This is a genomic window from Paracoccus alcaliphilus, from assembly GCF_028553725.1.
Lineage (GTDB): Bacteria > Pseudomonadota > Alphaproteobacteria > Rhodobacterales > Rhodobacteraceae > Paracoccus > Paracoccus alcaliphilus.
On the sequence record NZ_CP067124.1, the window covers coordinates 3,460,001 to 3,516,311 of the forward strand.

Genomic DNA, 56,311 nt, shown 5'->3' on the forward strand with positions numbered 1-56,311 from the left:
CGCCCTGCCCCAGCCGGTCATCGCCGAGGTTCAGGGCATCGCCACCGCGGCAGGCTGCCAGCTCGTCGCATCCTGCGACATGGCTATTGCCGCCGAGGGCACCCGCTTCGGCGTCAATGGCGTCAATATCGGCCTGTTCTGCTCGACGCCCATGGTCGCACTGACCCGCGCCATCCCCGCCAAGGCGGCGTTCGAGATGCTGACCACCGGCGAATTCATCCAAGCCGACCGCGCCCGGGAACTGGGCCTGATCAACCGCATTGTCCCTGCTGACCAGCTTGTCGAAACCACGATGGAACTGGCACGCACCGTCGCCGCCAAACTTCCCGCAGCGGTGCGGCTGGGCAAACGCGCCTTCTATGACCAGCTGCGCAAGGGCCTCGCCGACGCCTATACCCAGACCGGCCAGACCATGTGCGAAAACATCATGTTGCCCGATACGGATGAGGGCATCTCCGCCTTCCTGGAAAAACGTCCGCCCAGCTGGACCTGACACCCGGCATCTTTGGTGTACAAATATCCTCGGGGGGTCCGGGGGGCGAAGCGCCCCCGGCACGGCCTCCGACGGTCACCCCGCAAGCGCCTCGACCAGTTCCATGAAGTGCTCGCCGCGTTTCTCGAAATTCGGATATTGGTCGAAACTGGCCGCGGCGGGTGCCAGCAGAACGGTGTCGCCCGACGCGGCATCGGCACTGGCATGTGCCACCGCCTGATCCAGCGTCTCGGCGATCTCATAGGGCGTATCGCCCAGTTGCAGCGCAAAATCGCGCGCCGAATGACCGATCAGATAGGCTTTCGCGACCCGTCCCAATGCCGGGGCAAGCAATGAAATACCGCCATCCTTACCCATTCCTCCGGCGATCCAGCGGATGCGCTCAAAGGCGTTCAGCGCCTTCAGCGCCGCATCGACATTGGTCGCCTTGGAATCGTTGACATAGCGGACACCACCGATCTCGGCCACGGTCTGGCTGCGATGGGGAAGGCCCGGGAAGCTGTGAAACGCAGCCTCGATCTGACGCGGGGCCAGCCCCACCGCGCGGCAGGCCGCATAGGCGGCGCAGGCATTCTGGTGGTTATGCTCGCCCGGCAATCCGGTGATCGCGCGCAGATCGATCGAACCCGCCTGCCGCCCCTTGCGATATTCGGCCAGATATCCCTTGCGGGCGAAAACCGACCAGGCCGCCTGATCCAGCTTTTGCCCCGACGACACCCGGATGACCCGGTCGTCGGCAGGCCCCATCTGCATCTGACCGGCCAGAAACATCCCCTCGACCTCATCGACGCCGATCACCGCGCGATCCGGCCCGCCTTCCGCAAACAGCCGCCGCTTGGCCGCGAAATAGCCGCCCTGCCCGCCATGCCGGTCCAGATGATCCGGCGACAGATTGGTGAAGACGGCGACATCCGGGGTCAGCGACCGGGCCAGATCGGTCTGATAGCTGGACAGCTCCAGCACCACGACCTCTCCGTCGCAGGCCGGCTCCAGCGACAGCACGCCCGTGCCGATATTCCCGCCCATCTGGGTGGGACGGCCGGCCTCTTGCAGGATATGATGGATCAGCGCCGTCACCGTCGATTTCCCGTTCGAGCCAGTGACCGCGATCACCTTCGGCGTGCGGTCGAATCCCTGCCAATCCTCGGTGGCATAGCTGCGAAAGAACAGCCCGATATCATTATCGACCGGAATCCCCAGTTGACATGCCTTGAGGATCGCCGGATGCGGCGCCGGATAAAGATGCGGAATGCCGGGGCTGGTGATCAGCGCGGTCACCCCGTGCCAGTTCGCGTCCCGGGTCAGGTCGGCGATGCGCAGGCCTTCGGCCTCGGCCGCCTGCCGCGTATCGGCGCCGTCATCCCATGCGACGACCTGCGCGCCACCCGCCGCCAGAGCGGCTGCCGTCGCCCGGCCTGAACGGCCAAGGCCGAGAACGGCGATGGTCTGACCTTCGACAGCCTGAACCGGGATCATGTCCTGAGCCTTTCACTTGCACCGGGGCCGTGCCGGGGGCGCTTCGCCCCCCGGACCCCCCGAGGATATTTATGCACCAAAGATGAGGATCACCGAACCTTCAGCGTGGCAAGGCCTATGAGTGCCAGAATCAGCGCGATGATCCAGAAGCGGATGACGATCTGCGCCTCTCCCCAGCCCTGTTTTTCGAAATGGTGGTGGATCGGGGCCATCAGGAAGACGCGCTTGCCGGTGCGCTTGAAGTAAAGCACCTGAATGATGACGCTGAGCGCCTCGACCACAAAGAGCCCGCCGACGATGGCCAGGACGATCTCGTGTTTGGTGACGACGGCGATGGCGCCAAGTGCGCCGCCGAGGGCGAGCGAGCCGGTATCGCCCATGAAGACGGCGGCGGGCGGGGCGTTATACCACAGGAAGCCGAGGCCGCCACCGATCAGGGCGGCGGCAAAGACCAAGATCTCGCCCGTGCCGGGAACGTGGTGGACGCCCAAATAGTTGGTGAAATCGACACGCCCGACCGTATAGGCGATGGCGCCAAGTGTCGCCGCCGCGATCATCACCGGCATGATCGCCAGCCCGTCCAGCCCGTCCGTCAGGTTGACCGCATTCGCCGCGCCGACGATGACGATCATGCCGAAGGGGACGAAGAAGATGCCCAGATTGATCAATGCGTCCTTGAAGACCGGCAGGGCCAGCTGTCCGGTCAGCCCGGCGGGATGCAGCCACATCGCCCATGCGCTGGCCACCAGTGCCAGCACCAGTCCCAGCCCCATGCGCACCTTGCCCGACACACCTTTGGTGTTGTGCTTGCTGACCTTGGCGTAATCGTCGGCAAAGCCGATGGCGCCGAAGCCTGCCGTCACCAGCAGCACGATCCAGATATAGCCGTTGTCCAGTCGCGCCCAGAGCAGGGTCGAGACGAACAGCGCCGACAGGATCAGCAGCCCGCCCATCGTGGGCGTGCCTGCCTTGACGAAATGCCCCTCGGGTCCGTCATCGCGAATCGGCTGGCCGCGTTTCTGCTTGCGCCTGAGATGCTCGATCAGGGGGCGTCCGAAGATGAAGCCGAAGATCAGCGCGGTGAAGAACGCCGCCCCCGCCCGGAACGTGATATAGCGAAACAGGTTGAAGAGGTCGCCCCCTTCGGAAAGGCCGCTCAGCCAATAGAGCATTCGTCATGTCCTCGCATCAAGGCGTGCCGTCATTTCAAAGGTGTCGGGATGTGAAAGGATTTTCGCAGGGCCTCGACCACCACCGAGATCAGCGAGGATTTCGAGCCCTTGACCAGAACGATATCGCCCGGACCGGCCAGTTCGGACGCGCGCGCGGCAAGTTCGCTTGCGGTCTCGGTCCAGAGCCCGCGTTTTTCGGGCGGCAGCGCGTCGTAGAGGTGCTGCATCCTTGGCCCCGCCGCATGGACCAGATCGACCTGCGCCATGGCGGGATCGTCGGCCAGTGCGCGGTGCATCGCCAGTTCTTCGGGGCCGAGTTCCAGCATGTCGCCCAGAATAGCGATGCGGCGCCCGCCCGTCAGCCCCGTCAGCGTGGACAGCCCCGCCGAAAGCGAGGTTGGATTGGCGTTGAAGGCGTCGTCGATCAGGCGCAGGCCCGCGATATCCTCGACTCCGCCACGCCCTTTGGGGGGGTGCCAGTCGATCAGGCGGCGGGCGGCCTCGGCCACATCCGCCCCGGCAGAGGACAGCGCGGCCAGCACGCCGACCGCGTTCATCGCGAAATGGGTGCCGGTGGTGCGCAGGGTGAAATCGAACACCTTTCCCGCGATCCGGGCGCGGCAGGACAGCACCCCATCGGCGGGCCGGGCATGGATCAGTCGCGCCATGCCGTCGCGGCCAAAGCCCACGACGATGGCCCCGGCCTTGTCGGCGCAGTCGCGCAGCAGGCCGGTGACAGGCAGGTCCTCGGGGATGATGGCGCTGCCGACCGGTTGCAGGCCGTCAAAGATCGCGCCCTTTTCGCGGGCAATGCCGTCGAGGGCGCCGAAAGCTTCCAGATGGGCGGCGGCGACGGTGGTGATCAGGGCGACATGCGGGCGGGCCATGCGCGACAGGGGCGCGATCTCTCCCGGATGGCTCATGCCGATCTCGACGATGGCGAAATCGGTGTGGCGGGGCATCCGTGCCAGCGTCAGCGGCACACCCCAATGGTTGTTATAGCTGGCCTCGGCGGCGTGGATGCGGCCCTGCCCGGTCAGTGCCACCCGCGCCATGTCCTTGGTCGAGGTCTTGCCGACCGAGCCGGTGATGGCGACCACCTTCGCCTGCGTCCGGGCGCGGCCTGCGCGGCCCAGATCTTCCAGCCCGCGCAGCACATCCGGCACGATCAGCAGCGGCGCGTCATGGGCCACGCCTTCGGGGATGCGGTTGACCAGCGCGGCGGCCGCGCCCTTTTCCAGCGCCTGCGCCACGAAATCATGACCATCCCGCGCGGCCTGAAGCGCCACGAACAGATCGCCCGGCTGAATCGTGCGGGTGTCGATGGACACGCCATCCGCGACCCAGTCGCCCTGCGCCCGCCCACCCGTGGCGGCGGCGGCATCACCTGCGGTCCACAGGCTCATATCCGGCCATCCAGCGCGGCGACGGCCACTGACGCCTGTTCGGCGTCGTCGAAGGGATAGACATCCTGCCCGACGATCTGGCCGGTCTCGTGCCCCTTGCCCGCGATCAGCAGCGCATCGCCCGGTTGCAGCGCATCGACGCCGCGCAGGATCGCCTCGGCCCGGTCGCCGATCTCGGTCGCGTCGGGACCGGCTGCGGCCATGATCTGCGCGCGGATGGCGGCGGGGTCTTCGCTGCGGGGATTGTCGTCGGTGACCATCACCACATCGGCAAAGTCGCGCGCGGCCTGCCCCATCAGCGGCCGCTTGCCCCGGTCGCGGTCGCCGCCCGCACCGAAAACGACGATGATCCGGCCCATCACATGCGGGCGCAGCGATTGCAGGGCGGCGATCAGCGCGCCGGGTTTGTGGGCGTAATCGACGAAAACCGCCGCGCCGTTTTCGCGCTGCGCGACCAGCTGCATCCGGCCGCGAACGGTCTGCAACTGCGGCAGCACCGACAGGACCCGATCGCGCGGATCGCCCGCCGCCATAGCCAGCCCCGCTGACGCCAGCACGTTTTCGGCCTGAAAGCCGCCAATCAGCGGCAGCCGCACCAGATGCGCCTGCCCGTCGCAGGAAAACCGCAGATCCTGCCCGGTCGCGTCGTAACGCTGGCCCAGAATCCGCAGGTCGGCCTCGGGTCCGTTGCCGATGGTGGTCAGCGCCGCACCACGTTCGCCCGCGATCCCGGCCATCTGGCGGCCACGCTCGCTGTCGATATTGATGACGGCCCCGGCGCCCTCTTCCAGAATACGGGTGAACAGCAGCGCCTTGGCGGCGAAATATTCGTCAAAGCCCGCGTGGTAATCCAGATGATCCTGGCTGAAATTGGTGAAGGCGGCGGCATCGACGCGCACCCCGTCCAGACGGCGCTGATCCAGACCGTGGCTGGAGGCCTCCATCGCGGCATGGGTCACGCCCGCCTCGACGGCATCGGACAGGATGCGGTGCAGGGTCAGCGGATCGGGCGTGGTATGGGCCAGCGGGGCGTGGAAATCGCCCTCGACCCCCATCGTGCCCAGACTGATCGCCTTGTGCCCCAGCGCCTGCCAGATCTGGCGGGTAAAGCTGGCGACCGAGGTCTTGCCCGACGTGCCGGTGATGGCGACCACATGTTCGGGCTGGGCCTCGAACCACAGGGCGGCGGCGCCCGCCAGCGCGGCGCGCGGGTCCTCGGCCACGATCAGCGCGCCGTCCCAGCCCGACAGCGCATCTGCCGCCATCTCGACACCGGCGCGGTCGGTCAGGATGGCCCCGGCCTCCATCCGCAGGGCATAGGGGATGAACTCGGCCCCGTGCATGGCCGATCCCGGCAACGCGGCGAACAGATGGCCGGGCCGGACGCTGCGGCTGTCCAGCGCCAGGCCGGTGATATCGGGGTCGCGCCCGTCCCTTGCCCGCAATCCCAGCTGCGACAGCTTTTTTGCGCCTTGCCTCACCATGCCACCCGTCATTGATTTGCGACGAGCTTTATCTCATCCGATGCCGGCGGTTCAACACGAGGCTGAAAGCGCGGCGTGATCGTCGGCAGAATTTCGTCAACCTTGGGTTCCAGCCCGATCAGCGGCGCAAGACGGCGCAGCAATTCGGCGGCGACGGGCACGGCGGTGGCGCCCGCCGTCCGGCTTTCGCCCGACAGACCCTGCACCGAAGGCTCGTCCATGGTGACGATCATGACATATTGCGGATTGCTGGCCGGAAAGACCGAGGCAAAGGTCGCCACGTTGCGATCACGGTAATAGCCGCCGCTGGGTCGCGGCTTGTCGGCGGTGCCGGTCTTGCCCGCGATCTCGAAGCCCTCGATCTCGGCGGTGCGGCCGGTGCCGCGCGTGACCACCTGACGCAACATGCTGACGGCCATGTTGGCGGCGCTGGTGGACAGGACCTGTTCGCCCTCGGGGCGCTGGCGGCCATGCACCAGCGTCGGCGTCACCTTCCTGCCGCCATTGGCGATGGTGGCATAGGCGGCGGCCAGATGCAGCGGGCTGGCGGCAAGACCGTGACCAAAGGACACCGTCGCCGATGTCACCGCGGGCCAGCGCCGCGGAACCAGCGGCTTGCCGGTGGGGGCCTCGACCATCTCGATCTCGGTCGGATCGAAGAAGCCCAGATCCTCGAGAAAGGCCTTCTGCCGCTCGACCCCGATCATCTGCGCGATCCGCACCGTCCCCACGTTCGAGGATTTCACGATCACGTCGGTGGCCGACAGCTGCGGCCCGTAATTCGAGAAATCGTTGATGCGGTATTTGCCGATCCGCATCGGGCTGGAGGTGTTGATGCCGCTGTTGGGGTTGATCAGCCCCAGATCCAGCGCCTGCGCCACCGGGAAGATCTTGAAGGTCGAGCCCAGCTCGTATTGCCCCTGCACGATCCGGTTGAACAGCGGGCTGTCCGAGGCATCGCCGGTCAGCAATGGCCGGGGCCGGTCGTTGGGGTCGAAATCGGGCAGGCTGGTCATCGCCACGATCTCGCCCGTCCTGATTTCCATCAGCACGGCGCCGGCGCCCTTGGCGTTCATCAGCTTCATGCCCGAGGCCAGAACCTCTTCCATCGCCGATTGCGCGGCAAGGTCGATCGACAGGGCCAGCGGCGCGCCTTCATTCGCGGGATCGCGCAGCCAGCCGTCGAACGCCTTTTCGACGCCCGCGACGCCGACCACCTCGGCGCTGTTGACGCCTTCGTTGCCAAAGCCCGAGCCGCCAAGGATATGGCTGGCGACATGGCCGTTGGGATAGATGCGCATCTCTCGCGGGCCGAACAGCAGGCCCGGCTCGCCCAGATCATGGACGGCCTGCATCTGTTCGGGGCTGATCTTGCGCTTGATCCACAGGAATTTGCGGTCGCCGGTGAATTCGCGGATCAACCGTTCCTGATCCAGATCGTCAAAGATGCGCGCCAGCCCCTGCGCGGCGCCGATGGGATCGACCATCTGATGCGGATGGGCATAGACCGAATGGGTCAGCAGATTGGTCGCCAGCACCCGCCCCTCACGGTCGGTGATGTCGGCACGTTGCGACATGATCTGCGCGCTGGACACCTGAGAGCGCGGCTCGCTGGGATCGGACGAGGCCATGACCCCCATGCGCACGCCTACCGTCGCAAAGGCCAGAATGAAGCAGCTTGCCATCAGCACCACGCGCATTTCCGACCGGCGCTGCGCGCGGGCCTGAATGCGTTCGTGACGCAGCCGGCGGTTCTCGGCCTCGATATCGTCGGGGTTCTCGCCGCGCTCGCGGGCACGAAGGATGCGGGCCAGCGGGCGCAAAGGGGTGCGGATCATGGCTGTTGCTCCTCGGAATCGGATTGGTCGTCTGCCTCGGGCGGGGGCGGCGGGGCAGGATAATCAATATTGTCCAGTTCAACGGACTGGCCGGCCCGCATCGGGATCAGTTGCAGGCGGTCGAAATTCAGGTCCACCAGCTCGCGCAGCCGCGTCGGGCGGTTCAGATAGGCCCATTCGGCCCTCAGCACGCCCAGATCGTCGCGCATCAACGCGATTTCCCGGCGGATCTGCGACATTTCGCTGATCGCGGCCTGCGTGCGGTAATTCTCGCGATAGGCCCAGAAGGCCAGACCCATCACCGTCAGGATGCAACCCAGCCAGATCAATGTGCGCATCAGCTGGACTCCTTTCCCGGCAGGCGTGGCATGGCCAGCATCGCCTCATCGGCCGAGGCGGCGGGCGCGTCGGTGCGGATCGCCACCCGCAGCAAGGCCGAGCGCGCGCGCGGATTGCCCGCCAGTTCCGCATCATCGGCACCCACGGCGCGGCGGAAGGGCAGCGTGAAGGCGGCGGGCGTCTGCACCGTTTCGGGCGCATAGCGACTGCCGCCACCGGCGCTGTTGGACCGCGCCTGCATGAAACGCTTGACGATCCGGTCCTCCAGCGAATGAAAGCTGACCACCGCCAGCCTGCCGCCGGGTTTCAGCGCCCGTTCGGCGGCGGCCAGCCCCTCGACCAGTTGCCGGAATTCGTCATTCACCCAGATGCGGATGGCCTGAAAGCTGCGGGTCGCCGGATGGCTCTGCCCCGGCTTGGGGCGCGGCAGGCAAGAGGCCACCAGTTCCGCCAGTTCCGCCGTCCGCTGCAAGGGCCGCGCCGCCACGATGGCCCGCGCAATCCGGCGCGAGGCGCGTTCCTCGCCATAGTGATACAGCACATCGGCGATCAGCGCCTCATCCGCCGTGTTCAGCAGATCGGCGGCGGATGGTCCCACCTGCCCCATCCGCATGTCCAGCGGCCCGTCGCGCAGAAAGGAAAACCCGCGCTCGGCCTGATCCAGCTGCATCGAGCTGACGCCCAGATCCAGCACCACGCCATCGACGGGCTGACCGGCCAACTCGTCCAGTTCGGAAAACGTGCCCGCGACCAGCCGCAGCCGGTCGCCATATTCCCCGGCCCAACCGGCGGCCATGCCGAACACGGCGGGGTCGCGGTCAATGCCGATCACCTGCGCCGCGCCCGCCTGCAACAGCCCGCGCGCATAACCGCCTGCGCCGAAAGTGCCATCCACCCACAGGCCCGAGACGGGTTCGACCGCCCTGAGAAGCGGCTTCAGCAGGACGGGGATATGCGGATCGGCCATGTGCTAACCCTCGTCCGTCTGCTGCAAGAAGGCGCGGGGGTCGAAATCGGGGCCATGCTGGGCCGCGAAATCCTCCAGCGCCTGAACGTCCTTCGGGCGCGTGTCGGGGTGATAGACCTGAATATAGTCGCCACGCGATTCGAAGATCGTCTCGGCGCCCTCGGAAAAGCCCAGCTTTTCGCGCAGCTTCTGCGGCAGGACCAGACGGCCTTCGCGGTCGATCTCCAGATCGGTGGACTGGCCGTTCATCAGCAGTTCCAGCCAGCGCCGTTCCTGGCTGCCGCGGGTCAGGCGGTCAATCTGTTCGTCGATCTCTTCGATGGCTTCGATGGTGTAAAGTTCGATCCAGTTCCACCAGTCGGGGCCATAGACGGCAACAAGCTGGGTGCGCCCGGTATTGGCCGAGGTGAGGCCGGGATCGCCGGCGTCGAAAACACGACGCAGCCGTGCAGGGATCGACATGCGACCCTTGCCATCGACCTTGACGGTTTCGGTGCCTCTGAATTTCCGCGCCACCTTGCGCCCGCCCTCACTGTCCTGTCTTTTCCGCCCGCCCGAAAAAGAAAAGGCGGATCGGGCCGCTGCCACTGCCCGATCCGCCGCCCTCGTTCCCATGACTGGGCCCCGACTTTGCGGGGTTGCCCGTTGCCTTCGCGCGCCACCTGGGGGAGGTGCTGCTCGCACGCGCGGCCGGGTCGATATTGGAAAACGGGTGCCTGTATGAAGCCTGCTTCGCCTTCGCCGGGGTCTTGTCGCCCCTTGCACTGCCCGCTTTCGTGATTCCGTTGTGACATGGGAATTTCAGGGAAGCAACGGTATTGTTCGCGACGGACAGTCTTTGCCGCTGATCCGTTCGGTTCAATATTCGGGAAAACAATGCCCGGAAAACCAGATAAGCGCAATTTTTGGTAATTTTATATCAATTACACACAATATATAGACATACGGGACTGTGGCATAAAATCCCATGCGAAAGCGACTTTCCGCCATTTGTCGCGCCTAGCCTGCGGGCGCTAACCACATGTTCACGGATTGGACCCAGCGAATCACGGCGAATCACGAAGCCGAGATGAAAAAACGCGCCGTGGTGGCGCGCTTTCCCAGCTTTCCCATTCATTCCCGGATGACGGCCCGCGGGCCCCGTCAGACGATTCCCATCCCGACCAGCTTGCGGGCCAGATCGGCATAGGCATCGGCGACGATACCGTCGTCCAGCGCGATCGGACGCCCCGAATCGGCGGCCAGCCGGACCTCCAGTTGCAGCGGGATCTCGGCCAGCAGCGGCACACCCAGCGCCTCGGCCTCGGCCCGCACGCCGCCATGCCCGAACAGATGCGCCTCGTGCCCGCAATTGGGACAGACATAGACGGACATGTTCTCGACCATGCCCAGAACCGGCGTCTTCAGCTTGACGAACATGTCGATGGCCCGGCGCGCATCCAGCAGCGCCACATCCTGCGGGGTCGAAACGATGATCGCCCCTGTGACCGCCGCCTTCTGGCACAGGCTCAGCTGCACATCTCCGGTGCCGGGCGGCAGGTCGATCAGCAGGATGTCCAGCTCTCCCCACATCACCTGTTGCAGCAATTGCTGCATCGCGCCCATCAGCATCGGCCCGCGCCAGACGACGGCCTCGCCCGGTTTCAGCATCAGCCCGATCGACATCATGGTCACGCCGTGGGCATGCAATGGCTCGATCCGCTGCCCGTCCGGGCTGGCCGGGCGCTCTGACACGCCCATCATCTGCGGCTGCGAGGGGCCATATATATCGGCGTCCAGCAAACCGACCTTCAGCCCGGCCCGCGCCAGCGACACCGCCAGATTAGAGGTGACGGTGGATTTGCCCACCCCGCCCTTGCCCGAACCGACGGCGATGATGTGCCTGACGCCGGGAATCGGCTGCGGCCCGGCCTGCGCGGTCGGATGGCCGCCCAGTTTCAGCGAAGGCGCCTGCCCCTGCCCGCCCGAGCTTCGCGCCGGCGCGGCCCCGGCTGCGGCGGTGGTCACGATCTGCACCTTTTCTATACCGGGCAGTTCCAGCAGGCGGCGACGGACCTCTTCCTCGACCGGGGCGATGGCGCGGGCGGCGGCGGCATCGGCGACCTCCAGCACGAATCGCACCGTGCCACCATCGACGGTCAGGGCCCGCACCAGATCCGCCTCTCCAAGGCTTCGGCCGTCCGGCAGGGTGAATCCGGATATTTCCCCTAGGACAACTTCGCGTGTCACAGTCATGTCATTGGCCTTGCTGCTTATGTCGCCCACAGCATGAAGCATAGCGCAAGGGGCCACAACCACCCCCTGCGGCGGCCTGCCGCAGTGCTTTCGAAACACCTTCAAAAACAAGCGATTCCGCATCGTTTCGTTACCGCTATCGGAAAATATAGCATAATTTTCTGTTAAGATTTCAGTAACAAACAGGTGTATAGGTCAGCACCAGTCATGCGATTGCTGCATGGCAGCATTACTGAAACAATCGTTGTGCATTCGCAGCAAAAGGGCCATCTTGTTCTCACAGCACCGGGCCATCCGGGAACGGTGCGAAGATGAGATGTGAAAGGATACGGAAATGGCTGTCATCGCCCAAGCAAATGCTGCCGCCGCCGAAACCGGCCTTGCTGGCCGTCTGCTGAGCGCGATTCAGCGCATGCAGGAAAACCGGGCTCGCCGCGCTGTCTATCGTCAGACGGTCCGCGAACTGAATGCCCTGACCGCGCGTGATCTTCAAGACCTCGGCATCAGCCGGTCGATGATCCCCGGTCTGGCACGCGAAGCCGCCTGGGGTTCCAACTAAGGAATTCGAATTCCCGCCCCCCTCCTCCTCCCAGGGGCTGGAACCGGCGACACCCTCTCTCCTCCTCCCCGAGGGTGTCGCCCAAAGAACACGAACAGCACCCACTCCTCCTCCCTCGGGTCCGGTTCGCCAGCGGCGGCCTCGCTCCTCCTCCCAGAGGTCGCCGCAAAAAATAGCCGCCCTATCTGCGGCAAACGGATGTAACGCCCCTCTCCTCCTCCCCGGGGCAGTTACAAGCGGTAAGGACCCTCCTCCTCCCTGGTCGTTACCGCGCCCCATACGCGGCCCCTCCTCCTCCCTGGGCCAGCGTTGTGCGGCGGCACCCCTCCTCCTCCCTGGGTGCCGCCGCTTCTTCATTTCAGCCCCCTGAATTTCGTGCTTCCGCTTTGCCCGACGTGGGGCTATGGCATGGGTCATGCTCAGCTATCAGCACGCCTATCACGCCGGAAACCTTGCCGATCTGCACAAGCACGCGCTGCTGGCGGCGGCGCTGGATTACCTGACCCGCAAGGACAAGCCCCTCAGCTATCTGGAAACCCATGCCGGTCGCGGGCTCTATCGCCTGAACAGCGCCGAATCGCGCAAGACCGGAGAGGCGGCGGCAGGCATTGCCCGGGCCGAGGATGAGGGCTGGCTGCCTGCCGACCATCCGCTGATGCGGGCGCTTGATGCGGTGCGGGCGACGCATGGGACCGACGCCTATCCCGGCTCGCCGCTGATCGCCGCGCATTTCCAACGCCCCGGCGACGCGATACATCTGGCCGAACTGCACCCCGCCGAACATGCGGCGCTGGCGGCGAATCTGCCCTTTGCCACGCTGCATCATCAGGATGGGTTCCAGATGGCGCAGGCGGTCTGCCCGCCCACGCCGCGCCGGGGGATGCTGCTGATCGATCCCAGTTTCGAGATCAAGGCCGATTACGCCAACCTGCCGCGCTTCATCGAAAAGATCGCGCGCAAATGGAATGTCGGCGTGATCGCGCTGTGGTATCCGATCCTGACCGATGGCCGCCACCAGCCGATGATCGCCGCCTTGCAGGACGCCCATCCCGACGCGCTGCTGTCCGAGGTGACCTTTCCCGCCGCCCGGCCCGGCCATTCGATGATCGGTTCGGGCATGTTCATCCACAATGCGCCCTGGGGCTTGCAGGACGAGGCCGCGCGGCTTCAGGCATTGTTCCGCGACCGCGCCTGATCGCGGGCTTTCCGGGATTCCCCTGCCCCGCGCCCTGTGGCATGATCGCGAAAAAACGGGCAGACCCATGACGCAGCGCTTCTCCATCGGCTCCCTGATCCTGTTCGGGGTGACCTTCTTTCTGGGCCTTTATTTCGCCTTTGCCGCCGTGCAGGGCCCTTCAGGGATCCTGCGGCGGGTGCAGATCGAATCCGAGATCACCGAACTGGAGGCCGAGCGCGACCGGCTGAAAACCGAGGTCGATCAGATGCGCAACCTGACCCGCCGCCTGTCCGACGACTTTCTGGACCTTGATTTGCTGGACGAACGCGTGCGCGAGGTGCTGGGCATGATCCGCTCGGACGAGGTGATCCTGCGCTGAAAGGCATCTTTACAGGTCTGGAAACAGGCGGATTGCACCCCGCATTTTGATGCGCTAGGGATAGTTTAACGCTGAACTATCCCGAGCCACACCGAGGAGGAATGCCCGCATGGCCAGGAAACCCGCCGCCGGCAAGGAGGCGCCGTCCAACACATCCAAGGACGAGTTGCTCCAATACTATCGCGACATGCTGCTGATCCGCCGATTCGAGGAAAAGGCCGGCCAATTGTATGGCATGGGTCTGATCGGTGGCTTCTGTCACCTCTATATCGGACAAGAGGCCGTCGTCGTCGGGCTGGAAGCCTGCGCCAAGGAAGGCGACAAGCGCATCACCTCGTATCGCGACCACGGCCATATGCTGGCCTGCGGCATGGAGGCGCGCGGCGTCATGGCCGAGTTGACCGGGCGCGAGGGTGGCTATTCCAAGGGCAAGGGCGGCAGCATGCACATGTTCAGCCGCGAAAAGCATTTTTATGGCGGGCACGGTATCGTTGCCGCTCAGGTGCCGCTGGGTGCCGGGCTGGCACTGGCCGACAAGTATCTGGGCAATGACAATGTGACCTTCACCTATTTCGGTGACGGCGCGGCGAACCAGGGTCAGGTCTATGAGACCTATAACATGGCCGTCATCTGGGATCTGCCGGTGATTTTCGTCATTGAAAACAACCAATATGCCATGGGCACCTCGATGAAGCGTTCGACCCGATCGAACACGCTCTATGGTCGGGGCGAGGCCTTCGGCATCCCCGGCGAACAGGTCGATGGCATGGATGTGCTGGCGGTCAAGGCTGCCGGTGAAAAGGCCGTCGCCCACTGCCGCGCGGGCAAGGGGCCCTATATCCTCGAAGTGATGACCTATCGCTATCGCGGCCATTCCATGTCGGATCCGGCGAAATACCGCACCCGCGAAGAGGTCCAGAAGATGCGCGACGAACGCGACGCCATCGAGCATGTGCGCGAACTGCTGCTGCAAGGCAAGCACGCGACCGAGGACGACCTGAAGGCCATCGACAAGGACATCAAGGATATCGTCAACGATTCGGCCGAATTCGCCAAGGAAAGCCCGGAACCGGCACTGGATGAGCTGTGGACCGATATCTATGCCGCTGACCTGCCGCAGGGCAGCGCCGAAGAACACGCCTGAGGGAGGGTGACATTATGGCAACCGAAATCCTGATGCCCGCCCTGTCGCCGACCATGGAGGAAGGCACGCTGGCGAAATGGCTGAAGAAGGAAGGCGATGCGGTCAAATCCGGCGACATCATCGCCGAGATCGAGACCGACAAAGCCACGATGGAATTCGAGGCGGTGGATGAGGGCATCCTCGGCAAGATCCTGATCGAGGAAGGCACGCAGGGCGTCAAGGTCAACACCCCCATCGCCGTGCTGGTCGAGGAAGGCGAAAGCGCCGACGACATCAAGGCCCCCGCACCCGCCGCCGCAACCCCGGCCGAGGCGAAAGCCGAAGCCCCCGCCGCCTCTGCCGTGGAAGAGGTGAAGACGCCCGAACCCGACCGCAGCCCCGACTGGCCCGAAGGCACCAGCATGAAGACCATGACCGTGCGCGAGGCATTGCGCGAAGCCATGGACGAAGAAATGGGCCGCGACGACACCGTTTTCCTGATGGGCGAGGAAGTCGGCGAATATCAGGGCGCCTACAAGATTTCGCAGGGTTTGCTGGACAAATATGGCCCCCGTCGCGTGGTGGACACGCCGATCAGCGAAATCGGCTTTGCCGGTATCGGCACCGGCGCGGCTCTGGCCGGGCTGCGCCCCATCGTCGAATTCATGACCTTCAACTTCGCCATGCAGGCGATTGACCACATCATCAACTCGGCTGCCAAGACACTCTATATGTCCGGCGGCCAGATGGGCTGCCCGATCGTCTTCCGTGGCCCGAACGGCGCCGCCGCCCGCGTGGGCGCACAGCACAGCCAGGATTATGCGGCATGGTATGCCCAGATCCCCGGCCTGAAGGTGGTGATGCCCTATACCGCAGCCGACGCGAAGGGCCTGCTGAAACAGGCGATCCGCGATCCGAACCCGGTGATCTTCCTTGAAAACGAGATCCTCTATGGCCGCTCTTTCGAGGTGCCAGAGCTTGAGGACTTCACCATCCCCTTCGGCAAGGCCCGCATCGCGCGTTCCGGCAAGGATGTGACCATCATCAGCTTCGGCATCGGCATGGCCCATTCGCTGGAAGCCGCCGACAAGCTGGCCGAGGACGGGATCGAGGCCGAGGTGATCGACCTGCGCACCCTGCGCCCCATCGATTACGCCACCATCATCGAATCGGTGAAAAAGACCAACCGCGCGGTGACGGTCGAGGAAGGTTTCCCGGTCGCCTCGATCGGCAACCACCTGTCGGCCCATATCATGGAAAACGCGTTCGATTACCTCGACGCACCGGTGATCAACTGCACCGGCAAGGACGTTCCCATGCCCTATGCCGCCAATCTTGAAAAGCACGCGCTGATCACCGCCGCCGAGGTGGTCGAGGCGGTGAAGAAAGTCACCTATCGTTAAGGAGCAAGCGTTATGCCGACAGAAATCCTGATGCCCGCGCTCTCCCCCACGATGGAGGAAGGCACGCTGGCCAAATGGCTGGTCAAGGAAGGCGACGAGGTCAAATCCGGCGACATCCTCGCCGAGATCGAGACCGACAAGGCCACGATGGAATTCGAGGCCGTGGACGAAGGCAAGATCGGCAAGATCCTTGTCGATGAGGGCACGGCGGGTGTGAAGGTGAACACGCCCATCGCCGTGCTGCTGGAGGAAGGCGAAAGCGCCGACGATATCGGCAGCGCGCCCGCGCCCAAAGCCGAAGCCAAGGCAGAAGCCCCGAAGGCCGAAGCCCCCGCCGCAGCCGCCACCCCGGCCCCTTCGGCTGCGAAATCGGCCGATGGCGGACGCATCTTCGCCTCACCCCTCGCCCGTCGCATCGCAGCGGAAAAGGGCATCGACCTTGCCGCCATCACCGGCACCGGCCCGCGCGGCCGGATCGTCAAGGCCGATGTCGAAGGCGCGACGCCCGGCGCGGCCAGACCCGCCGCGGCGGCTGACACCCCAAAGGCCGCCCCCGCAGCCGCAGCCCCCACCGGCCCATCGGCGGAAGCCATCCTCAAGATGTATGCCGACCGCGACACCGAAGAGGTCGCGCTGGACGGCATGCGCCGCACCATTGCCGCGCGGCTGTCCGAGGCCAAGCAGACCATTCCGCATTTCTACCTGCGCCGGTCCGCAAAGTTGGACGAGCTGATGAAGTTCCGCGCCATGCTGAACAAGCAGCTTGAAGCGCGCGGTGTGAAACTGTCGGTCAACGACTTCATCATCAAGGCCTGCGCATTGGCCCTGCAAGAGGTGCCGGACGCCAATGCCGTCTGGGCCGGCGACCGGATCCTCAAGCTGAAACCGTCGGACGTGGCGGTGGCCGTCGCAATCGAAGGCGGCCTGTTCACCCCGGTGCTGAAGGACGCGCAGCAAAAGACCCTGTCGGCGCTGTCCGCCGAGATGAAGGACCTGGCCAGCCGCGCCAAGACCAAGAAACTGGCCCCCCACGAATATCAGGGCGGCAGCTTCGCGATTTCCAACCTGGGCATGTTCGGGATCGAGAACTTCGATGCCGTCATCAACCCGCCCCACGGCGCGATCCTTGCCGTCGGTGCGGGCGTCAAGACCCCGGTGGTCGAGGGCGACGAGGTGGTCATCCGCAACGTCATGTCGATGACCCTCTCGGTCGATCACCGCGTCATCGACGGCGCCCTCGGCGCACAACTGCTGCAGGCCATCGTCAACCATCTGGAAAACCCGATGGGCATGCTGGCCTGACTCGACAACCAGTGACGCGACACAAAGGGGGCCGTTTGGCCCCCTTGCCGGCGAAGGGCTGGAACCCGATCTGCGCCGGCACTCTTTCGACAACGCGATTGCGCTGGCGGCAAGACAGAACGAGTGACCCTGCGATTGGCTTCAGTGCCCGGTTTCTTTCTTCTGAGCCCTCGCAGGACAACCTCTCTCACATCAGAACTGCTCGCACCATCACCCGGCATGTCGTGATCCATGAACCTGCCCACGGCCATCATCCGGACCATTCTGCCAAATTCCGGATAACGGTTGAGCAGCATCCCCCTGACTGGAAACAACGTGACGATCAGGCAGGCCGACAACAGGATTCAGGTTAGGCTCCATCCCTATAAGTTTCTGTTGCAGGCCAGCTGGTTGAGTGATTCACGGTGGTCATGATCAACCGAGACGAGCGATATTTCTGGCTGAGCGCACAACAGATGCGGCGGCTTCAACCGTTCTTTCCCAAGGTGCGAGGTCGCGCGCGATCGGACGACTGCAAGGTGCTGAGCGGGATCATCTACGTCAAGCGGTATGGGCTGCGATGGCAAGATGCACCCTCGGTCTACGGTCCCTACAAGACCCTGTACAACCGGTTTGCCCGCTGGTCTCGAATGGGCATCTACGCACGCATATTTCAGGAACTGGCGCAACCCGGCAGCCATGGCGACACGCTGATGATCGACAGCACCTTCCTGAAAGTGCACCGCACCGCAGCAAGCCTGCGAAAAAAAGGGATCGTCCGAGGGCGATCGGGCGCACGAAGGGCGGCCTTAACTCTAAGCTGCACATGCTCAGCGATGGCAAGGGGCGCCCTTTGGACTTCTTCCTTTCTCCTGGCCAGATGGCCGACAGTCGGGGTGCCCTCGTGTTGCTGCGCCATCTGCCGCCAGCCAAGCGTAACCGACTGATTGTTACCGCGGCGACAGTGCCTTGATGCGGGTGTTGATTTTCTGATCATCGTCCCTGAGCATGTCTTTCAGTTCGTCGATACCGTCATCGGTCAGGGCGGTGACGGTGTCATCGGGGCCGGTATAGACGCTGATGATCGCGCCGTAGGTCAGGTTGTCATCGTTGTAGACGATGGCTTCGAGAAGCTCGGGGTCTTCGCCCAGCATCTTTGCGACGTAGTCGAGGGTGCAGACGTGGGTGACGGTTGCCATCAGGCGGCCTCGTGCTGGGCGGAGGGCAGCGGCGACCAGTTCCAGGGCAGCAGATCGTCGAGCCGGTTGATCTTGTGATCATGGATACGGGCCAGAATGTCGGCCAGATAGGCCTGCGGGTCCAGGCCATTCATTTTGGCGGTCTCAACGATGGTCATGGCCCGGGCCAACGTTTCGGCTCCGGTATCGGCCCCCGCGAAGAGCCAGTTACGGCGGCCAACGCCGATCGGGCGCAGGGCGCGCTCGGCCGGATTGTTATCGATGCCCACGCGCCCATCGGACAAGAACAGGCTGAAGGCGTCCTGACGGCTCAGCCCATAACGGAAGGCTTTGGCCAGATCCCCCTTGCCGGGGATCCGCGAGAGTTGGCTCTCTGACCAGGCGAAGAAGGCCTCGACCTTCGGGGCGCTGTGCTTCTGGCGCGCGGCAAGACGGATCGCGGCGGGATGACCGGTGATCTCCCGCTCGATGTCGTAGAGCGCGCCGATACGGTCGAGCGCTTCGCGGGCGATCGCGGATCTGGTCTTGTCCCATTCGTCATGGAAGTCGCGCCGCAGGTGGGCCCAACACGCTGCCTCTTGCAGGCGGTGCGCCCCATCCGGCTGTGGAGCATAGAGCTTTGCATATCCCTTGTAGCCATCGGCCTGCAGGATGCCGCGGGTGTTGGCCAGATGGCGATGGACGTGTTCTTCCTTCCAATCCGGCGCAAACGCATAGACAGCACCGGGGGGCGAGGCACCCGACCAAGGCCGCTGGTCACGGATATAGGCCCAGATCCGGCCCTTCTTCACGCCCTTGCCCAGCCCCTTGTCCCGGCCCACACGATCCAGCACCCGGATCGGTGTATCGTCGGCATGCAGCAGGTCGCTGGTCATCACGTCCGCCTCGATCCGTTCGATCAACGGGGCCAGCACCTTCATGGCGCGACCGCACCAGTCGACCAGTGTGCTGTCGGGGATATCCGCTCCCATCCGGGCGAAGATCTCGTGCTGGCGATACAAGGGAAGATGGTCGTCGAACTTGGAGACGAGGATATGCGCCAGCAGGCCCGCGCCTGCCACGCTGCCGGGGATCGGGCGGCTGGGGGCCGGAACTTGCACCATGCGTTCGCAGCGGCGGCAGGATTTCTTGAGCCGGGCGATCTGCACGACCTTCAACTGTGCCGCGATCAGATCCAGCATCTCGCTGACATCCTCGCCCACCAGACGCAGATCGCCACCGCAATCGGGGCAGCACCTGCCGGGGTCCAGTTCCTGCCGCTCGCGCGGCGTGCTGTCCGAGACCCGAGGGCGGCGGCGGGAGGGGCGGTCAGAGACGCCATCGGTCGCTGACGTTTCCAGCGTATCATCGCCCTGACCGTCAGCCGGGACCGAAGTCTCGCTTTCGGCCGTCGCGATCAGCAGATCCTCCAGCGCCAGCTCAAGCTGCTCGATCTCGCGCTCGATCTTTTCCGAGGACCGGCCGAACACCTGCTTCTTCAGCCTGGCGATGCGTAACCGCAGGGCCTGGATCAACTGGTCCGATCATACGGCCTCCAGCACACGGATCAGCCGCGCAAGAGATCGGTCATCGATCGTCTCGGCGCAACGAACATGCCGACCGTTGCGCAGCAATATCTCGATCATCGGCACCGACCCGGGTGCCAGGGGCTGGCTGCGGCCAGCGGCATCTTCGTCAACCGCCACAAACAGCGCCGAACCCGAGACAGGCCAAAGCCCCTTGCGCCGCATCTCCTGGCGCCACTGATAGATGTGTTGCCGCGTCAGGTCGGCCTCGCGCGCGACATCCGTCACCGTCCTGCCGTTGACACCCACGCGCTCCAGGACCGAAATCTTCTCGGCATCCGACCATCTACGGCGACGCTCCCGTCCCAGAACCCCAACATGACCCACAGATCTCAGCTCCCCGATACGACGTCGGTAAGGACGTCAATAACGACGTAGCTTAAGGTCCGAGACCCAGATCAAAAGGCGGTGGCAACCGGGCCGTTACAGCCAAGCACTTCCTGGGCGACAAGGCCTATGACGCCGACTGGTTGCGCGACGACCTCAAGGGCCGCAGTATCCGCCCCTGTATCCCGCCCAGGAAGAAACGCAGGAAACCGGCCAGATACAACAAGCGCCTTTATCGCAGGCGCTACCGCATCGAGAATGCCTTCGGTCGTCTGAAGGACTGGCGCGGCATTGCTACCCGCTACGAGAGATGCGGCGACATCTTCCTCAACGCAATCATCCTCGCCGCGATCATCATCTTCTGGATCTAAAATTTATAGGGATCGACCCTAGGGGGATCTGAGCGACGTACATTGCGCACCTGCCAAATTCACGTCAGAAGTTCAAAAATTCCGAAAAGGAAAATTATGAACCCGATGGCGTTGTTGCGCAACTATCGGTTGAGGCGTGACTGCCCCTTCCCCCACTCAACTCAGGCTAGGCGGACGATGTCGGCTGTGCCGAGGGCGTTGAAGCGGTTCATGAGTGCGACGCGGATGTGGACTTCGGCGGTCTGGCGATCCGGGTCTCTCGCCATGATGCGTTCGCCGAAGGATTTCAGGCAGCGCATCCTCGCCTCGATCCGGCTGCGGGCGTGGTATCCAGTCCAACGTTTCCAGAAAGCCCGACCGTAATGTCGGGTGGCGCGCAGGGTGTCGTTTCGGGCGCGTGCCGCCGGGCAATCTTCCTTCCACAGCCGCCCGTTCTTGCGGATCGGAATGATCGGGGTGGCCTCACGCGCGAGGATAGCGGTGTGGCAGCGGCGCGTGTCATAGGCGCCGTCGGCGGTGACCGTGCCGATCTTCTCGTCCGCCGGGATCTGGCCGAGCAGGTCGGGCAGAACGGGGCTGTCGCCGTCGCGGCCAGGGGTGAATTCCACCGCGCGGATGTCGGACGTGGCCGGGTCCATCGCCAGATGCACCTTGCGCCATTGGCGCCGCCCCTGCACCCCGTGCTTGCGCGCCTGCCATTCGCCGTCGCCGAGGAACTTGATGCCCGTGCTGTCGACCAGCAGGTTGAGCGGCCCGTCGGCGCGGCGATAGGGGATCTGCACGGCCAGGGTCTTCTGTCGGCGGCACAGCGTGGAAAAGTCAGGCACCGGCCAGTCCAGCCCCGCCAGCTTCAGCAGGCTCGCCACCATCCCGCCTCGCCAAGGTTCCTCGAACCAGTGGCGGAACCTGGCTCGATCTGGCGAAGCGGCAGCTTGAACAGGACCTTGATCGACAGGCAGAACTGTATCGCCGCATCGGAAAACACCGCTGGCCTCCCAGGCCTCCCATCACGCGGCGCAAGCCAGGTTATGTCCGTGTCCACCCAGATCAGCAGCGACCCCCGCTTGCGCAGCGATGCGTTGTAGCTGGACCAGTTCGTCGTGCGATAGCGGGCGGGTGATGGCTTGCTCATGCAGCGCGTCTAACGGCATGGATCCGCAAAGTGAATCACTTGCCGTCAGGCTTGTGCAACAACGCCGAACCCGATGCATCACTCAACGTAATTGCAATGTAATTTTTACAAATACTCAGCGCAAGCGCCATTAAGCCTCGAGCTCTTCACCCCAATATAAAAAGTCCAACCAAGTTTGATGTATCTCGCCGTGAATTATCTTCATCTTCTTTGCGGCACGGTCGAGCTGTTGTATCGTCGGTTCAAATGGCTTTCTCCTGAGCCTGAGTCCGACTTGCTCTGGCGTCTTGCTGCCTTTCCTCAAGTTGTCCGGCTTGCAGCAGGCAACAATGTTACGCCACGACGATATACCACCTTTGCTGCGTGGAATAATATGATCGAATGTCAATTCCTTCGCATTAAATCGATTTCCGCAGTATTGACAGGTGAACTCATCCCGCAGAAACAGATGGTATCGCGTAAATGCAGCCTTCTTACGCTTTCGATACCTTTTCAACGCGACAACGGACGGCACCTCGAACGAACTTCGAGCGGAACGAATGCGAATGTTATCATAGGCTTTGACTTGTATGACCCGGTCCTGATGCACGGCCACGATGGCATCCTCCCATCGCCAGACCGATAAGGGCGCCCAGCTAAGTGGCTGCATATCGGCGTTCAGAACCAGGGTGCGAACGTTGGCCAGATTTTGCATCATCTAGGTCACCGCCCTGCGTGTGCATATTGCAGCTATGCGACACGCCCGGACCCCATAAGAACAATATGCCGTCAGGCGTGAAATCTTGTTCTCAAGGTATCGGTTTAAAACCAGGAATATATTCTGACATGGGCGCAAATTCAACCTGCTGGCAATGTCACCGCGCGACCGGGGCACCACATGGTCGAAGGTCAGATCACCCTTGGCGCCGCAATACTGGCAGCTGATTTCATCCTGCCCAAAAAGAGTGAAGCGCGTGAATGCCACGCGCTTCTGAGGTTTCACATAATCCTTGAGAACGACGATCGAGGGGATACGGAACATCTCCTTCTGACTTCGTACGACCTCTTCATATTCGGCGATGATGGTCAAACGATCCAGAAACACCGCCTTGATCGCCTCTTGCCAGGGCCACAGAGACCGCGGGTAATAGCTGAGTGGCCGGTCATCCGAGTTCAGCGCCAGGGCCGGGCAATGGCGCAGCCCGGCAGGCTCTCGCACGAAATGCGTTCTGAAATCGGATTTGTGCGCGTGCATACTGCCTTCCCATCTGCGCCCCGGAGGCCAGACCCGGGGCAGCCCGTCAGATCCGTCGCCCTGACTATATATCGGCGTCGCTATCTGACAAGCCCTACATATATCCGAGCATGTGCAGATTATGCGTGACCCGCAACAAATCCGTGACAGTTGCCCAAGGCGTCAGGGAATGTCACTGTGGCGTCATGTCGGATGCAGCGCCACCCCTGATCGGCACGCTGGAAAGCGCGCTTTACGCCCAGGACCTTGAGGCCGCGACCCGATTCTGGCGCGATGTCATGGGGTTGCAGCCATTCCAGACGGTGCCCGGACGTCATGTGTTTTTCCGCGTCAGCCACAGCCCGGCGCAGGTGCTGCTGATCTTCAACCCGCAGGCCACCGAAAAACCGCCCGCCCCGGATGCGAAACTGCCGGTGCCGCCGCATGGCGCGCGCGGTCCCGGCCACTTCTGCCTTGCCGTCAGCGCGCAGGACATGGACCGCTGGCGCGCTCATCTGGAATCCCGCGGCATCGCCATCGAGGCCGATTTCCACTGGCCGAACGGCGCGCGCTCGATCTATTTCCGCGATCCGGCGGACAATTCCATCGAACTGGCGGACCCGGCAATCTGGGGCTGAGTTACTTGCCCAGATGCCGCTTCAGGAATTGCAGCGCGACCGACAGCCCGTCGGGCGAAATCCCGTGCGGCGTGTTCTTCATCACGTGGGTCTGCACGTCGAAACCCGCCTGTTCCAGCGCCCCGGCGGCCAGCCCCATATCGGCAAAGGGCACCATCGGATCCTGATCGCCATGCGCCAGCAGGACAGGCGGCCTGACTTTCACCTCGTCGATCAGTTCTGGCGCCAGCAGGCGGCCGGAAAAGCCGACGATCCCGGCGACCGCCTGATCGCGACGCGGCGCGACATGCAGCGCCATCATCGTGCCCTGCGAAAAGCCGATCAGCACCATGCGGGCGGGCGTCAGCCCCTCGTCGGTCAGCACCTTGTCCAGAAACGCATTCACTGCACCGATCGAGCGGCCCATCGCCTCTTTCGCCTGCGCCTCGGTCGAGCCGTCCAGCCACGGGATCGGAAACCACTGGAAACCCATCGGGTTGTTGACGCTGCGTTCCGGTGCGTCGGGGGCGTAAAAGGCCGTACCCGGCAGATGCGGTGCCAGCGGATCGGCCAGACCCAGCAGATCCGCGCCATCCGCGCCATAGCCGTGCAGGAACACAACGACCGCATCCGCCTGTGCCGGCCCCTTGCGGGCTGATTTCAACTCGTCCGTCATCGCACTCCCTCGCGTCCCTTGGCCAGCCGGTAATAGGCCCACAGCCCCCGCGCCGCAACCGCCCGCCAGGGCCGCCACGGCAGGGCCATTTCGCGCAACGCGGCGGGGCCGGGGCGGTCCGGCAGGTCATACATCAGGCGCGCGGCCTCTTGCAGGGCCAGATCGCCCGCCGCAAAAACATCGGCGCGACCCAGCGCGAATTTCAGATAGATTTCGGCGGTCCAGACCCCGATCCCCGGCAGCGCCACCAGCGTCGCGATGGCCTGATCGTCGGACATCGCACGCAAGGACCGCCAATCCAGCCCCGACGCCGCGATCCCGCGCAGATAACGCGCCTTGGGCCGCGACAGCCCCGCCGTGCGAAAATCCTTGTCGCTGGCCGCCGCGATCCCCTGCGGATCGGTCAGGCCCGCCGCCGCCATCCGGTCCCAGATCGCGGCGGCGGCGGATACCGAGATCTGCTGGGCGACGATGGCACTGGCGATGGCCTCGAACCCGTCGCCGCGACGGCGCAGCGGCAGAGGCCCCAGTTCCGGCAGAACCCGCGCCCAGACCGGACAGACCCGCGCCAGATATTCCGCGCCTTCGGCCAGATCGGCCTCGGTCTCGATCAGGCGCGGCGGATCACTCAACGGCCTGCGCGTCCAGCCGCAGCCGGGTTTCCCATGCCATCGAGATGTGCTGCCGCAACGCCTGATCCGCCGCCTGCCCGTCACCCGCCGCGATGGCATCGACGATGCGCTTGTGTTCGGCCAGCGCGGTCTCGCTGCGGCCCTCGGCTGCCAGAGAGGTCCGTGCCATCAGCGCCATCGTCCGATGCACCAGATCCAGCTGCTGCACCAGATAACGGTTATGCGAGGCCAGATGGATCTGCCGGTGAAACCGCTTGTTGGTCCGCGCCAAAGCCTCGGGGTCGCCCGCATTGGCCTGATCCTCGGCCAGCATATGGGCCAGAACCCGCACCTCTTCGGGGGTGGCGTGACGCGCGGCCAGCCTGCCCGCCAGCGCCTCCAGCTCGGCCCGGACGGTGTAAAGCTCGGCCAGCTGGTTGTGATCCAGCGAGGCGACGATCAGGCTGCGCCCGTCGCGCACCAGCATGGCCTGCGTCTCCAGCCGCTGCAACGCCTCGCGCACCGGCGTCCGCGACACGCCGAACCGCTCGGCCAGTTCCGATTCGACCAGCCGGTCGCCGGGGCGATAGGTGCCGCCTTCGATGGCGGCAAGGATCAGGGAATAGGCATCGTCTTTCATGGGCGACACGATTGGCCGACAGCCGGGCGATTGCAAGCGCGGCTTTGAAGGGTTAGCCACGGGGTATGAAGTTTCACGACACGGATATCTGGATCTTCGATCTGGACAACACGCTGTATCCACCCGAAACGGCGCTGTTTTCGCAGATCGAGGCGCGCATGACCGATTATGTCATGCGGTTGCTGGCGGTCGATCACGCCCGGGCCGACCTGCTGCGGCGCGATTACTGGCGCCAGCACGGCACGACGCTGGCGGGGCTGATGGCGGAACATGGCATCGACGCCGCCGCCTATCTGGCCGAGGTGCATGACATCGACTTCTCGGGTCTGGCGCCAGACCCCGATCTGGCCGCAGCCATCGCCGCGCTGCCGGGCCGCAAGATCATCCACACCAATGCCGATTCGACCTATGCCCGCCGGGTGCTGGCAGCGCGCGGGCTGATCGCCCCGGCCATGCCCGACAGTAAGGCGGTGGCCCTGTTCGAGGCGATCTATGGCATCGAGGAAACCGGCTTTCGCCCCAAACCCTTGGCCGAGGCCTTTGACGCGGTGCTGACCGCCTGCGGCGCCGATCCCCGCCGCGCGGCGTTTTTCGAGGACGATCCGCGCAATCTGGAAATCCCCCATGCGCTGGGAATGCAGACGGTTCTGGTCGGCCCCGGACGCATCGGCCCGGACGCGCTGGCTGACGACTGCGACCACGGGCCGCACGTCCATCACCGCACGAATGACCTTGCGGGCTTCCTGCGCGCGATTGCGAATGGCGGCGCAACAGGGCAGAATGGCGGCGGAACGCGCTGACCCCGATACCGGCAAGAGGCATCCCATGACCGAACAGACCGCCCCCGACGACAACCGCCTGACGATCCGCGTCATCCTTGGCCTGCTGGTCACGATCCTGATCGTCGCCGCGCTGGTGATGCAGTTCGGCCTTGCGGCGCTTGGCTTCGTCGGCATCGCCGCCACCGTGGTGGTCTTTGCCATCATGCTGGCCTTCACCACCGGCAACTGATTCAACTGGCGCAGCCAGAGGCCCGCGATGCCTGACCCCGACAGCCATGACATCCTGATCTCGGGCGGCGGCATCGCCGGCCTGATCGCCGCCGCTGCCTTCGGGGCCGAGGGTTTCACGACCCTCTGCGTCGATCCCGCCGCCCCGGTCATCAGCGAGGATGCCGCAGGTGCCGATCTGCGCTCGACCGCGTTTCTCGCGCCGTCGGTGGCGCTGCTGGAGCGGATCGGATTGTGGGATCGGCTGGCCCCCTTCGCGACGCCTCTGCAGGTCATGCGCATCGTCGATGCCGGAGGCGCCCTGCCCCAGCCGCGCCTGACCCGCGAATTCGATGCGGCGGAAATCGGCGACACTCCCTTTGGCTGGAACCTGCCCAACTGGCTGCTGCGGCGAGAAATTTCGGCCCGGCTGGCGCAGATGCAGAATGTCCGCTTTCAACCCGGCACCGCGACCCGACAGATCATCACCCGCGACGAATCAGCCCATGTCACACTGTCTGACGGCCAGCAGATCCGCGCCCGGCTGCTGGTGGGCGCGGATGGCCGCAATTCCGCCGTGCGTGACGCGCTGGGGATCGGGGTGCGGTCCTTCCGCTATGGCCAGAAGGCGCTGGCCTTCGCCGTGACGCATGAGATCGCGCATCACAACAGCTCGACCGAGGTCCATCGTTCTGGCGGCCCCTTCACGCTGGTGCCGCTGCCCGACCGCGACGGCAAGCCGTCCTCGGCGGTGATCTGGATGGAAAGCGGACGCGAGATCGCCCGCCTCGCCGCGCTGCCGCCCGAGGCGTTCGAGACGGAACTGAACGCCCGCTCGGCCGGGGTGCTGGGGCGGCTGACGCTGGCCACGCGGCTGACGCAATGGCCGATCATCAGCCAGATCGCCGACAGTTTCACAGGCCAGCGCAGCGCACTGATCGCCGAGGCCGCCCATGTCGTCCCCCCGATCGGGGCGCAGGGGCTGAACATGAGCCTGGCCGACCTTGCCGCGCTGATCGACCTCAGCCGGGGTGACCCCGGCAGCGCCGAAAGCCTTGCCCGCTATAACCGCACGCGCCGCCCCGAAACCTATGCACGGCTGCTGGGCATCGACGCGCTGAACCGCGCCAGCCAGACCTCGGCCCGCCCCCTGCGCGACCTGCGCGCGGCGGCCCTTGGCGGACTTTACGGCATCAAGCCGATACGCCAGATGATGATGCGCGCGGGGCTGGGACTGCGCCAGACCTGACCGCCACCACCGGCAAGCAGGGCGCCGCGGGAAGCCCGCGTCGCTTTCTGCGTCCCGCGATGGCGGGGGGGCTGCCTGCCCCCCGGCCGCCTGACGGCGGCGCCCCCCGGAGGTATTTGCAAGGAGTGCGAGAGACTGGCGTCTTGATGACGCGGCCATGATGCCCTAGATGGTCGGGCGAGGACGACCTCCCCACCACGGGTATTGATGCCGGGACGGCCCGGTTCCTGCAAGAAGGCCCCTCATGCCCTGGCTTACCCTTTTTGTCGCCGGACTTCTCGAAATCGTCTGGGCGAGCGCAATGAAACAATCGCATGGATTCACCCGCCTGCTGCCGACGGCAATCATGGTGGTCACCATGGCCGGCTCTTTCTGGTTGCTGGCCATCGCCATGCGGCAATTGCCGCTTGGCACCGCCTATATGATCTGGACCGGCATCGGCGCCGTCGGCAGCTTTACCGTCGGGGTCATGTTGCTGGGCGAGCCGGTGACAATGGGGCGCATCATCGCCGCCAGCCTGATCGTCAGCGGTATCATCGCCATGAAACTGGCCTCCTGATCGCCACCAAAAGGAACTTGCCGCATCTTTGGTGTATAAATATCCATGACACCATCCGCGTCTGCATCGTGACGTGGCAGGTCACGGATCCATCCCTTGAGGCAATTTCCTTCCCGTACGGACGGTGCTAAAGACATCCCAGCCAAAGGAGACTCAAGCCATGCCCGCCTATCGTTCCCGCACCACCACCCATGGCCGCAACATGGCAGGCGCGCGTGGCCTGTGGCGTGCGACCGGGGTGAAGGACAGCGATTTCGGCAAGCCGATCATTGCCATCGTCAACAGCTTCACCCAGTTCGTGCCGGGCCATGTGCATCTGAAGGATCTGGGCCAGCTGGTCGCACGCGAGGTCGAGGCGGCGGGCGGCATCGCCAAAGAGTTCAACACCATCGCCGTCGATGACGGGATCGCGATGGGCCATGACGGCATGCTCTATTCGCTGCCCTCGCGCGAGATCATCGCCGACAGCGTCGAATACATGGTCAATGCGCATTGCGCCGACGCGATGGTCTGCATCAGCAATTGCGACAAGATCACCCCGGGGATGCTGATGGCCTCGCTGCGGCTGAACATCCCGACCGTCTTCGTCTCGGGCGGCCCGATGGAGGCCGGCAAGGTCGTGCTCGAGGATGGCAAGGTCAAGGCGCTGGATCTGGTCGATGCCATGGTCGCCGCCGCCGATGACCGGGTTTCGGATGCCGATGTAGAGGCGATCGAGCGTTCGGCCTGCCCGACCTGCGGGTCGTGCTCGGGCATGTTCACCGCCAACTCGATGAACTGCCTGACCGAGGCTCTGGGCCTGTCGCTGCCGGGCAATGGCTCGACGCTGGCCACCCATGCCGACCGCCAGCGCCTGTTCGTCGAGGCCGGGCATCTGATCGTCGATCTGGCACGGCGTTACTATGAGGGCAACGAGGCCGCCGTCCTGCCGCGCTCGATCGCCACCTTCGAGGCCTTTGCCAATGCGATGACGCTGGACATCGCCATGGGCGGCTCGACCAATACCGTGCTGCATCTGCTGGCCGCCGCGCATGAGGGCGGGGTCGATTTCACCATGACCGATATCGACAAGCTGTCGCGCAAGGTGCCGGTGCTGTGCAAGGTCGCCCCCGCCAAGGCCGACGTGCATATGGAGGATGTCCACCGCGCCGGCGGGATCATGGCGATTCTGGGCGAGTTGGACCGCGCCGGGCTTCTGGATACCAGCGTCGGCAGCGTCCATGCCGGTTCGCTGGCCGAGGCGCTGAACCGCTGGGATGTCGCGCGCACCAATGCGCCTTCGGTCCATGACTTCTTTCGCGCTGCCCCCGGCGGCGTGCCGACGCAGACCGCCTTCTCGCAGGATCGCCGCTATGACGAGGTCGATCTGGACCGGCAGACGGGCGTTATCCGCGATGCGGAACATGCGTTCTCGAAGGATGGCGGGCTGGCGGTTCTCTATGGCAACCTGGCCGAGGACGGCTGCATCGTGAAGACGGCGGGCGTCGCGGAATCGATCCTGAAATTCGAAGGCCCCGCGCATATCTTCGAAAGCCAGGATGACGCCGTATCCGCCATCCTGACCGGCAAGGTCAAGCCGGGCGAGGTCGTGCTGATCCGCTATGAAGGGCCGCGCGGTGGTCCGGGCATGCAGGAGATGCTCTATCCGACCAGCTATCTGAAATCCAAGGGGCTGGGCGAGGCCTGCGCGCTGGTCACCGACGGGCGTTTCTCGGGCGGCTCTTCGGGGCTGTCCATCGGCCATGTCTCGCCCGAGGCGGCAGAGGGCGGCACCATCGGTCTGGTCGAACAGGGCGACCTGATCCAGATCGACATCCCCAACCGGGTGATCCATCTGGCGGTGGACGACGCGACGCTGGCCGCACGGCGCGAAAAGCGCGAGGCCGAAGGCTGGAAACCCGCCAAACCCCGCAAACGCAAGATCACAACGGCGCTGCGCGCCTATGCGGCGCTGACCACCAGCGCGGCGAAGGGTGCGGTGCGGGTGGTGCCGGAGTAAATCCGGCGCTACTACCCTGACAGGCTAACCCAGCGGCCCCGGTCTGCGCTCCTCGGACAGCATCACATTGGCCTCGACCTGTCCGACCCCGGGCAGGGTCATGATCCGGCGGCGCAGGATGCGCTCGAAATCGGAAATGTCGCGGGCGGTGATGCGCAGGCGATAATCGAACTGGCCAAGGACGTGCTGCACCGTCTGCACCTCGGGGATGGCGGTCACGGCGCGTTCGAATTCCTCCAGACTGGTGCGGCCCTTGGCGGCCAGACGGATGCCCAGAAAGACGGTGACGCCAAAACCAAGCGCGGCATTGTCCAGCACCACGCGACGCCCCGCCAGCACGCCGGCCTCGGTCAGCTTGCGAATGCGCCGCCACGCCGCGGGCTGTCCGATACCCACCGCGCGCCCGACCTCGGCCGCGCTTCTGGTCGCATCCGCCGCCAAGATCCGCAGGATCGCCCGATCGGTTGCATCCAGCGCAAGGGTCATATCGCCAGTTCTCCGCTGTCCTTGATGGTCGAGACCAGCATCAGCGCATCACTGTCGGACACATGCGGCAGCGTCAGGATGCGATCGCGATAGATCTGCTGCCAATGCGCCATGTCCCGCGCGATCACCGACAGGCGCAGATCGACGCTGCCCAGAAAGGTCTGGATCTCGGTGACTTCGGGAACGTCACGCGCGGCGGCGATGAATTCATCGAAAGCGCGCGGATTGGTCTTGTCCAGCGTGAAGCGCAGGCTGACCTGAACCTCCCAGCCAAGCGCAGACCAGTCGATCCGGCCCTGAATGGCGACGATCACCCCGGATTCACGCATCTTCTCCAACCGCCGCCAGAGGCTGGCCGGGGCGATTCCCACCCGTTCGGCCAGAACGGCGTTCGGCGCGTCGGGATCGGCCAGAAGGTGACGCAGAATGCGGCGATCGACAGTATCAGGCATGAATATTTCATACTTAATCAATTACGACATTACTTTTACTATATAACCCTAATTAACGCAAACAATGCACAGAACTGTCCGGTCATTGCCGCTAGAACCGTATGATCGGACAGAGGAGAGATTCTGATGCGCGTTTACTATGACCGCGATTGCGACGTGAACCTGATCAAGGACAAGAAGGTCGCGATTCTGGGCTATGGCAGCCAGGGCCACGCCCATGCGCTGAACCTGCGTGATTCGGGCGCGAAGAATGTGGTCGTCGCCCTGCGCGAAGGCTCGGCCTCGGCGCAGAAGGCCGAAGCCGAGGGGCTGAAGGTGATGGGTATCGCCGAAGCCGCCGCCTGGTGCGACCTGATCATGTTCACCATGCCGGACGAATTGCAGGCCGAAACCTACAAGAAATACGTCCATGACAACCTGCGCGAAGGCGCGGCGATTGCCTTCGCCCACGGCCTGAACGTGCATTTCGGCCTGATCGAGCCGAAGCCCGGCGTCGATGTCATCATGATGGCACCCAAAGGCCCCGGTCACACGGTGCGCGGCGAATATGTCAAGGGCGGCGGCGTGCCCTGCCTGGTGGCCGTGGATAACGACGCATCCGGCAAGGCATTGGATCTGGGCCTCAGCTATTGCTCGGCCATCGGTGGCGGCCGCTCGGGCATCATCGAGACCAATTTCCGCGAGGAATGCGAAACCGACCTCTTCGGCGAACAGGCGGTTCTCTGCGGTGGCCTGGTCGAACTGATCCGGATGGGCTTCGAGACGCTTGTCGAGGCGGGTTATGCCCCCGAAATGGCCTATTTCGAATGCCTGCACGAGGTGAAACTGATCGTGGACCTGATCTATGAAGGCGGCATCGCCAACATGAACTATTCGATCAGCAACACCGCCGAATATGGCGAATATGTCAGCGGCCCGCGCATCCTGCCTTATGACGAAACCAAGGCCCGGATGAAGGAAGTGCTGCGCGATATCCAGACCGGCAAGTTCGTCCGCAATTTCATGCAGGAAAACTCCGTCGGACAGCCCTCGTTCAAGGCGACCCGCCGCATCAACGACCAGCATCAGATCGAGCAGGTCGGCGCCAAACTGCGCGAAATGATGCCGTGGATCTCGAAAGGCAAGATGGTCGATCGCGCCCGCAACTGATCGCGAAACCGACACCACCGGGGGCTGTCTGCCCCCGGACCCCCGAGGATATTTACCCACCAAAGATAAAGCGCGGCTTTGCCCATCTTTGGTGTCCAAATATCCTGGGGGAAATCACCGGCAGGTGATTGGGGGCAGCGCCCCCTCTTTTTCGGTCAGATCAACCCTGCATGCGCCAGCGCCGCGTCGATCTGCTGGCGCGTTGGATCGGTCAGTGGGACCAGGGGCAGACGCACCCGTTCATTGCACAGGCCCAGGCGGGACATGGCGTATTTGGCACCGACCAGTCCCGGTTCGACAAAGATCGCAACATGTAGCGGCATCAGCCGGTCCTGATAGGCCAACGCTCTGGCATAATCGCCAGCCAGTGTCGCCTGCTGGAACTCGGCGCAAAGCTTTGGCGCGATATTGGCGGTCACGCTGATACAACCCACCCCGCCATGGGCGTTGAAGCCCAATGCAGTCGCGTCCTCGCCCGACAGCTGCATGAAGTCCGGGCCGCAGCTGATGCGCTGCTGGCTGACCCGTTCCAGACGGCCGGTGGCATCCTTGACGCCGACGATATTCGGCAGCTTCGCCAATTCGCCCATCGTTTCCGGCGACATGTCCACGACCGAGCGGCCGGGGATGTTATAGATGATGATCGGCAGGTCCACCGCCTCGGCCAGCGCGGTGAAATGGGCGATCAGCCCGGCCTGCGTCGGCTTGTTGTAATAGGGCGTCACCACCAGCGCGGCATCGGCGCCGACCTCGGCCGCGTGGCGGACCAGCCCGATCCCCTCGCGGGTCGAGTTCGACCCCGCCCCGGCGATCACCGGGATGCGGCCAGCGGCCACCCGGACCACCTCTTCGATCACGGTGCGATGTTCGTCGTGGGTCAGGGTCGGGCTTTCGCCGGTCGTGCCCACCGGCACCAGCCCGTGGCTGCCTTGTTCGATATGCCATTCGACAAGTTTCTTGAGCGTGCCCAGATCCAGTTCGCCGTCCTTGGTGAACGGCGTGACCAGTGCGGGCATTGACCCTTTGAACATGACACGCTCCTATAGGCTTGGGTTGAAGTCGCGCGAACCTATATCCGGGCGAACGACTTGCCAAGGATGTGAATTGCGCTTCTTGCGCATGATGGCGACACAGGGAATTGATGCGACATCTGCGCGACATTCTGCTGGCGACGGCTCTGGCTGTCACCCTGCCTGCGGCGCCCCGGGCCGAGGATGCGGGGGCGCTGGCGCTGGCGCTGGCGGCAGCCGACATGCGCGACTGGGTGACGGCGCGGGATGCAGCGCGGGCCTCGGGGCCGATGGCCGAATCGCTGATCGGCTGGCAGGCCTTGCGCGCGGGTTACGGCAATTTTCAGGACTATCTGGATTTCGCGCAGGCCCATGCCGACTGGCCGGGTCTTGCCCTGCTGCATCAGCGTGGCGATGGCAGATTGCGTCCCGATATGCCCGCGCAGGCGATCCGCGACTGGTTGGGCGACCGGCTGCCCGATTCGCTGGCGACCGAGCGCGCCTTGCTGGCCACGCTGGATGCAGATGCGGCCCAAGCCGAGCGCGCGCGTTTCTGGACCTCGGTGCCGCTGAGCGCCACCGACGAGGCCGCCTTTCTGGCCGATCACGGAGAGGAGCTTGCCCCGCTGCATCCGACCCGCGCCGCCGCGATGCTGGACCTGCAGGAATGGGCGCAAGCCGAGCGTCTGCTGCCGCTGCTGCCCGAAGAGGAACACCCCCTGCTGAAGGCGCGGATCGCGCTTCAGGCGGGGCGGGCCGGTGTGGATGATCTGATCCTTGCCCTGCCGCAGGATCTGCGCGGCGATGCCGGGCTGACGCTGGACCGTTTCCTGTGGCGGGTCCGCGCGAAACAGCATGAGGGCGCGCAGGCGCTGATGCTGGAGGCCTCGGACAGCGCCGAGACGCTGCGGGCCCCCGATCTCTGGGCGCAGATGCGGGTCGATTATGCGCGGCTGGCGATGCGGAACGGCGACTGGGCGCGGGCCGAGCGGCTGGCCGCACCGCATTTCCTGTCACCCGACAACCGCCATTACGCCGATCTGGAATGGCTTGCGGGTTTCGCCGCATTGAAACAGGGCGCAGCCGCCCGGGCGCTGGAACATTTCCTGCATCTGGAAGAGGTCGTCGGCAGTCTGATCAGCAAGGCGCGGGCGCATTACTGGCAGGGCCGCGCGCATGAGGATCTGGGCAATGAGGATGCCGCCGGCCGGGCCTATGCGCAGGGCGCTGCCATGCCCGCCACCTATTACGGGCAGCTGGCCGCCGAAAAGACCGGCGATGTCATGCCCGCCGATTATGCCATCCCCGGCCCTGCCACCGACAGCCTGCCCGACTGGCGCGGCAGCGCATTGCGCGAAAGCAACGTGTTTCAGGCCGCCTTGTGGCTGATTGCGACCGGGCGCAAGGACGATGCGCAGCGTTTCCTGCTGCATCTGTCCGAGACCGCCGAGCCCGAGGATATCGGCCGCATGGCCCGCCTGATGTACGAGGCAGGCACCCCGTGGCACGGGCTGCGCCTGTCGAAACAGGCCGCGAACAAGGGTGTCGTCTATCCCGCCGCGCATTTCCCGCTGACCGGGCTGGAAAAGGAAGAACTGGGCCTGCCACCCGAACTGGTCCTGTCCATCGCCCGGCAGGAATCCGAATTCAACCATACCGCCAACAGCCATGCCGGGGCCAAGGGCTTGATGCAGGTGATGCCCGGCACCGCCGAGGACATGGCCCGCAGGATCGGCGAACCCTATGACCTGCCGCGCCTGACGCAGGATGCGGCCTATAATGCGCGGCTGGGGGCGGCCTATCTGGCCGGGCTGCGCGACCGTTTCGGCAGTTCGATCGCGCTGGTGGCCTCGGGCTACAATGCCGGGCCGGGCCGCCCTGCCCGCTGGCTGGGCGATTTCGGCGATCTTCGCCGCGATGCCGATCCGGTGGACTGGGTGGAACTGATCCCCTTTGACGAGACCCGTAACTATGTGATGCGGGTGACCGAGGCGCTGCCGATCTATCGCGCCCGGATCAAGGGTCAGCCCGCGCCGATGGTGCCGCGCTGGGACCTGAGCGGCGGGGGGCTGATGCCGCCGCCGCCCCTGCGGCTGACGCTGGCCCTGTCGGCCCGCCCGCCCGAGCGGCCCTTTATCGGGCCGCGCCTGCCCGAAGGCTGGATCACCCCGATTTCTGCCGCGTCCGCCACAGAGTGAACAGTCCCGCCGCCACCACGATGCCCGCGCCCACGATCACATTGGGGCGCAGCACCTCGCTGAACAGCACGACGCCAAGGATGCTGACCCAGACCAGCTGGGTATAGGCGAAGGGTTGCAGCGCCGAGGCCTCGGCCATCTCATAGGCGCGGATCAGCAGGTAATGCGAGGTCATGCCGCAGGCGCACAGCCCCGCCATCCACACCCAGTCCAGCGGCGTCAGCCATTGCCATTCCCAGATCCCGACCAGCGTGATCGCCACCGCCCCGGCAATCCCGGTCCAGAAGAAACTGACCACCGAAGGATCGTCGCGCGACACATGCCGCGTCAGCAGACCGTAAAGCGCGAACATCAGCGCGGCGACGAAGGGCAGCAGCGCATCCATCCGCATGACGCCGCTGCCGGGATTCAGCACCACCAGAATACCGACAAAGCCGATGAGAATCGCGGTCCAGCGCCGCCAGCCAACCTTTTCGCCAAGGATCGGCCCCGACAGTGCCGCGACCAGCAGCGGATAGACGATGAACACGGCATGGGTTTCGACCAGCCCGAGGCGCACAAAGGCCTCGACCATGATCAGCACCTCGACCACCAGCACGACGCCACGGATGATCTGGGTGATCGGGCGTTTGGTGCGGACGGCGCGTTTCAGCCCGCCCGGTTGACGTGCAACCAGCGCGATCACGAAGACCGCAAAGACCCAATAGCGCAGCATCACCACCAGAACCGGCGGATAGTTCTCGGCCAGTACCCGCGAAAACCCGTCCTGCAAGGCGAAGATGAAGCTGACCAGACACATCAGCAGAATCGCCAGCCCGGTGCGGTCCTGCACCGGCGGGCGGGTCTTTGGCGGCAAGGGCGGCGGCGCAGAGGCCGAGGCTGCCGAGGCGGCATAGGGCTGGGCGTTGGGATCGTCTGGCATGGTCGCGTTCCTGGGATGATCCGGCCATGCCCGCCTTCCTGCCGAAGGTCAAGGCAAGGCGGGGTTGCAGATCATGCAAGCCCGCCCGCGCGACATGCAAGCCACGCAGCGATCAGTCGCGGGTGCGGATGACCTTGGCGAAGGTGTCGAAAATCACTGAATTGGCAGCGATGATCCGGCCCGATTCCAGCGGATCGTCATCGTCGCGCAACCCCTCGACGAAGCCGCCGGCCTCACGCACCAGCAGGATACCCGCCGCCACGTCCCAGGAATTAATGCCGCGCTCCCAGTAACCGTCGTAACGACCCGCCGCGACATAGGCCAGATCCAGCGCCGCCGCACCCCAGCGGCGCACGCCCGCAGTCAGCGGCATCAGCCGGGCCAGATCCTTCAGCGTTGCGGGCAAGGTGCCGCGCCCGCCGAAGGGCACGCCGGTGGCAAAGATCGATTCGATCATCCGGCTGCGGCCCGATACCCGCAACCGCTGGTCGTTCATGAAGGCGCCGCCGCCCTTTTCTGCCACGAACAGCTCGTCCTTGGCGGGGTCGAAGATGACGGCGGCGACGATCTCGCCCTTATGTTCCAGCGCGATGCTGACGGCCCAATGCGGCAGCCCGTGCAGGAAGTTCGTGGTGCCGTCCAGCGGATCGACCAGCCAGCGCCGGGTCGGATCCTCGCCCGCCTCTTCCCCGGTTTCCTCGCCCAGCCAGCCATAGTTGGGGCGGGCGCCACGCAGTTCTTCCTTGATGATACGCTCGGCCTCGCGGTCGGCGCGGCTGACGAAATCGCCCGCGCCCTTGACGCTGACCTGCAAGTTTTCAACCTCGCGGAAATCCTTGACCAGGCTGCGGCCAGCCTTACGGGCGGCCTTGATCATGATATTCAGATTCGCGCTTTGCATCGGGGGCTCCTGTCAGGGTTGGCGCGTCATATGCCGATGCGCGCGAAATGCCAAGCCGGGCCGCAGATCAGGCCGCAGGGTCACGCAACATCCGCAGCGCCTCGGTGCGCGACAGCCGCAGGATATGGGCGATATAGGGCAGGCTCAGGTCGTTTTCGCGGATCGCCGCATAAAGACGTCGCATCATCCCCCCCTGCCCCAAAGGCAGCAACGCCAGTTCGGGATTGGCCGCCTCTCGCCGCAGCACCCAGTCGGGCATGACCGCGATGCCGCGCCCGCTGGCCACCAGCATCACGGCGACAGCGGTCAGTTCCACCTGCCGCGTCCGGGCTGGCTCGACCCCGGCGGGTGTCAGGAACTGGCTGAACACATCCAGCCGCCCGCGATCCATCGGATAGGTGATCAGCGTCTGATCCGCGAAATCGGCAGGCTCGGCCCAGCCCTTGGCGACCAGAGGGTGCCCCGCAGGCACCAGCAGCGTCGGTGAATAGTCGAACAGCGGCTGGAACGTCACGCCCGGCATCTCTTCGGGGTCCGAGGAAATCACCAGATCGACCTCTTCCCGGGCCAGCGCAGGCAGGGCGCTGAAGGCCAGCCGCTGGCGGATATCGACATCGACATCGGGCCATGTGCGGCGGAACATATCCAGCACCGGCAACAGCCAGTCGAAACAGGCATGGCATTCCATCGCGATATGCAACCGGCCCACGCGGCCCATCTCGACGCCCTTGAACTCGGCCTCGGTGGCGGCAACCAGCGGCAGCACCTGCTCGGCCAGCCGCAGCAGCCGCATCCCTGCCGCCGACAGCCGCATCGGCTTGGCGCGGCGCACGAACAGCTCGACCCCGGCCTGTTCCTCCAGCGCCTTGACCTGATGCGACAGCGCCGACTGGGTGATGTTCAGCACCTCGGCCGCGCGGGCCAGACCGCCCTGTTCATGAATCGCCCGAACCGTGCGAAGATGGCGCAATTCAAGATGCATGTGAGCCGCCTTCATAATCAACTTGAAGATTATGAATTTGTTTCACCGTTAGCACCGTGGCACAAGGCCCGAAAGGAAAGGAATCGACATGAGCCGCCCCGCGCCGAAAATCAGCTTCGAGTTTTTCCCGCCCAAGACGCTGGATGCCTCGTTCCGGCTGTGGGAAACCGCGCGCGCGCTGGCGCCGCTGCGGCCCGATTTCGTGTCCGTCACCTATGGCGCGGGCGGCACCACCCGCAAACTGACGCACGAGGCGGTGACGACCATCAACCGCCATTACGGCGTGAACGTGGCCGCCCACCTGACCTGCGTCGAGGCCACGCGCGCCGAAACGCTGGAAATCGTCGGTTCCTATGCCGATGCCGGGATCCGCGAGATCGTGGCCCTGCGCGGCGACGCGCCCCGGGGTCAGGATCGTTTCACCCCCCATCCCGACGGCTTTGCCAGTTCGGTCGAGTTGATCGAGGCGATCGCGGCGCGTGGCGACCTGACCATCCGCGTCGGCGCCTATCCCGAGCCGCATCCCGACAGCAACGGCGCTGATGCCGATGTCGCCTGGCTGAAGCGCAAGCTGGACGCAGGCGCGACCAGCGCGATGACGCAGTTCTTCTTCGAGCCTGAAACCTTTTTCCGTTTCCGCGATAAATGCGCGGCGGCGGGGATCGAGGCGCCGATCATTCCGGGCATCCTGCCGATTCAGGGCTGGGCGGGCGCGCGCCGCTTTGCCGCCGCCTGCGGCACCAGCGTGCCGGGCCGGATCGAGGCCGCATTCGACAAGGCCGTGGCCGAGGGACCAGAGGCCGAGCGCAGGCTGGCCACCGATCTGTGCATAGATCTGTGCGGCAAGCTGATCGAGGGCGGGGTGGACCGGCTGCATTTCTATACGCTGAACCGCCCGGAAATGACGCTGGATGTCTGCGCGGCACTGGGTATCCGTCCCGAAGGTAACGGGCTGGAAGCCGTCGCCTGAACCGCCTTCAGCGACCGGCATCCTGTGATCCTTCAGTGCCGATCCCATCGCCAAGCGACACATCGTCGCCCAGCCACGGCTCTGGTGCGGGGTCGGGCTTGATCCTGCGCCCGCGAAAGCGCCGCCTTGGCCGGTCCAGCGCCTGATCGGCCAGATGCCCGGTCAGCAGCGCCGGGCCGGGATAGGGGCGCGGCACGCTCGGGTGCAGCGCCTCGTCGGGATTGGCGCCCACCAGACGCGGCGCCCGCGCCAGAAACGCCTTGCCCCATTGCCGCCATGTCCCGATTCCCGGCGCGGTCGGATCGCAGGGAAAATGCCGCCGCCAGCCCGGCGCCAGCGGCAACCCGACCTGCTCGGCACGGTCCAGCATCCAGACCAGCGGGATATTCGCCAGCGGCCGGGCAAATTCCAGCCCGCGCAACTGCCCGCCAATGTCGGAATGCGCGCCGCGGAACCACATCTGCTGGACCTGGCCGGTATCGGGCGCGTTCTCCCACAGCAGCGGGGCGAAGGCGGCGCGGGTTTCGTCCAGCGCCAGCGCGTGAAAACCGTTCTCGACCCCATCGACCAGCTTGGCGTCGTGAAAGCGGAACATCGGCTCGGTCACCATCCACAGCAGCGGCAGCCGCAACCCCAGCGCCGCCACCGTATCAAAGCAGCAGATCGCGCGGATCGGCACCCGGGGATGGCAGCGTTTGCGGAATGCGGCCAGCGTGCCCTCTGCCCCGCCTTCGCGATACAGCCGCCATGCCAGCCGGGTGTTCCGCTCGGTCGCGCGTTCGGGGCGCAGCAGGCCGACCCGCGCGATCATCCCCGCAAGGCTGCGCAGCGCAAAGGCCCCGCGCGAATAGCCGAACAGAAAGATCAGATCGCCCGGACGCCAGCCATTGGCCAGCCAGCCATAAGCCTCGACGATGCGCCCCTCCAGCGCCCGGCCCATCGCCAGATCCGGCAATGTCTGCCAGCGGTTCCATTGCTGCCCCGAGGCGTAATACAGCCGCAGCCGCGCATCCGGCGCCGGCCCCAGATGTCCCCGCAGCAGGTCATGGATGCGCCCGATGGAACTGCGCCGCCCATCGGCCAGCGAGGCGAAGGTGCCGTCGATCAAAAGGACATGAATCAGGGGCGGGCGAGTCGGCTGCATCGCCCGAACCTAGCATGGCAATGTAAGTTTTCGGTTACTCCAAAGCCATCACGGTCGCGTGGGTCATCTGCCCGAAACCGTTGAAACGGGTGCTGGTAACGGTGGAATAGGCACCCGCGCCATGGAAGACGACGAAATCGCCATCGGTGATATCCTCGGGCAGGCTCAGCTCGCCCGGCAGGCGGTCCACGGAATCGCAGGTCGGGCCAAAGATGACGCGGCCCGAACGCTCTGCCTCGCGCGGTTTGCCTTCGGGCGACAGGACCTGCACGCGGTCGATATTGCCGATGATCGGCAGTTCCGACAGCCCGCCATAGACCCCGTCATTCAGGAACACATTGGCCCCGTCGCGCACCGCCTTAACGCGGGTAATCAGCGAAAACGCATCGGCGCACAGACCCCGGCCCGGCTCGCAGACCAGCGCGGGGGCGTCGTCGCCGAAACATTCCACAACGGTGTCGCCAATCTCGGTGAAGATCGACTCCAGATCGGGTTCGACGCCGGTGACGCGATGCGACGGAAACCCACCGCCGACATTCAACCGATGCGCCCGCACGCCTGCCATGTCGCAGATATTGCGCACCTCGCGGATATAGCTTTCCCAGGCGATGGGATCAGTGCATTGCGTCCCCGGATGGAAGGTCAGCGATGGGACATAGCCGCGCGCGGCGACCTCTTTCAGCATGTCGGCGGCATATTCCGGGCTGGCCCCGAATTTCGAGCCGAAATCATAGACCGCGCCCATCACCGGCAGCTTGAAGCGGGGCGAGATCTCGACCCCCTCGCCATCGACCGAGGTCGGTACCTGCGCGAACAGCTTGTCCAATTCGCTGCGGCTGTCCACCGACCACGCCCTGATGCCCGCCGCCAACGCATGGGCGATCTCGGCGTCCGAGCGCACCGGGTTGTGGTAATGCCGCGCCGCGCGGGGGGCCAGACGCCCGACCAGATCGATCTCGGACGGAGAGGCGACGTCAAAGCCGCCGATCCCCGCCGTCACAAGGTTCTGGATCACGGCATCGCCCGGATTGGACTTGACCGCATAGGTCACAAGCCCCGGAAATCCCTTGATGAAGGTCCGGGCGCGGTCCTGCAATACGGTCGGTGCAAAGACCATGACCGGGTTTTCGGGCTGAGTATGTCGGATGATCTCGGCCGGATTGTCCCAGACGGTCTTCTGTTGTCCCATTTCGGGTCCTTTCGCGCGTTCATGCTGTGTCGAAGGGGCAAGAGTGCCTCAACACAGAATGGCGCTTTTGGTTTCCAATTTCACCGATGAAAAGCATAGATTCGCCCAAGCATGCCGTTATTATGACGAAATGGGTGACATTTTGACGACATGACGGCGCAAGCGGGGGATTCGGGTGGACGATCTGGACCGGAACATTCTGGCGCAACTGTCGCAGGACGCGCGCATGTCGGTCGCGGTGCTGTCGCGGCGGCTGAAGGTGGCGCGCTCGACCGTGCAGGCGCGGCTGGAGCGGCTGGAGAATACCGGCGCGATCGCGGGCTATACCCTGCGTCTGGGCGAGGCGGCGCGGGCATCGCGTATCCGCGCCACCGTGCTGGTCACGACCGAGCCGCGCAGCCTGCCCGCGATTCTGGCGCGGCTGCGGGTTCTGCCGCAGGTCGAACGGATCCATTCCACCAGTGGCCGGGTGGACCTGCTGCTGCAACTGGCGACCGCCACCACCTCGGAACTGGATGACATTCTGGACCGGATCGGCGGGATCGAGGGCGTGCGATCCTCGGAAAGCCTGATCCACCTGTCCACCAAGCTGGACCGCGCGCTTTAGGACGACAGCCGGAACAGATCGACGAACTGCTGCGCGGCACAGGTATCGCCGTCGATTTCGACCACCCAGCCTTCGGCCAGATCGCGCAGCGGCATCGGCCCATAGACCGCGATAGCCAGATTGTTGCCGTCGCCCCGCAGCACGAAATCCGCCGTCATGTCGCTGACAGCTTCGGGGCGCAGGATGCCGTCACCGTTCAGCCGCAGCAGGAAGGCCTCATGCCCGCAGCGAAAGCCCGCCGCGACGGTCCGGCCCCGCGCCGCCGCGGTGTCGATCATCACGGTCATCGAGATCATCAGCGCCGTCGGACTGATGAATCGGCGTGGATCATGGCCGGGATGGGACGCGCCCCAGCGGCACATCGCCTGCAACACCGGCAGCAGCCCGCGCCCGGATTCGGTCAGCCCATAGGCGCCCAGATTGGCGTCATGCTGCACGACGCCCGCATGAACCAATTGCCCCAGCCGCTGCGTCAGCACCCCGGGGGTGATCCCCGGCAGCCCGGTTCGGATGGCCTGAAACCGCTTTGCCGTCAGCATCAGTTCACGCACCACCAGCAGCGCCCAACGGTCGCCCACCACGTTCAGCGCATGGGCGACAAGGCACCCCTCGTCATAGCGGATCCGCGTCATTTCGCCTGTCTTGGTCATATTTTCATACTATCAGTTGCTTTTTCATACTGCAAGAGTCATGCTCCGATTCGGAGGGACGATTCCGATCACATCCTCAGGGAGGCTGAGATGACCTATTACAGCGGCTTTGTGGCTGCGGTGCCGACAGCGAACCGGCAGGCCTATATCGACCACGCGACGCAATCCTGGCCGATCTTCCAGAAACGCGGCGCAACCCGGATGGTCGAGTGCTGGGGCGAAGATGTCACCCGGGGCAAGCAGACCGACTTTTACCGCGCGACCGGGGCCAGTGACGACGAAACCCCGGTCTTTTCATGGATCGAATGGCCGGATCGCGAAACCTGCGACAAGGCTTGGGCCGACATGATGGCCGATCCCGACATGCAGCAGATGCCGGACATGCCGTTCGACGGGATGCGGATGTTCTGGGGCGGCTTCTCGCCCATCGTCACCGAGGGCGAAAGCCGGCCCGGCAGCTATGTTCAGGGTTTCGTGCTGGCGGCCCCGGCGGACAGGAAACAGGCCTATATCGACATGGCCCGCAGCGCGACCGAGATGTTCGCCCGCCTTGGCGCCACCCATCAGATCGAATGTTGGGGCGAGGATGTGCCCCACGGCAAGGTGACCGATTTCTATCGCGCGACCGACGCGAAAGAGGGCGAGGTGCCGTTGTTTTCGTGGATCGAATGGCCCGACCGGGAAACCTGCGACAAGGCCGCCAAACAGATGGAGGCCGAGATGGAAAGCATGGAAATGCCGACCGAGATGCCCTTTGACGGGATGCGCATGTTCTGGGGCGGCTTCACCCCCATCGTTGACAAGAATTGAGAGGACAGGATGACCCATCACGGCCTGCCCGTCTGGTATGAACTCAGCACCTCGAAAGGTGCCCTTGCCGATGCCGGGGCGTTCTATGCCCGCGTCCTTGACTGGTCCGTCAATGATGCCGGGATGGAGGGCTTTACCTATCACCTTGCCACCGCCGGTGGCGACATGGTCGCCGGGCTGATGGAGATCCCTGATTTCGTCGGACAGATGCCGCCCGCATGGCTGACCTATTTCGGCGTCACCGATGCCGACCGGGTGGCGGATCAGATCCTTGCGGCGGGCGGCACCATCCATCGTCCGCCCACCGACATCCCCGGCACCGGCCGCTTTGCCGTCGCCGCCGATCCGCAGGGCGCGGGCTTTGGCATCCTTCAGCCCCTGCCGATGCCCGAGGGTCAGGGCGGCAATGCCTTCGACCAGTCCCGCCCCGGACATGGCAACTGGAACGAGCTCAACTCGACCGACCCCGATGCCGGGTTCGACTTCTATTCCACCCTGTTCGGCTGGCAGAAGTCTCAGGCGATGGATATGGGCGAGATGGGCACCTATCAGCTGTTCAGCCATGACGGCGCCGATATCGGCGCGGTGATGGGTCTGGGCGATTCGCCTGTGCCTCACTGGCTGACCTATTTCGGCGTGACCGACATCGACAGCGCCATCCGGCGGCTGGACGAGGCGGGCGGCAAGCTGCATCACGGCCCCATTCAGGTGCCCGGTGACGCATGGATCGCCGTCGCCACCGATCCGCAGGGCGCATGGTTCGCCATGGTCGGCCCAAGGGGCACGGCATGACGCTGATTCTGACCACATATGACTGGGTGCCCGAGTTTCCCCGCGGCTATGTGCGCGATCTGCGCATCCGCTGGCTGCTGGAAGAGATCGGGCGACCCTATCAGGTGGACACCGTGCCCCTGCGCGAAAAATCGGCGGCGCATATCGCCCGTCAGCCTTTCGCGCAGGTGCCGATGATCCTCGACGGCGATCTGTCGCTGTTCGAATCCGGTGCCATCCTGCTCTATCTGGCCGAGGGCAGCGCCTTGCTGCCAAAGGGGCAGGATCACCCCCGCACCGTGCAATGGCTGATCGCGGCGCTGAACAGTATCGAGCCCGGCGCGCTGGCCTGGATCGTGGCGAAGTTCTTCGACAAGGACGACGTCACGGCCGCCCGACGGGAAAGCTTTCTGCACGAACGTCTGGCGCAATTGCAGGAGGCGCTGAAGGATCGCGACTGGCTGGTGGGCGACGGATTTACCGTGGCCGATCTGTTGATGTCCGACATTCTGCGCATCCCGGCCGAATCCGGCCTGCTGGACGATCTGCCGCAACTGGCCGCCTATCTGGAACGCGCGACGGACCGGCCCGCGTTCCGCAAGGCGCTGGCCGATCAGATGGCGCATTGGCAGGCGGCGGATGAACGACATAAGGGCGCACCCGAATGAGGCCGCTGCTGCTGTTGGCCCTTGCCGCGCTGCCCGCCACGGCGCTGGCCGACATCATCGAGGTTGACGCGCACCCGGTCTGGTACGAGGTGCATGGCGACCTGACGCCGGATCAGCCGCCGATCCTGCTGCTGCATGGCGGCGCGATGAATACCGCGCTGACATGGGCGGACCTGATCCCGGTGCTGTCGCAGGACCGCGCCGTCATCGGCATCGACCAGCAGGGCCACGGCCGCACCGCCGATCGCGACCAGCCGATCACGATGGACAGCATGCGCCGCGATACCCTGGCGGTGCTGGACGCGCTGCAGGTCGATTCGGCGCATGTGGTCGGCTTTTCGATGGGCGGGATGCTGGGCTATGATCTGGCGGTTCATGCGCCGGATCGCGTCGCCTCGCTGAACGCGATTTCCGCCGCGCAAAGCAATGACGGCATGCATCCCGGTCTGGTCGCCGCGAACCGCGATCCCGGCCAGCTGCCCGATGCCGAAACGCTGGCGCTGCTGCCCTCGCCCTGGGACATGCTGGCAATGCGCCAAAGCTGGATGGAGCAGAACCCCGACGCCCCCGACGGCATGACTAAGGTGCTGACCAAACTGGGCCGTTTCATCGCCTCGGACTGGGGCTGGAGCGATGAGGAACTGGTCGCCATCACCGCCCCCACCCAGATCCTGCTGGGCGACAGCGATTTCCTGCCGCCCGAACATGGCGCGCATCTGGCAGCTTTGATTCCCGATGCATGGCTGGCGGTACTGCCCGACACCACGCATCTGAACATCATCCACCGGCCCGAACTGCCCGACCTGCTGATCGCCCGCATCAAGGCGGCCGAGGCCGGTCAATGATCGCATTTCGCGCCGCGTCTCTTGGCCTTTCCGCGTCATTTCGCTAATCCATCCCCAAGCAAGGGGATCAGCCGACATGACGATGGACAAAAGCTTTGACGCCAAGGCCGCCGAGGCCCGGATCAGCGCCGAATGGGAACAGACGGGCGCCTTCGCCGCCGGGGCCAATGCCTCGCGGTCCGAAACCTTCACGGTGATGATCCCGCCGCCCAACGTCACCGGCAGCCTGCATATCGGCCATGCCTTCAACAATACGCTTCAGGACATCCTTGTCCGCTGGCACCGGATGCGCGGCTTCGACACCTTGTGGCAGCCCGGTCAGGACCATGCGGGCATCGCCACCCAGATGGTCGTCGAACGGCAGATGGCCGAGCGGCAGGAACCGAACCGGCGCGAGATCGGGCGCGAGGCGTTTCAGGCCAAGATCTGGGACTGGAAACGGGAATCCGGCGACACCATCATCAACCAGTTGAAACGCCTTGGCGCGTCCTGCGACTGGTCGCGCAATGCCTTTACCATGTCCGGCGCGCCGGGTGCGCCCGCGGGCGAAGAGGGCAATTTCCACGACGCCGTGATCCGGGTCTTTGTGGAACTCTATGACAAGGGCATCATCTATCGCGGCAAGCGGCTGGTGAACTGGGACCCGCATTTCGAGACCGCGATCAGCGATCTGGAAGTCGAGAACCGCGAGACCCCCGGCCATATGTGGCATTTCAAATACCCGCTGGCGGGCGGCGAGACCTATGAATATGTCGAACGCGACGAGGACGGCAACGTCACCCTGCGCGAGACGCGCGACTATATCAGCATCGCGACGACCCGGCCTGAAACCATGCTGGGCGATGGCGCGGTGGCGGTGCATCCCGATGATCCGCGCTATGCCCCGATCATCGGCAAGCTGTGCGAAATTCCGGTGGGACCGAAGGAACATCGCCGCCTGATCCCGATCATCACCGACGAATATCCCGACCCCGATTTCGGCAGTGGCGCGGTCAAGATCACCGGCGCGCATGACTTCAACGACTATGGCGTGGCGACGCGCAACGGCATCCCGCTTTATGCGCTGATGGATGGCAAGGGCGCGATGCGCGCCGACGGGCTGTCCTATGCCGACAGCGCCGAGATCGCCACCCGCGCCGCAAGGGGCGAGGATGTGGGCGACGTCTCGAACGTCAACCTCGTGCCCGAGGATCTGCGCGGGCTGGACCGGTTCGAAGCCCGCAAGCGGGTGATCGAACAGATCGGTGCCGAGGGGCTGGCGGTCACTTATCTGCACAAGGAAATCGAACCCGAAACCGGGGCCGAGCATCTGGAACGCCGCCCGCTGGTGGATGCCAAGCCGATCATGCAGCCCTTCGGCGACCGTTCCGGCGTGGTGATCGAGCCGATGCTGACCGATCAGTGGTTCGTGGACACGGCACGGATCGTCGGCCCGGCGCTGGACGCGGTGCGCGATGGGCGCACGAAAATCCTGCCCGAGCAGCATCAGAAGGTCTATTTCCACTGGCTGGAGAATATCGAGCCGTGGACGATCAGCCGCCAGCTGTGGTGGGGCCATCAGATTCCGGTGTGGTATGGTCTTGACCTGTCGCTGGAAGGTCAGGTCGATGACGACCATGACGGCGCGCTGGATGAGGTCGAGATCTTTGCCCTGCTGGAGGAAGGTCTGGTCCATCGCGATCAGATCCACCGCGCCGCCACCAGCTTCGAGGAGGTGCGCGAGAACTTCCGCGACATGATCGCCGGGCTGCCGCAACCGCTGGAAATCGCCCGGGTGATCGAGGTGGCCGACCGCGATGCCGCCATCGACGCCTTCGCGCAGGGGCTGGCGGATTACAACCTGTCGCAGGACCCGACCCGGCTGGTCTATCCGGTCTGGCGCGACCCGGATGTGCTGGATACCTGGTTCTCGTCCGGCCTGTGGCCCATCGGCACATTGGGCTGGCCTGCGGATACCGAAGAGCTGCGCAAGTATTTCCCGACCGATGTTCTGGTCACCGGCTTTGACATCATCTTCTTCTGGGTGGCCCGGATGATGATGATGCAACTGGCCGTGGTCGATCAGGTGCCCTTTCACACCGTCTATGTCCACGGGCTGGTGCGCGACGAGAAGGGCGCGAAGATGTCCAAGTCCAAGGGCAATGTCATCGACCCGCTGACCCTGATCGACGATTTCGGCGCCGACGCGCTGCGCATGACGCTGACCAGCATGGCGGCAATGGGCCGCGACCCCAAGCTGGGCCCGCGGCATGTCGAGAGCTTCCGCAACTTCGTCACCAAGATCTGGAACGCCACCCGCTTTGCCGAGATGAACGGCGTCCGCGGTGGCGGCGCGCGGCCCGAGCCCGCCCATACGGTCAACCGCTGGATCATCGGCGAGGTGGCGCGGATTCGCATGGCGACGGACGAGGCGCTGGAGACATACCGCTTCAACGACGCGGCGACCGGGCTTTATGCCTTTGTCTGGGGCAAGGTCTGCGACTGGTATGTGGAATTCGCCAAGCCGCTGTTCGATGGCGAACATGCGGACGAGACCCGCGCCACGATGGGCTGGGTTCTGGATCAGTGCTATCTGATGCTGCATCCGGTCATGCCCTTCGTGACCGAGGAATTGTGGCGGCTGACCGGCGACCGGGCGAAGATGCTGGTGCATGGCGACTGGCCGGCCTATGGCGCGGAACTGATCGACGCCGGGGCCGACCGGCAGATGAACTGGGTGATCTCGCTGATCGAGGCGGTGCGTTCCGCCCGCGCGCAGATGGGGGTTCCGGCGGGCGCGAAGCTGGACCTGATCGTGACCGAGGCCGACGCGGCGGCGCACGCGGCACTGGCCGCCAACAGCCCGCTGATCGAGCATCTGGCGCGGGTGAACGCCCCCGTGGACGGCACCGCGGGCAAGGGAATGATCTCTGTCGCGGCGCAGGGCGCATCATTCGCGCTGCCCATCGGTGACGTGATCGATGCGGCGGCGGAAACGGCGCGGTTGCAGAAATCGCTTGGCAAGGCGGAAAAGGATGCCGAGGGGCTGCGCAAGCGGCTGGGCAATCCGAAATTCGTCGAGAATGCCGAAGCCGAGGTGATCGAGGAAACCCGCGCGAAACTGGTGGCGCTGGAGGATGACGTGACCCGTGTCAGGGCGGCACTGGCGCAGCTGGCGGCGATGTGAGCCTTTGCCGATGGGGGCACCCGGCGGTGATCGCGGGTGCCTCCGGCGGGGATATTTGGGCACCAAAGATGGGGCGGCGCCTTAGAGGCGTAACAGGGCCTTGGGCAGGGCGGCGGCGAAAACCTCGAGTTCCGGGGGCGGGGCGCAGCTGACGCGGATGCAGCGGTTCAGGGGGGCGGTGCCGGGCATGCGGATGAAGACGCCCTCGGCCTCCAGCGCTTCGACCAGCGCGCGGGCGAAGGGGCCGTCGCGGCCGGTGTCGATGGCGACGAAGTTGGTGGCGGATGGCAGGGCGGTGAGGCCGTTATCCGTGGCGATGGCCGCGATGCGGGTGCGGGCCTGTGCCACCTGCGCAAGGGTGCGGGCCAGCCAGTCCTGATCCTGAAGCGCGGCCAACGCGCCCGCCTGCGCGATGCGGTTGACGCCGAAATGGTTGCGGACCCGGTCGAAGGCCGCGATCAGTTGCGGATGGCCGGTGGCATAGCCGATCCGCGCGCCCGCCAGCCCGTAGGCCTTGGAGAAGGTGCGCATGCGGATCACGCGCGGGTCGTCGGGGGCGATCTGCGAGATGGCCCCGGCCGGGGCGAATTCCAGATAGGCCTCGTCCAGCACCAGCAGGCAGCCGGGCGGCAGATCGTCCAGCATGGCGGCAATGTCGGTGCCCCTGATCCAGCTGCCCATCGGGTTGTCGGGATTGGCCAGATAGACCATGCGCGCGCCGTTTTCATGTGCGGCCCGGGTCAGGGCGGCGGGATCCTCGGCATCGTCGCGATAGGGGACCTTGTGCAGCACCCCGCCGAAGCCCGTCACATGATAGTTGAAGGTCGGATAGGCGCCATCCGAGGTCACCACCACATCGCCGGGCGCGATCATCAGCCGGACGAGGTTGCCCAGAAGGCCGTCCACCCCCTCGCCCACGGTGATATGATCGGCAGGCAGGTCCAGATGCGCGGCCAGCGCCTGTGTCAGATCGTGGCTGGTCGCATCGCCATATTGCCAGATATCAAGCACCGCCGCCTGCATCGCGGCCACCGCGCGCGGGCTGGGGCCGAAGCCGTTCTCATTCGCGCCCAGCCGGGCGGCGAAGGGCTGCCCAAGGCGACGTTGCAGGGTTTCCGGCCCGACGAAGGGAACGGTCGCGGGCAGGTTGGCGGGGATCGGGGCAAGGCGCAGGGTATCCATGACCCAAGCCATCCCCGATTTCAGCCCCTGCCGCAAGGGTTTACAGCTCGTCGTTGCGGCGGTCCTGACGGCCCTCGAACAGGGCCCGATCCTCTTGCAGTTCCAGCCACATGGCGTTGACCACGGCAAACAGCGCCGCCAGCGGCAGGCCCAGCATCCATGCGAAATACCACATCGGGTGCCTCCTTCAATATGAGTGGCTGTCGGGATCGGTGACCTGATCCTCGGTCACCTTGCCCCACAGAACCTTATAGACCCATGCCGTATAGGCCATGATCATCGGCAGAAAGATCGCCGTCGCCACCAGCATCACGAACAGCGTCTGATGCGAGGACGTGGCGGTCCAGACCGACAGCGAACTGTCGGGATGGGTGTTCGAGGGCAGAAGGAATGGAAAGATCGTCAGCCCCACCGACGAAATCATCCCGAAGATGCCCAGTTTCGACCAGCCAAGCGGCGACAGCTCCCCTCCCGAACGCAGGGCGCGCCATGCCATCGCCGTGCCGATGAAGCCCAGCAGCGGGGCGATCACGATCCACGGACGTTCCCCATAAGCCGCAAGCCAGCTGCCGCCATGGACGACCTGCCATGCCAGCGGGTTCGACGGGCCATCGGGCGCAGGCGGCGTCACATAGGCGAAGCTGTCGATGCCGACCGCCAGCCAGATCCCGGCCAGCGCATAGCCCGCCAGCACCACCAGCGCCGCACGGCTGCCATAGAGGCGGGCGCGCGCGGCGATCGCGCCTTCGGTCTTGAGCACCAGCCAGCCCGCGCCATGCATGACCAGCATCGCCAGCGACACCACCCCGCACAGGATCGCGAAAGGCCGCAGCAACCCGAACAGCTTGCCGAATGCGCCGCCCTCATAGATCGCATGCAGGTCGGGGGTCAGGTGGAACGGCACGCCCAGCATGACATTGCCCACCGCCACCCCGAACAGCAGCGCCGGGGTGGCCCCGCTGAAGACCAGCACATTATCCCAGCGGCTGCGCCATTTCGGATCCTCGCGCTTGCTGCGGAACTTGAAGGCCACCGGGCGGAAGATCAGCGCCGACAGGATCACGAACATCGCCAGATAGAAGCCCGAGAAACTGATCGCGTAAAGCGGCGGAAAGGCCGCGAAGATCGCGCCGCCGCCAAGGATGAACCAGACCTGATTCCCCTCCCAGACCGGGCCCATGGTGTTGATGACCACGCGCCGCTCGGTATCGGTTTTCGCCACGAAGGGCAGCAGTGCCGCCGCCCCCATGTCGAAACCGTCGGTCAGCGCAAAGCCGATCAGCAGCACCCCCAGGATCAGCCACCAGATCAGCCGCAGCACCTCGAACGAGAGAAATTCGTGCAGGATCATTGCCGTACCTCCGCCGGGCTGAGCCGGGCGCGGTGTTTCGCGTCCCAGTCATCAGTCAGTTGCACATCATCGACCGGCCCCTTGCGGATATATTTCAGCAAGAGCTTGATCTCGATCACGAAAAGAACCGTATAGAAGGTGGCGAATGCGGCCAGCGTCAGCAACAGCTCGGTCACGGACAGCGCGCTGACCGACAGCGCCGTGGGCAGCACGCCATCCACCGTCCAGGGCTGACGGCCATATTCGGCGACGATCCAGCCCATCTCGGCGGCGATCCACGGCGCCGGGATCAGCAGCACCGCAAAGCGCAGCGCCCATTTCGGATAGCGCCCGCCGCGGAAAGAGGTAGTGACGAAGAAATAGCCGGTCGTGGCGATGAACAGCATCCCCAGCCCGACCATGATGCGGAAGGCCCAGAAGATCGGCCAGACATGGGGGATGGTATCCTCGGCTGCCTGCGCGATCTGTTCCTCGCTGGCCTCGCGCGGGTCGTCCAGATAGCGGCGCAGCAGCAGCGCATAGCCCAGATCGTCGGAATGCTGCTCGAATGTGGCCACCACGCCCGCATCCGTCGCCTCGCGGTCCTGCTGGATGGTCATCAGCGCGTCATAGGCGACAAGACCGGACCGGATCCGCTCTGCCGCCTCTTGCTCCAGCTGGTTGATGCCGGGGATTTCCTCGGTCAGGGACCGGGTGCCGATCAGCCCCATCGCATAGGGGATATGGATCGCCCATTTCGTTTCCCGCGCCTGCTGATCGGGAATGCCGATCATGGTAAAGGGGGCGGGGGCGGGCTCGGTCTCCCACATGGCCTCGATGGCGGCCAGCTTCATCTTCTGGTTCAGCCCGGTATCATAGCCCGATTCGTCGCCCAGAACCACGACCGACAGCGCGGCCGCAAGGCCAAAGCTGGAGGCCACGGTGATCGACCGCCGCGCCAGCGCCAGATGCCGCCCCTGCAAAAGATACCACGAAGACACACCCAGCACGAATATCGAGGCGGTGACGTAACCGGCGCTGACGGTGTGGACGAATTTCGCCTGCGCGACAGTGTTGAACATGACCTCGTAAAAGCTGGTCAGCTCCATCCGCATGGTCAGCGGGTTGAACTCGGCCCCCACCGGATGCTGCATCCAGCCATTGGCGATCAGGATCCACAGCGCCGAAAAGTTCGAGCCGATGGCGACCAGCCAGGCCACGACCAGATGCGCCTGTTTCGACAGCCGGTCCCAGCCAAAGAACCACAGCCCGACAAAGGTGGCCTCGAGGAAGAACGCCATCAGCCCTTCCAGCGCCAGCGGCGCCCCGAAGATGTCGCCGACATAATGGCTGTAATAGGACCAGTTCATGCCGAACTGGAACTCCATCACCACGCCGGTGGCGACGCCCATGGCAAAGTTGATGCCGAACAATGTCCCCCAGAACTTGGTCATCTGCCGCCAGATCGGACGGCCGGTCATGACATAGACCGTCTCCATGATCGCGATCAGGACCGACAGGCCCAGGGTGAGGGGGACGAACAGAAAATGATACAAAGCCGTCATCGCGAACTGCAGTCGCGACAGCTCGACAACACCTATATCCATGGCGCGCGTTCCTTGTGCTGGCGCAAACAGGCTAGCACGCGCCGGGCGACAACCCAATAACGGCGCCCCGTGGTGCTGTGTCGCTGCGACAGCCCGCCACAGACGGGCGCGGCCGGGTCAGAACGCGCGGAAGGTCATCGTCGTCAGGGTGCGGCTGATATGCGGAATGTCGAACAGCTTTTCGGACAGGAAATGGCCGACATCCGCATCCTCGGGGATATAGATCTTGGCCAGCAGGTCGAAATCGCCCGAGGTCGAGTAAAGCTCGCTGACGATCTCGCGGTCATAGATCGCGTCGGCGACCTCATAGGTCTTGCCGGGGGCGCAGCGGAACTGGACAAAGACGGGACGCATGGCTGATCTTCCTTGCAGATTGCGGCGGCAGGTTAACCCGGCCCGGGCCGGGCGGTCCAGACCCCACGCGCCCAGCCATGCCAGAACCGCACCATCAGCAGGATCGCGGCCAGCGTCAGCCCGACACACAGCCCCAGCCACAGGCCCGGCGGCCCCACATCCAGCCCGAAAGCCAGCCCATAGGCGACCGGCATCCCGACCACCCAATAGCTGAACCCGGCGATCAGCATCGGCAGCCGCGTGTCATGCACGCCGCGCAGAAACCCCAGCGCGATCACCTGAAACGCATCGGTCAGCTGAAACAGCGCCGCATAAAGCAGCAGCCCGGCCCCGATGACGACGATGGCCGGGGCCTGCGGATCGCCCGCATCCAGAAACACCCGCACAAGTGGCTGGGCGAACAGCAGATAGATGGCAATGGCGATGCAGGCAAAGCACAGCGACAGCGCCATAACCGTCATCGCCGCATCCCGCATCCAGATCGCATCGCCGCGCCCCTTGGCCTGCCCGACCCGCACGGTCGCGGCATTCGACAGGCCCAGATGCGCCATGAAGGTGATCGAGGTGATCTGCAACGCGATCCCATGCGCTGCCAGCTGCTGCGTGCCGATCCAGCCCATCATCACGTTCGAGGCGACGAACAACCCGCCCTCGGCCACCATGGTCAGCCCGATCGGCCAGCCGATCCGCGCCACCTCGCGCATGGCCTGCCAATCGGGGCGCCAGAAACGCTGGAACAGATGATATTTCCGTGCCCGCGGCAGCCAATGGGCATAGGCCAGCAGCGCCACCAGTTGCAGCATCTGGACCGACAGGCTGGTGATCGCCGCGCCCCGGACACCCAGCGCGGGCATGCCCAGATTGCCGAAGATGAAAATCCAGTTCAGCCCGATATTGATGGCCAGCCCGACCAGCGTGACCCACATGACAACCGCCGTGCGCTCCAGCGCCGCCAGATAGGAATTCAGCGTCAGCTGCCCCAGAACGGCCAGCAACCCCCAGCCCGCGATCCGCAGATAGTCCTGCGCCAGCTTGGCCACGACCGGCGTCTGCCCCAGCCCCAGCAGAATCGCCTCGGAAAACCACATCAGCGGCATCACCGCCAGCGCATAGCCCGCCGACAGCCACAGCGCCATGCGCGCGCCGCGCCTCACCTCGGTCTCGTTGCCGCTGGCGATATGGGTGGCGATCAGCCCCATCACCCCGGTGCCGAACCCCATGCCCAGAAAGAACAGCACCTGAAAGAAGGACGTCGCGATGACCAGCGCCGCCAGCGGCTCGACCCCATACCAGCCGATCATCACCGTATCGCTGACCCCGATGGCCATGCGCGCCAGATGGCTGCCGATCAGCGGCAGTCCCAGCGACAGCGTCGCGGCGACATGGGGGGCGTAACGGTTGCTCATCCGCCCCGCTTACCCCGCCCCACAGGTTCCGGCAATCGGCTGATTTGCATCATATGCAGAAACAGCCCCTCGCACTTCTTGAAAATACCTTCGGGGGTGAATTGGCCGCAGGCCAAGAGGGGGCAGACAGCCCCCTTCCCACCTCTCCCCGCAAGCCCGGCTTGCCGCAGCCCCGCGCTTCTGCGATAGAGGACGCGTTTTCAGCCGCCATGAGGACGCCCATGAGCTTTCGCGCCCGCCACCTTCTGGGCATCGACCATCTTGCGCCCTCGGACATCGTGACCCTGCTGGATCTGGCCGAGGACTACGTCGCGCTGAACCGCCGCACCGTCAAACATTCCGATGCGCTGGCCGGTCTGACCCAGATCAACATGTTCTTCGAGAACTCGACCCGCACCCAGTCCAGCTTCGAGCTGGCGGGCAAGCGTCTGGGGGCCGATGTGATGAACATGGCCGTCGCGCAAAGCAGCGTGAAAAAGGGCGAGACCCTGATCGACACGGCGCTGACGCTGAACGCGATGCAGCCCGACCTGCTGGTGGTGCGCCATCCGCACAGCGGCGCGGTCAACCTGTTGGCCGAAAAGGTGAACTGCGCCGTCATCAATGCCGGCGACGGACGCCATGAACACCCCACCCAGGCGCTGCTGGACGCGCTGACCATCCGTCGCGCCAAGGGCCGGCTTCAGCGTCTGACCATCGCCATCTGCGGCGACATCGCCCACAGCCGGGTGGCGCGCTCGAACCTGCTGCTGCTGGGCAAGATGGAAAACCGCCTGCGCCTCATCGGCCCGGCAACCCTGATGCCCGCAGGCGCGGGCGAGATGGGCGTCGAACTCTATGAGGACATGCGCGAGGGGCTGAAAGGCGCCGATGTGGTGATGATGCTGCGGCTTCAGCGCGAACGCATGGATGGCGGCTTCATTCCGTCCGAGCGCGAATATTACCACCGCTGGGGGCTGGATGCCGACAAGCTGGCTCTGGCCGCACCCGATGCCATCGTCATGCATCCCGGCCCGATGAATCGCGGGGTCGA

At 64.9% G+C, this 56,311-nt stretch carries 55 protein-coding genes and 4 pseudogenes (2 of these 59 cut by a window edge); 26 read left to right on the plus strand and 33 right to left on the minus strand.

All coding sequences use genetic code 11. The annotated features are described in order from the left end of the window. Positions 1–493 carry the 3' portion of an enoyl-CoA hydratase gene (locus JHW40_RS17915; protein WP_090617101.1) on the plus strand. The gene continues 293 nt to the left of window position 1, outside the view, so 493 of the gene's 786 nt are visible here — the last part of the coding sequence; its start codon lies beyond the left edge, outside the window; the stop codon is at positions 491–493. Positions 494–568: 75 nt separating this feature from the next. On the opposite strand, the gene murD is transcribed toward JHW40_RS17915, so the two are convergent. The 9 genes from murD to JHW40_RS17960 all read right to left on the minus strand — a co-directional run bounded on the left by murD (position 569) and on the right by JHW40_RS17960 (position 11,410). Next, entirely contained in the window at positions 569–1,969 is a 1,401-nt protein-coding gene (murD, locus tag JHW40_RS17920) for a UDP-N-acetylmuramoyl-L-alanine--D-glutamate ligase (RefSeq protein WP_090617103.1), read from the minus strand. Positions 1,970–2,058: 89 nt separating this feature from the next. After that, positions 2,059–3,141, minus strand: a complete 1,083-nt coding sequence (gene mraY, locus JHW40_RS17925) for a phospho-N-acetylmuramoyl-pentapeptide-transferase (RefSeq protein ID WP_090617105.1) — start codon at positions 3,139–3,141, stop codon at positions 2,059–2,061. 29 nt (positions 3,142–3,170) lie between these two features. Continuing rightward, on the minus strand, positions 3,171–4,547 hold the full coding sequence (locus tag JHW40_RS17930) for a UDP-N-acetylmuramoyl-tripeptide--D-alanyl-D-alanine ligase (RefSeq protein ID WP_090617108.1): 1,377 nt from the start codon (positions 4,545–4,547) through the stop codon (positions 3,171–3,173). Beyond that, on the minus strand, positions 4,544–6,028 hold the full coding sequence (locus tag JHW40_RS17935) for a UDP-N-acetylmuramoyl-L-alanyl-D-glutamate--2,6-diaminopimelate ligase (RefSeq protein WP_419182477.1): 1,485 nt from the start codon (positions 6,026–6,028) through the stop codon (positions 4,544–4,546). The genes JHW40_RS17930 and JHW40_RS17935 overlap by 4 nt, the downstream gene beginning before the upstream one ends. An 11-nt stretch (positions 6,029–6,039) precedes the next feature. Further along, positions 6,040–7,869, minus strand: coding sequence for a peptidoglycan D,D-transpeptidase FtsI family protein (locus JHW40_RS17940; protein WP_090617112.1), 1,830 nt, complete (start codon positions 7,867–7,869; stop codon positions 6,040–6,042). Further along, complete coding sequence (gene ftsL, locus JHW40_RS17945; protein ID WP_244519361.1) at positions 7,866–8,207, minus strand: cell division protein FtsL; 342 nt, start codon at positions 8,205–8,207, stop codon at positions 7,866–7,868. Before ftsL ends, JHW40_RS17940 begins: the two co-directional genes overlap by 4 nt. After that, entirely contained in the window at positions 8,207–9,175 is a 969-nt protein-coding gene (gene rsmH / locus JHW40_RS17950) for a 16S rRNA (cytosine(1402)-N(4))-methyltransferase RsmH (RefSeq protein ID WP_090617116.1), read from the minus strand. The genes ftsL and rsmH overlap by 1 nt, the downstream gene beginning before the upstream one ends. A gap of 3 nt (positions 9,176–9,178) precedes the next feature. Next, entirely contained in the window at positions 9,179–9,763 is a 585-nt protein-coding gene (locus tag JHW40_RS17955; RefSeq protein WP_272849011.1) for a division/cell wall cluster transcriptional repressor MraZ, read from the minus strand. 555 nt (positions 9,764–10,318) lie between these two features. After that, a complete protein-coding gene (locus JHW40_RS17960) occupies positions 10,319–11,410 on the minus strand; it encodes an Mrp/NBP35 family ATP-binding protein (protein WP_090617138.1) in 1,092 nt (363 codons plus the stop codon). Positions 11,411–11,744: 334 nt separating this feature from the next. Between JHW40_RS17960 and JHW40_RS17965 the strand changes: the two genes are divergently transcribed. The 8 genes and pseudogenes from JHW40_RS17965 to JHW40_RS18000 form a co-directional block, all read left to right on the plus strand. Beyond that, positions 11,745–11,969, plus strand: coding sequence for a DUF1127 domain-containing protein (locus JHW40_RS17965; RefSeq protein ID WP_244519362.1), 225 nt, complete (start codon positions 11,745–11,747; stop codon positions 11,967–11,969). Between the two features lie 415 nt (positions 11,970–12,384). Beyond that, positions 12,385–13,164: a 23S rRNA (adenine(2030)-N(6))-methyltransferase RlmJ gene (gene rlmJ / locus JHW40_RS17970; RefSeq protein WP_090617121.1), complete on the plus strand. Its 780-nt coding sequence runs from the start codon at positions 12,385–12,387 to the stop codon at positions 13,162–13,164. Positions 13,165–13,231: 67 nt separating this feature from the next. Next, the gene (locus JHW40_RS17975) at positions 13,232–13,525 is read left to right on the plus strand and encodes an FtsB family cell division protein (RefSeq protein WP_090617123.1); all 294 of its coding nucleotides are present in this window, start codon (positions 13,232–13,234) and stop codon (positions 13,523–13,525) included. A 109-nt stretch (positions 13,526–13,634) separates the two neighbouring features. Next, positions 13,635–14,669: a pyruvate dehydrogenase (acetyl-transferring) E1 component subunit alpha gene (pdhA, locus tag JHW40_RS17980; RefSeq protein WP_090617125.1), complete on the plus strand. Its 1,035-nt coding sequence runs from the start codon at positions 13,635–13,637 to the stop codon at positions 14,667–14,669. 14 nt (positions 14,670–14,683) lie between these two features. Next, on the plus strand, positions 14,684–16,051 hold the full coding sequence (locus tag JHW40_RS17985; protein WP_090617127.1) for a pyruvate dehydrogenase complex E1 component subunit beta: 1,368 nt from the start codon (positions 14,684–14,686) through the stop codon (positions 16,049–16,051). 12 nt (positions 16,052–16,063) lie between these two features. Then, entirely contained in the window at positions 16,064–17,353 is a 1,290-nt protein-coding gene (locus JHW40_RS17990; protein WP_090617129.1) for a pyruvate dehydrogenase complex dihydrolipoamide acetyltransferase, read from the plus strand. A 224-nt stretch (positions 17,354–17,577) separates the two neighbouring features. After that, positions 17,578–17,706, plus strand: coding sequence for a YgjP-like metallopeptidase domain-containing protein (locus JHW40_RS17995; RefSeq protein WP_244519363.1), 129 nt, complete (start codon positions 17,578–17,580; stop codon positions 17,704–17,706). Between the two features lie 57 nt (positions 17,707–17,763). After that, positions 17,764–18,269 (plus strand): annotated as a pseudogene (locus tag JHW40_RS18000) (IS5 family transposase); the annotation flags it as partial. Between the two features lie 13 nt (positions 18,270–18,282). Here the strand turns inward: JHW40_RS18000 and JHW40_RS18005 are convergent. The 3 genes and pseudogenes from JHW40_RS18005 to JHW40_RS24260 form a co-directional block, all read right to left on the minus strand. Next, positions 18,283–18,531 (minus strand): hypothetical protein, encoded by a 249-nt coding sequence (locus JHW40_RS18005; protein ID WP_272849012.1) that lies wholly within the window; start codon positions 18,529–18,531, stop codon positions 18,283–18,285. Next, positions 18,531–20,051, minus strand: a pseudogene (gene tnpC / locus JHW40_RS18010) (IS66 family transposase); the annotation flags it as partial. The gene JHW40_RS18005 and the pseudogene tnpC, both read right to left, overlap by 1 nt. A 3-nt stretch (positions 20,052–20,054) precedes the next feature. Further along, positions 20,055–20,345 (minus strand): transposase, encoded by a 291-nt coding sequence (locus tag JHW40_RS24260; protein WP_419182453.1) that lies wholly within the window; start codon positions 20,343–20,345, stop codon positions 20,055–20,057. A 179-nt stretch (positions 20,346–20,524) separates the two neighbouring features. On the opposite strand from JHW40_RS24260, the pseudogene JHW40_RS18020 reads away from it, so the two are divergent. Continuing rightward, a pseudogene (locus JHW40_RS18020) lies at positions 20,525–20,794 on the plus strand (transposase); the annotation flags it as partial. Positions 20,795–20,955: 161 nt separating this feature from the next. On the opposite strand, the pseudogene JHW40_RS18025 reads toward JHW40_RS18020, so the two are convergent. From JHW40_RS18025 to JHW40_RS18035, 3 genes and pseudogenes are all read right to left on the minus strand, one after another. Further along, positions 20,956–21,926, minus strand: a pseudogene (locus JHW40_RS18025) (IS5 family transposase). Positions 21,927–22,056: 130 nt separating this feature from the next. Further along, complete coding sequence (locus JHW40_RS18030) at positions 22,057–22,623, minus strand: HNH endonuclease (protein WP_090612859.1); 567 nt, start codon at positions 22,621–22,623, stop codon at positions 22,057–22,059. Beyond that, the gene (locus tag JHW40_RS18035; protein WP_244519218.1) at positions 22,624–23,160 is read right to left on the minus strand and encodes an HNH endonuclease; all 537 of its coding nucleotides are present in this window, start codon (positions 23,158–23,160) and stop codon (positions 22,624–22,626) included. 185 nt (positions 23,161–23,345) lie between these two features. Between JHW40_RS18035 and JHW40_RS18040 the strand changes: the two genes are divergently transcribed. Next, complete coding sequence (locus tag JHW40_RS18040; protein WP_090612861.1) at positions 23,346–23,777, plus strand: VOC family protein; 432 nt, start codon at positions 23,346–23,348, stop codon at positions 23,775–23,777. A gap of 1 nt (position 23,778) precedes the next feature. On the opposite strand, the gene JHW40_RS18045 is transcribed toward JHW40_RS18040, so the two are convergent. The 3 genes from JHW40_RS18045 to JHW40_RS18055 are packed head-to-tail and all read right to left on the minus strand — an operon-like array spanning position 23,779 to position 25,683. Then, positions 23,779–24,432 (minus strand): alpha/beta hydrolase, encoded by a 654-nt coding sequence (locus JHW40_RS18045; RefSeq protein WP_090612864.1) that lies wholly within the window; start codon positions 24,430–24,432, stop codon positions 23,779–23,781. Next, positions 24,429–25,064 carry a DNA-3-methyladenine glycosylase family protein gene (locus tag JHW40_RS18050; RefSeq protein WP_244519219.1) on the minus strand — a complete coding sequence of 212 codons (636 nt, stop codon included), beginning with the start codon at positions 25,062–25,064 and terminating at the stop codon, positions 24,429–24,431. The genes JHW40_RS18045 and JHW40_RS18050 overlap by 4 nt, the downstream gene beginning before the upstream one ends. Beyond that, positions 25,057–25,683 (minus strand): GntR family transcriptional regulator, encoded by a 627-nt coding sequence (locus JHW40_RS18055; protein ID WP_090612868.1) that lies wholly within the window; start codon positions 25,681–25,683, stop codon positions 25,057–25,059. Before JHW40_RS18055 ends, JHW40_RS18050 begins: the two co-directional genes overlap by 8 nt. Before the next feature lie 65 nt (positions 25,684–25,748). On the opposite strand from JHW40_RS18055, the gene JHW40_RS18060 reads away from it, so the two are divergent. The 5 genes from JHW40_RS18060 to ilvD all read left to right on the plus strand — a co-directional run bounded on the left by JHW40_RS18060 (position 25,749) and on the right by ilvD (position 30,479). After that, a complete protein-coding gene (locus JHW40_RS18060; RefSeq protein WP_090612871.1) occupies positions 25,749–26,483 on the plus strand; it encodes a pyrimidine 5'-nucleotidase in 735 nt (244 codons plus the stop codon). A 25-nt stretch (positions 26,484–26,508) separates the two neighbouring features. Then, positions 26,509–26,694, plus strand: coding sequence for a hypothetical protein (locus JHW40_RS18065; protein ID WP_139208170.1), 186 nt, complete (start codon positions 26,509–26,511; stop codon positions 26,692–26,694). Positions 26,695–26,721: 27 nt separating this feature from the next. Beyond that, a complete protein-coding gene (locus JHW40_RS18070) occupies positions 26,722–27,921 on the plus strand; it encodes a UbiH/UbiF family hydroxylase (protein ID WP_090612875.1) in 1,200 nt (399 codons plus the stop codon). A 244-nt stretch (positions 27,922–28,165) separates the two neighbouring features. Then, a complete protein-coding gene (locus tag JHW40_RS18075; protein WP_090612878.1) occupies positions 28,166–28,480 on the plus strand; it encodes a DMT family transporter in 315 nt (104 codons plus the stop codon). Between the two features lie 160 nt (positions 28,481–28,640). After that, complete coding sequence (ilvD, locus tag JHW40_RS18080; RefSeq protein ID WP_090612879.1) at positions 28,641–30,479, plus strand: dihydroxy-acid dehydratase; 1,839 nt, start codon at positions 28,641–28,643, stop codon at positions 30,477–30,479. Between the two features lie 24 nt (positions 30,480–30,503). Here the strand turns inward: ilvD and JHW40_RS18085 are convergent, their stop codons facing one another. Together JHW40_RS18085 and JHW40_RS18090 are read right to left on the minus strand one after the other, a co-directional pair. Beyond that, positions 30,504–30,965, minus strand: a complete 462-nt coding sequence (locus tag JHW40_RS18085; RefSeq protein ID WP_090612882.1) for an Lrp/AsnC family transcriptional regulator — start codon at positions 30,963–30,965, stop codon at positions 30,504–30,506. Further along, on the minus strand, positions 30,962–31,417 hold the full coding sequence (locus JHW40_RS18090; RefSeq protein WP_090612884.1) for an Lrp/AsnC family transcriptional regulator: 456 nt from the start codon (positions 31,415–31,417) through the stop codon (positions 30,962–30,964). The genes JHW40_RS18085 and JHW40_RS18090 overlap by 4 nt, the downstream gene beginning before the upstream one ends. 126 nt (positions 31,418–31,543) lie before the next feature. Between JHW40_RS18090 and ilvC the strand changes: the two genes are divergently transcribed. Then, positions 31,544–32,566 carry a ketol-acid reductoisomerase gene (ilvC, locus tag JHW40_RS18095; RefSeq protein WP_090612886.1) on the plus strand — a complete coding sequence of 341 codons (1,023 nt, stop codon included), beginning with the start codon at positions 31,544–31,546 and terminating at the stop codon, positions 32,564–32,566. Positions 32,567–32,721: 155 nt separating this feature from the next. On the opposite strand, the gene dapA is transcribed toward ilvC, so the two are convergent. Beyond that, entirely contained in the window at positions 32,722–33,597 is an 876-nt protein-coding gene (gene dapA, locus JHW40_RS18100; protein WP_090612888.1) for a 4-hydroxy-tetrahydrodipicolinate synthase, read from the minus strand. Positions 33,598–33,707: 110 nt separating this feature from the next. Here dapA and JHW40_RS18105 point away from each other — a divergent pair, with 110 nt between their 5' ends. Beyond that, on the plus strand, positions 33,708–35,774 hold the full coding sequence (locus tag JHW40_RS18105) for a lytic transglycosylase domain-containing protein (protein WP_090612891.1): 2,067 nt from the start codon (positions 33,708–33,710) through the stop codon (positions 35,772–35,774). On the opposite strand, the gene JHW40_RS18110 is transcribed toward JHW40_RS18105, so the two are convergent. From JHW40_RS18110 to JHW40_RS18120, 3 genes are all read right to left on the minus strand, one after another. Next, the gene (locus JHW40_RS18110) at positions 35,740–36,696 is read right to left on the minus strand and encodes a DMT family transporter (RefSeq protein ID WP_090612892.1); all 957 of its coding nucleotides are present in this window, start codon (positions 36,694–36,696) and stop codon (positions 35,740–35,742) included. The genes JHW40_RS18105 and JHW40_RS18110 overlap by 35 nt on opposite strands. A 112-nt stretch (positions 36,697–36,808) precedes the next feature. Then, the gene (locus JHW40_RS18115; RefSeq protein WP_090612895.1) at positions 36,809–37,597 is read right to left on the minus strand and encodes an inositol monophosphatase family protein; all 789 of its coding nucleotides are present in this window, start codon (positions 37,595–37,597) and stop codon (positions 36,809–36,811) included. A 67-nt stretch (positions 37,598–37,664) separates the two neighbouring features. Next, positions 37,665–38,579: a LysR family transcriptional regulator gene (locus JHW40_RS18120; RefSeq protein ID WP_090612897.1), complete on the minus strand. Its 915-nt coding sequence runs from the start codon at positions 38,577–38,579 to the stop codon at positions 37,665–37,667. An 88-nt stretch (positions 38,580–38,667) separates the two neighbouring features. On the opposite strand from JHW40_RS18120, the gene metF reads away from it, so the two are divergent. After that, a complete protein-coding gene (gene metF / locus JHW40_RS18125; protein WP_090612899.1) occupies positions 38,668–39,549 on the plus strand; it encodes a methylenetetrahydrofolate reductase [NAD(P)H] in 882 nt (293 codons plus the stop codon). 7 nt (positions 39,550–39,556) lie between these two features. Here metF and JHW40_RS18130 read toward each other — a convergent pair whose 3' ends face one another. Both JHW40_RS18130 and JHW40_RS18135 read right to left on the minus strand, forming a co-directional pair. Next, positions 39,557–40,693 (minus strand): DUF2235 domain-containing protein, encoded by a 1,137-nt coding sequence (locus JHW40_RS18130; RefSeq protein ID WP_090612901.1) that lies wholly within the window; start codon positions 40,691–40,693, stop codon positions 39,557–39,559. A 34-nt stretch (positions 40,694–40,727) separates the two neighbouring features. Further along, positions 40,728–41,882: a type III PLP-dependent enzyme gene (locus JHW40_RS18135; protein ID WP_090612903.1), complete on the minus strand. Its 1,155-nt coding sequence runs from the start codon at positions 41,880–41,882 to the stop codon at positions 40,728–40,730. A gap of 175 nt (positions 41,883–42,057) precedes the next feature. On the opposite strand from JHW40_RS18135, the gene JHW40_RS18140 reads away from it, so the two are divergent. Further along, positions 42,058–42,489 (plus strand): Lrp/AsnC family transcriptional regulator, encoded by a 432-nt coding sequence (locus tag JHW40_RS18140; RefSeq protein WP_090612906.1) that lies wholly within the window; start codon positions 42,058–42,060, stop codon positions 42,487–42,489. Here the strand turns inward: JHW40_RS18140 and JHW40_RS18145 are convergent. Next, positions 42,486–43,139: a winged helix-turn-helix transcriptional regulator gene (locus tag JHW40_RS18145; RefSeq protein WP_090612907.1), complete on the minus strand. Its 654-nt coding sequence runs from the start codon at positions 43,137–43,139 to the stop codon at positions 42,486–42,488. The genes JHW40_RS18140 and JHW40_RS18145 overlap by 4 nt on opposite strands. A gap of 90 nt (positions 43,140–43,229) precedes the next feature. Between JHW40_RS18145 and JHW40_RS18150 the strand changes: the two genes are divergently transcribed. The 5 genes from JHW40_RS18150 to JHW40_RS18170 all read left to right on the plus strand — a co-directional run bounded on the left by JHW40_RS18150 (position 43,230) and on the right by JHW40_RS18170 (position 49,399). Further along, positions 43,230–43,949 (plus strand): DUF1428 domain-containing protein, encoded by a 720-nt coding sequence (locus tag JHW40_RS18150; protein WP_090612910.1) that lies wholly within the window; start codon positions 43,230–43,232, stop codon positions 43,947–43,949. A gap of 9 nt (positions 43,950–43,958) precedes the next feature. Beyond that, positions 43,959–44,741, plus strand: coding sequence for a VOC family protein (locus JHW40_RS18155; protein ID WP_090612911.1), 783 nt, complete (start codon positions 43,959–43,961; stop codon positions 44,739–44,741). Beyond that, entirely contained in the window at positions 44,738–45,388 is a 651-nt protein-coding gene (locus JHW40_RS18160; protein WP_090612914.1) for a glutathione S-transferase family protein, read from the plus strand. Before JHW40_RS18155 ends, JHW40_RS18160 begins: the two co-directional genes overlap by 4 nt. After that, positions 45,385–46,233 carry an alpha/beta fold hydrolase gene (locus tag JHW40_RS18165; RefSeq protein WP_090612916.1) on the plus strand — a complete coding sequence of 283 codons (849 nt, stop codon included), beginning with the start codon at positions 45,385–45,387 and terminating at the stop codon, positions 46,231–46,233. Before JHW40_RS18160 ends, JHW40_RS18165 begins: the two co-directional genes overlap by 4 nt. Positions 46,234–46,309: 76 nt before the next feature. Beyond that, complete coding sequence (locus JHW40_RS18170; protein ID WP_090612918.1) at positions 46,310–49,399, plus strand: valine--tRNA ligase; 3,090 nt, start codon at positions 46,310–46,312, stop codon at positions 49,397–49,399. Positions 49,400–49,480: 81 nt separating this feature from the next. Here the strand turns inward: JHW40_RS18170 and JHW40_RS18175 are convergent, their stop codons facing one another. The 6 genes from JHW40_RS18175 to JHW40_RS18200 form a co-directional block, all read right to left on the minus strand. Continuing rightward, entirely contained in the window at positions 49,481–50,581 is a 1,101-nt protein-coding gene (locus tag JHW40_RS18175) for a pyridoxal phosphate-dependent aminotransferase (protein WP_090613038.1), read from the minus strand. Positions 50,582–50,621: 40 nt separating this feature from the next. Beyond that, on the minus strand, positions 50,622–50,756 hold the full coding sequence (cydX, locus tag JHW40_RS18180; protein ID WP_090612920.1) for a cytochrome bd-I oxidase subunit CydX: 135 nt from the start codon (positions 50,754–50,756) through the stop codon (positions 50,622–50,624). 12 nt (positions 50,757–50,768) lie between these two features. Continuing rightward, a complete protein-coding gene (cydB, locus tag JHW40_RS18185; RefSeq protein WP_090612922.1) occupies positions 50,769–51,932 on the minus strand; it encodes a cytochrome d ubiquinol oxidase subunit II in 1,164 nt (387 codons plus the stop codon). Further along, a complete protein-coding gene (locus JHW40_RS18190) occupies positions 51,929–53,518 on the minus strand; it encodes a cytochrome ubiquinol oxidase subunit I (protein WP_090612924.1) in 1,590 nt (529 codons plus the stop codon). The genes cydB and JHW40_RS18190 overlap by 4 nt, the downstream gene beginning before the upstream one ends. A gap of 117 nt (positions 53,519–53,635) precedes the next feature. Further along, positions 53,636–53,872 (minus strand): Lrp/AsnC ligand binding domain-containing protein, encoded by a 237-nt coding sequence (locus JHW40_RS18195; protein ID WP_090612926.1) that lies wholly within the window; start codon positions 53,870–53,872, stop codon positions 53,636–53,638. Positions 53,873–53,904: 32 nt separating this feature from the next. Continuing rightward, positions 53,905–55,278 carry an MATE family efflux transporter gene (locus JHW40_RS18200; protein ID WP_090612929.1) on the minus strand — a complete coding sequence of 458 codons (1,374 nt, stop codon included), beginning with the start codon at positions 55,276–55,278 and terminating at the stop codon, positions 53,905–53,907. 221 nt (positions 55,279–55,499) lie between these two features. Between JHW40_RS18200 and JHW40_RS18205 the strand changes: the two genes are divergently transcribed. Beyond that, on the plus strand, positions 55,500–56,311 hold the 5' portion of the coding sequence (locus JHW40_RS18205) for an aspartate carbamoyltransferase catalytic subunit (protein WP_090612931.1). Its footprint extends 151 nt past the window's final position; 812 of the gene's 963 nt are visible here — the first part of the coding sequence; its start codon is at positions 55,500–55,502; its stop codon lies off the right edge, out of view.

Bases quoted from the DNA above. Each gene is read 5' to 3' on its own strand.
- murD (WP_090617103.1), bottom strand. From the start codon at position 1,969: ATGATCCCGGTTCAGGCTGTCGAAGGTCAGACCATCGCCGTTCTCGGC.
- mraY (WP_090617105.1), bottom strand. From the start codon at position 3,141: ATGCTCTATTGGCTGAGCGGCCTTTCCGAAGGGGGCGACCTCTTCAAC.
- JHW40_RS17930 (WP_090617108.1), bottom strand. From the start codon at position 4,547: ATGAGCCTGTGGACCGCAGGTGATGCCGCCGCCGCCACGGGTGGGCGG.
- JHW40_RS17940 (WP_090617112.1), bottom strand. From the start codon at position 7,869: ATGATCCGCACCCCTTTGCGCCCGCTGGCCCGCATCCTTCGTGCCCGC.
- ftsL (WP_244519361.1), bottom strand. From the start codon at position 8,207: ATGCGCACATTGATCTGGCTGGGTTGCATCCTGACGGTGATGGGTCTG.
- rsmH (WP_090617116.1), bottom strand. From the start codon at position 9,175: ATGGCCGATCCGCATATCCCCGTCCTGCTGAAGCCGCTTCTCAGGGCG.
- JHW40_RS17960 (WP_090617138.1), bottom strand. From the start codon at position 11,410: ATGACTGTGACACGCGAAGTTGTCCTAGGGGAAATATCCGGATTCACC.
- JHW40_RS17965 (WP_244519362.1), top strand. From the start codon at position 11,745: ATGGCTGTCATCGCCCAAGCAAATGCTGCCGCCGCCGAAACCGGCCTT.
- rlmJ (WP_090617121.1), top strand. From the start codon at position 12,385: ATGCTCAGCTATCAGCACGCCTATCACGCCGGAAACCTTGCCGATCTG.
- JHW40_RS17975 (WP_090617123.1), top strand. From the start codon at position 13,232: ATGACGCAGCGCTTCTCCATCGGCTCCCTGATCCTGTTCGGGGTGACC.
- pdhA (WP_090617125.1), top strand. From the start codon at position 13,635: ATGGCCAGGAAACCCGCCGCCGGCAAGGAGGCGCCGTCCAACACATCC.
- JHW40_RS17985 (WP_090617127.1), top strand. From the start codon at position 14,684: ATGGCAACCGAAATCCTGATGCCCGCCCTGTCGCCGACCATGGAGGAA.
- JHW40_RS17990 (WP_090617129.1), top strand. From the start codon at position 16,064: ATGCCGACAGAAATCCTGATGCCCGCGCTCTCCCCCACGATGGAGGAA.
- JHW40_RS18005 (WP_272849012.1), bottom strand. From the start codon at position 18,531: ATGGCAACCGTCACCCACGTCTGCACCCTCGACTACGTCGCAAAGATG.
- JHW40_RS18030 (WP_090612859.1), bottom strand. From the start codon at position 22,623: ATGATGCAAAATCTGGCCAACGTTCGCACCCTGGTTCTGAACGCCGAT.
- JHW40_RS18035 (WP_244519218.1), bottom strand. From the start codon at position 23,160: ATGCACGCGCACAAATCCGATTTCAGAACGCATTTCGTGCGAGAGCCT.
- JHW40_RS18040 (WP_090612861.1), top strand. From the start codon at position 23,346: ATGTCGGATGCAGCGCCACCCCTGATCGGCACGCTGGAAAGCGCGCTT.
- JHW40_RS18045 (WP_090612864.1), bottom strand. From the start codon at position 24,432: ATGACGGACGAGTTGAAATCAGCCCGCAAGGGGCCGGCACAGGCGGAT.
- JHW40_RS18055 (WP_090612868.1), bottom strand. From the start codon at position 25,683: ATGAAAGACGATGCCTATTCCCTGATCCTTGCCGCCATCGAAGGCGGC.
- JHW40_RS18060 (WP_090612871.1), top strand. From the start codon at position 25,749: ATGAAGTTTCACGACACGGATATCTGGATCTTCGATCTGGACAACACG.
- JHW40_RS18065 (WP_139208170.1), top strand. From the start codon at position 26,509: ATGACCGAACAGACCGCCCCCGACGACAACCGCCTGACGATCCGCGTC.
- JHW40_RS18070 (WP_090612875.1), top strand. From the start codon at position 26,722: ATGCCTGACCCCGACAGCCATGACATCCTGATCTCGGGCGGCGGCATC.
- JHW40_RS18075 (WP_090612878.1), top strand. From the start codon at position 28,166: ATGCCCTGGCTTACCCTTTTTGTCGCCGGACTTCTCGAAATCGTCTGG.
- ilvD (WP_090612879.1), top strand. From the start codon at position 28,641: ATGCCCGCCTATCGTTCCCGCACCACCACCCATGGCCGCAACATGGCA.
- JHW40_RS18085 (WP_090612882.1), bottom strand. From the start codon at position 30,965: ATGACCCTTGCGCTGGATGCAACCGATCGGGCGATCCTGCGGATCTTG.
- JHW40_RS18090 (WP_090612884.1), bottom strand. From the start codon at position 31,417: ATGCCTGATACTGTCGATCGCCGCATTCTGCGTCACCTTCTGGCCGAT.
- ilvC (WP_090612886.1), top strand. From the start codon at position 31,544: ATGCGCGTTTACTATGACCGCGATTGCGACGTGAACCTGATCAAGGAC.
- dapA (WP_090612888.1), bottom strand. From the start codon at position 33,597: ATGTTCAAAGGGTCAATGCCCGCACTGGTCACGCCGTTCACCAAGGAC.
- JHW40_RS18105 (WP_090612891.1), top strand. From the start codon at position 33,708: ATGCGACATCTGCGCGACATTCTGCTGGCGACGGCTCTGGCTGTCACC.
- JHW40_RS18110 (WP_090612892.1), bottom strand. From the start codon at position 36,696: ATGCCAGACGATCCCAACGCCCAGCCCTATGCCGCCTCGGCAGCCTCG.
- JHW40_RS18115 (WP_090612895.1), bottom strand. From the start codon at position 37,597: ATGCAAAGCGCGAATCTGAATATCATGATCAAGGCCGCCCGTAAGGCT.
- JHW40_RS18120 (WP_090612897.1), bottom strand. From the start codon at position 38,579: ATGCATCTTGAATTGCGCCATCTTCGCACGGTTCGGGCGATTCATGAA.
- metF (WP_090612899.1), top strand. From the start codon at position 38,668: ATGAGCCGCCCCGCGCCGAAAATCAGCTTCGAGTTTTTCCCGCCCAAG.
- JHW40_RS18130 (WP_090612901.1), bottom strand. From the start codon at position 40,693: ATGCAGCCGACTCGCCCGCCCCTGATTCATGTCCTTTTGATCGACGGC.
- JHW40_RS18135 (WP_090612903.1), bottom strand. From the start codon at position 41,882: ATGGGACAACAGAAGACCGTCTGGGACAATCCGGCCGAGATCATCCGA.
- JHW40_RS18145 (WP_090612907.1), bottom strand. From the start codon at position 43,139: ATGACCAAGACAGGCGAAATGACGCGGATCCGCTATGACGAGGGGTGC.
- JHW40_RS18150 (WP_090612910.1), top strand. From the start codon at position 43,230: ATGACCTATTACAGCGGCTTTGTGGCTGCGGTGCCGACAGCGAACCGG.
- JHW40_RS18155 (WP_090612911.1), top strand. From the start codon at position 43,959: ATGACCCATCACGGCCTGCCCGTCTGGTATGAACTCAGCACCTCGAAA.
- JHW40_RS18160 (WP_090612914.1), top strand. From the start codon at position 44,738: ATGACGCTGATTCTGACCACATATGACTGGGTGCCCGAGTTTCCCCGC.
- JHW40_RS18165 (WP_090612916.1), top strand. From the start codon at position 45,385: ATGAGGCCGCTGCTGCTGTTGGCCCTTGCCGCGCTGCCCGCCACGGCG.
- JHW40_RS18170 (WP_090612918.1), top strand. From the start codon at position 46,310: ATGACGATGGACAAAAGCTTTGACGCCAAGGCCGCCGAGGCCCGGATC.
- JHW40_RS18175 (WP_090613038.1), bottom strand. From the start codon at position 50,581: ATGGATACCCTGCGCCTTGCCCCGATCCCCGCCAACCTGCCCGCGACC.
- cydX (WP_090612920.1), bottom strand. From the start codon at position 50,756: ATGTGGTATTTCGCATGGATGCTGGGCCTGCCGCTGGCGGCGCTGTTT.
- cydB (WP_090612922.1), bottom strand. From the start codon at position 51,932: ATGATCCTGCACGAATTTCTCTCGTTCGAGGTGCTGCGGCTGATCTGG.
- JHW40_RS18190 (WP_090612924.1), bottom strand. From the start codon at position 53,518: ATGGATATAGGTGTTGTCGAGCTGTCGCGACTGCAGTTCGCGATGACG.
- JHW40_RS18195 (WP_090612926.1), bottom strand. From the start codon at position 53,872: ATGCGTCCCGTCTTTGTCCAGTTCCGCTGCGCCCCCGGCAAGACCTAT.
- JHW40_RS18200 (WP_090612929.1), bottom strand. From the start codon at position 55,278: ATGAGCAACCGTTACGCCCCCCATGTCGCCGCGACGCTGTCGCTGGGA.